The organism is uncultured Jannaschia sp. (assembly GCF_947494055.1).
In the GTDB taxonomy this organism is placed as follows: Bacteria; Pseudomonadota; Alphaproteobacteria; order Rhodobacterales; family Rhodobacteraceae; genus Jannaschia.
The window spans coordinates 1-56,200 of record NZ_CANLTR010000013.1; the positions used below are offsets into that span (position 1 = coordinate 1).

General features: G+C 69.3%; 54 protein-coding genes and 1 pseudogene (1 of these 55 cut by a window edge). 32 read left to right on the plus strand and 23 right to left on the minus strand.

Annotated elements, in window-relative coordinates; genetic code table 11:
- A partial coding sequence (locus Q1A87_RS12540; protein WP_299651833.1) for a hypothetical protein occupies nt 1-212 on the plus strand: 212 nt, incomplete at its 5' end.
- A gap of 38 nt (nt 213-250) precedes the next feature.
- Here the strand turns inward: Q1A87_RS12540 and Q1A87_RS12545 are convergent.
- Nucleotides 251-808, minus strand: a pseudogene (locus Q1A87_RS12545) (transposase); the annotation flags it as partial.
- 189 nt (nt 809-997) lie between these two features.
- Here Q1A87_RS12545 and Q1A87_RS12550 point away from each other — a divergent pair.
- The 4 genes from Q1A87_RS12550 to Q1A87_RS12565 all read left to right on the plus strand — a co-directional run bounded on the left by Q1A87_RS12550 (nt 998) and on the right by Q1A87_RS12565 (nt 5,985).
- A complete protein-coding gene (locus Q1A87_RS12550) occupies nt 998-1,558 on the plus strand; it encodes a phage holin family protein (RefSeq protein WP_299651835.1) in 561 nt (186 codons plus the stop codon).
- Nucleotides 1,559-1,606: 48 nt separating this feature from the next.
- Nucleotides 1,607-2,275 carry a DUF3618 domain-containing protein gene (locus Q1A87_RS12555; protein ID WP_299651837.1) on the plus strand — a complete coding sequence of 223 codons (669 nt, stop codon included), beginning with the start codon at nt 1,607-1,609 and terminating at the stop codon, nt 2,273-2,275.
- Between the two features lie 278 nt (nt 2,276-2,553).
- On the plus strand, nt 2,554-3,555 hold the full coding sequence (locus Q1A87_RS12560) for a TAXI family TRAP transporter solute-binding subunit (protein WP_299651839.1): 1,002 nt from the start codon (nt 2,554-2,556) through the stop codon (nt 3,553-3,555).
- Nucleotides 3,556-3,708: 153 nt separating this feature from the next.
- A complete protein-coding gene (locus Q1A87_RS12565; protein ID WP_299651841.1) occupies nt 3,709-5,985 on the plus strand; it encodes a TRAP transporter permease in 2,277 nt (758 codons plus the stop codon).
- A gap of 286 nt (nt 5,986-6,271) precedes the next feature.
- Here the strand turns inward: Q1A87_RS12565 and Q1A87_RS12570 are convergent, their stop codons facing one another.
- The 8 genes from Q1A87_RS12570 to Q1A87_RS12605 are packed head-to-tail and all read right to left on the minus strand — an operon-like array spanning nt 6,272 to nt 13,254.
- Entirely contained in the window at nt 6,272-7,159 is an 888-nt protein-coding gene (locus Q1A87_RS12570) for a polysaccharide deacetylase family protein (protein ID WP_299651843.1), read from the minus strand.
- Nucleotides 7,156-7,575, minus strand: coding sequence for a nuclear transport factor 2 family protein (locus Q1A87_RS12575; protein ID WP_299651845.1), 420 nt, complete (start codon nt 7,573-7,575; stop codon nt 7,156-7,158). The genes Q1A87_RS12570 and Q1A87_RS12575 overlap by 4 nt, the downstream gene beginning before the upstream one ends.
- A 10-nt stretch (nt 7,576-7,585) precedes the next feature.
- Complete coding sequence (locus Q1A87_RS12580) at nt 7,586-8,425, minus strand: GNAT family N-acetyltransferase (protein WP_299651847.1); 840 nt, start codon at nt 8,423-8,425, stop codon at nt 7,586-7,588.
- Nucleotides 8,422-9,123: an aspartate/glutamate racemase family protein gene (locus tag Q1A87_RS12585; RefSeq protein ID WP_299651849.1), complete on the minus strand. Its 702-nt coding sequence runs from the start codon at nt 9,121-9,123 to the stop codon at nt 8,422-8,424. Before Q1A87_RS12585 ends, Q1A87_RS12580 begins: the two co-directional genes overlap by 4 nt.
- Nucleotides 9,123-9,998 carry an ABC transporter permease gene (locus Q1A87_RS12590; RefSeq protein WP_299651851.1) on the minus strand — a complete coding sequence of 292 codons (876 nt, stop codon included), beginning with the start codon at nt 9,996-9,998 and terminating at the stop codon, nt 9,123-9,125. Before Q1A87_RS12590 ends, Q1A87_RS12585 begins: the two co-directional genes overlap by 1 nt.
- 4 nt (nt 9,999-10,002) lie before the next feature.
- Nucleotides 10,003-10,950, minus strand: coding sequence for an ABC transporter permease (locus Q1A87_RS12595; protein WP_299651853.1), 948 nt, complete (start codon nt 10,948-10,950; stop codon nt 10,003-10,005).
- Entirely contained in the window at nt 10,947-12,209 is a 1,263-nt protein-coding gene (locus Q1A87_RS12600; RefSeq protein WP_299651855.1) for an extracellular solute-binding protein, read from the minus strand. The genes Q1A87_RS12595 and Q1A87_RS12600 overlap by 4 nt, the downstream gene beginning before the upstream one ends.
- A 49-nt stretch (nt 12,210-12,258) precedes the next feature.
- Nucleotides 12,259-13,254 (minus strand): ABC transporter ATP-binding protein, encoded by a 996-nt coding sequence (locus Q1A87_RS12605; RefSeq protein ID WP_299651857.1) that lies wholly within the window; start codon nt 13,252-13,254, stop codon nt 12,259-12,261.
- Between the two features lie 368 nt (nt 13,255-13,622).
- Here Q1A87_RS12605 and Q1A87_RS12610 point away from each other — a divergent pair, with 368 nt between their 5' ends.
- Complete coding sequence (locus tag Q1A87_RS12610) at nt 13,623-14,783, plus strand: efflux RND transporter periplasmic adaptor subunit (protein ID WP_299651859.1); 1,161 nt, start codon at nt 13,623-13,625, stop codon at nt 14,781-14,783.
- A complete protein-coding gene (locus Q1A87_RS12615; RefSeq protein ID WP_299651861.1) occupies nt 14,780-17,899 on the plus strand; it encodes an efflux RND transporter permease subunit in 3,120 nt (1,039 codons plus the stop codon). Before Q1A87_RS12610 ends, Q1A87_RS12615 begins: the two co-directional genes overlap by 4 nt.
- A 291-nt stretch (nt 17,900-18,190) precedes the next feature.
- Here the strand turns inward: Q1A87_RS12615 and Q1A87_RS12620 are convergent, their stop codons facing one another.
- Entirely contained in the window at nt 18,191-18,775 is a 585-nt protein-coding gene (locus Q1A87_RS12620; RefSeq protein WP_299651863.1) for a YceI family protein, read from the minus strand.
- A gap of 161 nt (nt 18,776-18,936) precedes the next feature.
- Here Q1A87_RS12620 and Q1A87_RS12625 point away from each other — a divergent pair, with 161 nt between their 5' ends.
- The 12 genes from Q1A87_RS12625 (at nt 18,937) to Q1A87_RS12680 (ending at nt 31,393) form a co-directional block, all read left to right on the plus strand.
- On the plus strand, nt 18,937-19,704 hold the full coding sequence (locus tag Q1A87_RS12625) for a CDP-alcohol phosphatidyltransferase family protein (protein ID WP_299651865.1): 768 nt from the start codon (nt 18,937-18,939) through the stop codon (nt 19,702-19,704).
- Nucleotides 19,701-21,314, plus strand: a complete 1,614-nt coding sequence (locus Q1A87_RS12630) for a sulfatase (RefSeq protein ID WP_299651867.1) — start codon at nt 19,701-19,703, stop codon at nt 21,312-21,314. The genes Q1A87_RS12625 and Q1A87_RS12630 overlap by 4 nt, the downstream gene beginning before the upstream one ends.
- A gap of 5 nt (nt 21,315-21,319) precedes the next feature.
- Nucleotides 21,320-22,234: a lysylphosphatidylglycerol synthase transmembrane domain-containing protein gene (locus Q1A87_RS12635; RefSeq protein WP_299651962.1), complete on the plus strand. Its 915-nt coding sequence runs from the start codon at nt 21,320-21,322 to the stop codon at nt 22,232-22,234.
- A gap of 31 nt (nt 22,235-22,265) precedes the next feature.
- Nucleotides 22,266-23,273, plus strand: a complete 1,008-nt coding sequence (locus tag Q1A87_RS12640) for an ABC transporter substrate-binding protein (RefSeq protein ID WP_299651869.1) — start codon at nt 22,266-22,268, stop codon at nt 23,271-23,273.
- Entirely contained in the window at nt 23,263-24,060 is a 798-nt protein-coding gene (locus Q1A87_RS12645) for an ABC transporter ATP-binding protein (protein ID WP_299651872.1), read from the plus strand. Before Q1A87_RS12640 ends, Q1A87_RS12645 begins: the two co-directional genes overlap by 11 nt.
- 83 nt (nt 24,061-24,143) lie before the next feature.
- Complete coding sequence (locus tag Q1A87_RS12650; protein WP_299651874.1) at nt 24,144-25,661, plus strand: ABC transporter permease subunit; 1,518 nt, start codon at nt 24,144-24,146, stop codon at nt 25,659-25,661.
- The gene (locus Q1A87_RS12655; protein WP_299651876.1) at nt 25,658-26,722 is read left to right on the plus strand and encodes a glycosyltransferase family 4 protein; all 1,065 of its coding nucleotides are present in this window, start codon (nt 25,658-25,660) and stop codon (nt 26,720-26,722) included. Before Q1A87_RS12650 ends, Q1A87_RS12655 begins: the two co-directional genes overlap by 4 nt.
- Before the next feature lie 202 nt (nt 26,723-26,924).
- The gene (locus Q1A87_RS12660; protein WP_299651878.1) at nt 26,925-27,377 is read left to right on the plus strand and encodes a (2Fe-2S)-binding protein; all 453 of its coding nucleotides are present in this window, start codon (nt 26,925-26,927) and stop codon (nt 27,375-27,377) included.
- On the plus strand, nt 27,377-29,668 hold the full coding sequence (locus Q1A87_RS12665) for a molybdopterin cofactor-binding domain-containing protein (RefSeq protein WP_299651880.1): 2,292 nt from the start codon (nt 27,377-27,379) through the stop codon (nt 29,666-29,668). Before Q1A87_RS12660 ends, Q1A87_RS12665 begins: the two co-directional genes overlap by 1 nt.
- Before the next feature lie 14 nt (nt 29,669-29,682).
- Complete coding sequence (locus Q1A87_RS12670) at nt 29,683-30,087, plus strand: hypothetical protein (RefSeq protein WP_299651882.1); 405 nt, start codon at nt 29,683-29,685, stop codon at nt 30,085-30,087.
- Between the two features lie 184 nt (nt 30,088-30,271).
- Nucleotides 30,272-31,150 (plus strand): L-dopachrome tautomerase-related protein, encoded by an 879-nt coding sequence (locus Q1A87_RS12675; RefSeq protein ID WP_299651884.1) that lies wholly within the window; start codon nt 30,272-30,274, stop codon nt 31,148-31,150.
- Nucleotides 31,151-31,393, plus strand: a complete 243-nt coding sequence (locus Q1A87_RS12680; RefSeq protein WP_299651886.1) for a hypothetical protein — start codon at nt 31,151-31,153, stop codon at nt 31,391-31,393.
- A 120-nt stretch (nt 31,394-31,513) separates the two neighbouring features.
- Here the strand turns inward: Q1A87_RS12680 and Q1A87_RS12685 are convergent, their stop codons facing one another.
- On the minus strand, nt 31,514-32,548 hold the full coding sequence (locus Q1A87_RS12685; RefSeq protein ID WP_299651888.1) for a TAXI family TRAP transporter solute-binding subunit: 1,035 nt from the start codon (nt 32,546-32,548) through the stop codon (nt 31,514-31,516).
- A 30-nt stretch (nt 32,549-32,578) separates the two neighbouring features.
- Nucleotides 32,579-33,805: a hypothetical protein gene (locus Q1A87_RS12690; protein ID WP_299651890.1), complete on the minus strand. Its 1,227-nt coding sequence runs from the start codon at nt 33,803-33,805 to the stop codon at nt 32,579-32,581.
- 404 nt (nt 33,806-34,209) lie between these two features.
- Between Q1A87_RS12690 and Q1A87_RS12695 the strand changes: the two genes are divergently transcribed.
- The 6 genes from Q1A87_RS12695 to Q1A87_RS12720 all read left to right on the plus strand — a co-directional run bounded on the left by Q1A87_RS12695 (nt 34,210) and on the right by Q1A87_RS12720 (nt 40,873).
- Nucleotides 34,210-35,106 (plus strand): diacylglycerol kinase family protein, encoded by an 897-nt coding sequence (locus tag Q1A87_RS12695; protein ID WP_299651891.1) that lies wholly within the window; start codon nt 34,210-34,212, stop codon nt 35,104-35,106.
- Nucleotides 35,106-35,939, plus strand: a complete 834-nt coding sequence (locus Q1A87_RS12700; RefSeq protein WP_299651892.1) for a metallophosphoesterase family protein — start codon at nt 35,106-35,108, stop codon at nt 35,937-35,939. The genes Q1A87_RS12695 and Q1A87_RS12700 overlap by 1 nt, the downstream gene beginning before the upstream one ends.
- Before the next feature lie 133 nt (nt 35,940-36,072).
- Nucleotides 36,073-37,137, plus strand: coding sequence for a multiple monosaccharide ABC transporter substrate-binding protein (chvE, locus tag Q1A87_RS12705; RefSeq protein ID WP_299651894.1), 1,065 nt, complete (start codon nt 36,073-36,075; stop codon nt 37,135-37,137).
- 55 nt (nt 37,138-37,192) lie between these two features.
- Nucleotides 37,193-38,713 (plus strand): multiple monosaccharide ABC transporter ATP-binding protein, encoded by a 1,521-nt coding sequence (mmsA, locus tag Q1A87_RS12710; protein ID WP_299651896.1) that lies wholly within the window; start codon nt 37,193-37,195, stop codon nt 38,711-38,713.
- Nucleotides 38,714-38,723: 10 nt separating this feature from the next.
- The gene (gene mmsB, locus Q1A87_RS12715; protein WP_299651898.1) at nt 38,724-39,947 is read left to right on the plus strand and encodes a multiple monosaccharide ABC transporter permease; all 1,224 of its coding nucleotides are present in this window, start codon (nt 38,724-38,726) and stop codon (nt 39,945-39,947) included.
- A 2-nt stretch (nt 39,948-39,949) separates the two neighbouring features.
- A complete protein-coding gene (locus Q1A87_RS12720) occupies nt 39,950-40,873 on the plus strand; it encodes a Gfo/Idh/MocA family oxidoreductase (RefSeq protein ID WP_299651900.1) in 924 nt (307 codons plus the stop codon).
- Here the strand turns inward: Q1A87_RS12720 and Q1A87_RS12725 are convergent, their stop codons facing one another.
- From Q1A87_RS12725 to hisD, 5 genes are all read right to left on the minus strand, one after another.
- Nucleotides 40,874-42,004, minus strand: coding sequence for a carboxylate-amine ligase (locus tag Q1A87_RS12725; protein ID WP_299651902.1), 1,131 nt, complete (start codon nt 42,002-42,004; stop codon nt 40,874-40,876). It lies immediately after the preceding gene.
- Between the two features lie 69 nt (nt 42,005-42,073).
- Complete coding sequence (gene comE, locus Q1A87_RS12730; protein ID WP_299651904.1) at nt 42,074-42,628, minus strand: sulfopyruvate decarboxylase subunit beta; 555 nt, start codon at nt 42,626-42,628, stop codon at nt 42,074-42,076.
- Entirely contained in the window at nt 42,628-43,125 is a 498-nt protein-coding gene (locus Q1A87_RS12735) for a sulfopyruvate decarboxylase subunit alpha (protein ID WP_299651906.1), read from the minus strand. The genes comE and Q1A87_RS12735 overlap by 1 nt, the downstream gene beginning before the upstream one ends.
- A gap of 37 nt (nt 43,126-43,162) precedes the next feature.
- Entirely contained in the window at nt 43,163-44,146 is a 984-nt protein-coding gene (locus tag Q1A87_RS12740; RefSeq protein WP_299651908.1) for an alcohol dehydrogenase catalytic domain-containing protein, read from the minus strand.
- A 39-nt stretch (nt 44,147-44,185) separates the two neighbouring features.
- Nucleotides 44,186-45,493, minus strand: coding sequence for a histidinol dehydrogenase (gene hisD, locus Q1A87_RS12745; RefSeq protein WP_299651910.1), 1,308 nt, complete (start codon nt 45,491-45,493; stop codon nt 44,186-44,188).
- Nucleotides 45,494-45,690: 197 nt separating this feature from the next.
- Between hisD and Q1A87_RS12750 the strand changes: the two genes are divergently transcribed.
- From Q1A87_RS12750 to Q1A87_RS12765, 4 genes are read left to right on the plus strand one after another with little or no spacing between them, the layout of a single operon-like run.
- A complete protein-coding gene (locus Q1A87_RS12750; protein ID WP_299651912.1) occupies nt 45,691-46,629 on the plus strand; it encodes an AEC family transporter in 939 nt (312 codons plus the stop codon).
- Nucleotides 46,626-47,426, plus strand: a complete 801-nt coding sequence (gene fghA / locus Q1A87_RS12755; RefSeq protein ID WP_299651914.1) for an S-formylglutathione hydrolase — start codon at nt 46,626-46,628, stop codon at nt 47,424-47,426. The genes Q1A87_RS12750 and fghA overlap by 4 nt, the downstream gene beginning before the upstream one ends.
- Nucleotides 47,423-48,052 carry an HAD-IA family hydrolase gene (locus tag Q1A87_RS12760; protein WP_299651916.1) on the plus strand — a complete coding sequence of 210 codons (630 nt, stop codon included), beginning with the start codon at nt 47,423-47,425 and terminating at the stop codon, nt 48,050-48,052. The genes fghA and Q1A87_RS12760 overlap by 4 nt, the downstream gene beginning before the upstream one ends.
- Nucleotides 48,049-48,951 carry an NAD(P)-binding domain-containing protein gene (locus Q1A87_RS12765; protein WP_299651918.1) on the plus strand — a complete coding sequence of 301 codons (903 nt, stop codon included), beginning with the start codon at nt 48,049-48,051 and terminating at the stop codon, nt 48,949-48,951. Before Q1A87_RS12760 ends, Q1A87_RS12765 begins: the two co-directional genes overlap by 4 nt.
- A 70-nt stretch (nt 48,952-49,021) precedes the next feature.
- On the opposite strand, the gene radC is transcribed toward Q1A87_RS12765, so the two are convergent.
- Nucleotides 49,022-49,732: a DNA repair protein RadC gene (gene radC / locus Q1A87_RS12770; RefSeq protein WP_299651964.1), complete on the minus strand. Its 711-nt coding sequence runs from the start codon at nt 49,730-49,732 to the stop codon at nt 49,022-49,024.
- A 71-nt stretch (nt 49,733-49,803) separates the two neighbouring features.
- Nucleotides 49,804-50,637 (minus strand): type I methionyl aminopeptidase, encoded by an 834-nt coding sequence (map, locus tag Q1A87_RS12775; protein ID WP_299651920.1) that lies wholly within the window; start codon nt 50,635-50,637, stop codon nt 49,804-49,806.
- A 159-nt stretch (nt 50,638-50,796) separates the two neighbouring features.
- Between map and Q1A87_RS12780 the strand changes: the two genes are divergently transcribed.
- From Q1A87_RS12780 to Q1A87_RS12790, 3 genes are all read left to right on the plus strand, one after another.
- The gene (locus Q1A87_RS12780) at nt 50,797-51,528 is read left to right on the plus strand and encodes a molybdopterin-binding protein (protein ID WP_299651966.1); all 732 of its coding nucleotides are present in this window, start codon (nt 50,797-50,799) and stop codon (nt 51,526-51,528) included.
- The gene (locus Q1A87_RS12785; RefSeq protein WP_299651922.1) at nt 51,525-52,256 is read left to right on the plus strand and encodes a GNAT family N-acetyltransferase; all 732 of its coding nucleotides are present in this window, start codon (nt 51,525-51,527) and stop codon (nt 52,254-52,256) included. The genes Q1A87_RS12780 and Q1A87_RS12785 overlap by 4 nt, the downstream gene beginning before the upstream one ends.
- A gap of 103 nt (nt 52,257-52,359) precedes the next feature.
- Nucleotides 52,360-53,325 carry an OmpA family protein gene (locus tag Q1A87_RS12790; RefSeq protein WP_299651924.1) on the plus strand — a complete coding sequence of 322 codons (966 nt, stop codon included), beginning with the start codon at nt 52,360-52,362 and terminating at the stop codon, nt 53,323-53,325.
- Between the two features lie 3 nt (nt 53,326-53,328).
- On the opposite strand, the gene Q1A87_RS12795 is transcribed toward Q1A87_RS12790, so the two are convergent.
- The 4 genes from Q1A87_RS12795 to ilvD all read right to left on the minus strand — a co-directional run.
- Complete coding sequence (locus tag Q1A87_RS12795) at nt 53,329-54,234, minus strand: LysR family transcriptional regulator (protein WP_299651967.1); 906 nt, start codon at nt 54,232-54,234, stop codon at nt 53,329-53,331.
- A 206-nt stretch (nt 54,235-54,440) separates the two neighbouring features.
- The gene (locus tag Q1A87_RS12800) at nt 54,441-54,797 is read right to left on the minus strand and encodes a hypothetical protein (RefSeq protein ID WP_299651926.1); all 357 of its coding nucleotides are present in this window, start codon (nt 54,795-54,797) and stop codon (nt 54,441-54,443) included.
- Between the two features lie 4 nt (nt 54,798-54,801).
- On the minus strand, nt 54,802-55,578 hold the full coding sequence (locus tag Q1A87_RS12805; RefSeq protein WP_299651928.1) for a DUF6478 family protein: 777 nt from the start codon (nt 55,576-55,578) through the stop codon (nt 54,802-54,804).
- A gap of 10 nt (nt 55,579-55,588) precedes the next feature.
- Nucleotides 55,589-56,200: the 3' portion of a dihydroxy-acid dehydratase gene (ilvD, locus tag Q1A87_RS12810; protein WP_299651930.1), read on the minus strand. The gene runs 1,152 nt beyond the window's last position; the window shows 612 of its 1,764 coding nt (coding positions 1,153-1,764); its start codon lies off the right edge, out of view; the stop codon is at nt 55,589-55,591.

Genomic DNA, 56,200 nt, shown 5'->3' on the forward strand with positions numbered 1-56,200 from the left:
TCGCCAACCGCCATCAGGTGTATCAACGCGCCCGTGCTGCCCGCCCCGAGCGGTGGTCAGAAAATACGCGCCGCTGGTCGCCGATCGGCTCCGTCTGGCTCAATCCGGAGCGACCTGAATTAGGGAGCGAAGGTCATGGGGCCGCCGATGCGCTTACCCCAGAAGCTGGCGGCGGCGGCCCCATGGCCGGCCCTGCCGAGCGAGCAGCCTGAAAACAAGGACAGGCGACAACTCCTTTGACAAACACCGAAACCCGCCTGCGCGCCCCACCATGTTTGCGAGCGTGCCATTCGCCCTCACCGCGCACCTTGATACCGGTCCTGTCCACTGCCCGGCAGGGCATTGCGCAGCAATGTCCCGAGAGGGGATCATCAGGTGCAACGGGCCGCCGCTGCCGCGGTAGGGCAGTTGCACGGCCAGCATCTTTTGCCGCCGACACAGCGCCGAGACTGAGGAGGATCAGCGAGCCTTCCAGTGGAAGGATCGCCCGACGAAGGGCACCGGCCAGTCGAGCCCCGCCAGCTCGAGAAGGCTTGCTACGAAGCCTGTCGTTTGGCGCAGCGGCGGGCTGAACAAGACCTTGATCCCTCTCGGGACATCACCGCGTGATGCCCTGCTGGGCAGTGGTCAGACAGGCTTGGATCGCGGCGTCACTGTAGACTGGCTGCCCGCCGCGCTTGCCCGATGGTGCAGCGTGCCAAGGCGTCGACGGGTCAAACCAGACCGTCCAAGATCCGCGCTCACGTAGCGAGGCGTTGCAAGTAGACCAGTTCAGAGTGCGGTAGCGGTTCGGAACAGGCTTGGACATGCCGTCCAGCTATGCTGCTGGAGGCGCAATGTGAATTCCGGGCAGCCTTCGTGCAACAAAGCCCTTGCCTGTGCCCAGTACGAATTGGAACCGACCATTCGGCGCTTCGTTGACGGTCTATAACAAACGTGTGTCAGCGAGGTGTGCCCGCCTCGTCAGAATGTCCGTCCTCGTTCCGGGAGTTGATCCATGACAAGTCCAACCGACCCCAACCATCCTGCTAATTCCGCGCGAGCATCCCGCTCGGCCGGCGGACTTGCGAGTGATGTCGTGCGGCACGGCTCGAACCTGGTCCAGCAGGAGATACAGCTCGCGAAGGCCGAGATGTCCGAGAAGGCGTCACAGCTCAAAGCCGCGATCGGCGAACTCATCGCGGGCACCGTGCTTCTGATGGTTTCGCTGGGGGTCCTGCTATCCGCCCTGGTCAGCGGTATCGCGCGTCTGCTCGTGGGCCTGTTCGGCGACGACCCCACTGCGGCAAGGGAGGTTGTCGCGCTCGAAGGTCTCGACGAGGGTCAAGTCCAGATGGTCACGGCCGTGAACCAGAACGTCGAGGCGGCTCTGGATGCGGCGCGGACCCTGCCGACCTATGAAGGGCTCGCCGCGCTGCTCGTCGGTGTGGTGTTCGCCATCGTCGGGGCCCTTCTTCTACGCAACGGGCTGAGCAAGCTCGATCCCGGGAACCTGGTCCCCGACCGGACGATCCGGCAGGTCAGGAAAGACGGGGAAATGGCGCGCGATCAGGTTTGAGCCACCCCGATTTCACCTGCCATCCGTACTCGATAAAGGAGCCAGACAATGGCTGACAGCAATCACGATCAGAAGTCCGCCCGCGAAGCCGAACGCGACGTCGAAGCCGCCCGCGCGAACCTTGCCGGATCCATCGACAACCTCGAAGCCAGGCTGAGCCCCAATGCGCTCGTGGAGCAGGGGATCGCTTACCTTCAAGGCGACGGACGTCGGCATATCGACAAGTTGGCGCGCAATGCCCAAGCCAACCCGATTCCACTCGTCCTGATCGGGATCGGCGTCGCCTGGCTGGCATTGGGATCGAACCGCAATCCGGGCCCGAGGCGGATCGGTCGGCGGGTCCCGGATGACCGTGGATACGGCCGCGACGATTACGCGCCGGCCTCGAACGCGACCCCGTCGTCCTCGGGCCTCGGATCTGACAGAACAGGTGCTACAGATCCGAGAGACGAGCCGCGAACGACGGGTCTTGCCACTGCAGCGAGCCCCTTGCCCTCCGACAAGCCGGATGATGCGCGGCGTTCGCCCGGTGTGGCCGCAGGAACCGATCCTGCAATTTCCGACGACGCGCGACCGAAGGACGCGGCCATCGAAAATCCGGTCATCGGATCGAAGCCGAACTTGGAGGCAAGCACGGGAGATGGCGAGGACACGCCCGCGTTCCGCGATCCGATCGCAACCGCGCATAGCGAACGGGATGAAGATAAGAACACGTAAGCGTCCATAAAGCTTCTCGATCCAGCCCATGATATGCTCGACCTTCCTCTACGCGAGGGGGGACAAACCGAGCGGATTGCCTGCTCGACGTTTCGCGGGCGCCATATCCAGCCTGACCTTCATGCCGTCGCGTTGGATCTTGGCGCATCGGTGTCGCCGAACGCGTCAAACCGTCAGTCCCGTCTAGCCTTATCGCCTCACCTTGGTCATAAAGTCATGTGGCGACAAAGGTGAGGCGCAGGCCGGCCAAACAACATGCGCCGATTGGGAGGATAATGATGAGAACCATTGCAACGCTTGCCGCCACCGCGGCGCTGATGGCCACCACCGCGATTGCGCAGGACGGGAATTACGCCGACCTCGACCGCACGGGCTGGCCCGACAGCTTCACCGTCGGCACCGCATCGCAGGGCGGCACGTTCTTCGTCTATGGCTCCGGCTGGGCGAACCTCGTCGGCGAGGAGCTCGGGATCTCCGGCGGTGGCGAGGTCACCGGCGGGCCGATGCAGAACATGGCGCTCGTCCATACCGGCGACGCGGCGTTCGGAATGACGACGATGGGCCCGGCGCGCGAGTCGCTCGAAGGCACGAACCCGATCGCCCCCGGCCTCCAGATGACGCAGGCCTGTGCCATGTTCCCGATGTACCAGACGCCGTTCTCGATGGCAGCGCTGACTGGGTCGAACATCACCTCGGTCGAATCGATTCCGGCCGGGGCGCGCATCGGCTTCGGACCTGCCGGCTCGACCTCCGACACGTACTTCCCGGCGATGCTCGAGGCGCTCGGCGTCGACTTCGAGCGGCGGAACGGCAGCTGGGACGACCTGGGCGGCCAGCTTCAGGACGGACTGCTGGACGCGGTGGCGTTCGCTGTCGGCATTCCGACGCCGGCAATCAGCCAGGCCGAGGTGCAGACCGACATCAACTTCATCGACTTTTCCGACGAGGAACAGGCGCAGGTCATCGAGGAGTTCCCTGTCTCCGAGTTCACGATCCCGGCCGATACCTACTCGACGCTTGAAGAGGACATGCAGTCGGTCGCGATGTGGAACTTCGCCATCGCGAACTGCGACCTGCCCGAGGACTTCGTCTATGCCGCCACCGACATCGTGATGTCGGACAACGCGCGGATGGTGAACATCCACGGGTCGGCCGCGGAAACGGTGCCGGAGAACTGGAACAAGAACACGGTCCTGCAATGGCATCCCGGGGCCGCTCGCTGGTTCCAGGAGAACGCGGGCGCCGAGATCCCCGAGGACATGATCTACAGCGCGCAGTGATGCCCGGCGCGGTCCCGGTCCGAACCGACCGGGACTGAGTATCCCCGTGACCGCATCTCGATCGAGATGCGGTCATTTCTGTTGAGAACGGTCGCGGAACACGGCAGAAGGTTGCGCAATCGGTACAAAAAACCGATCCGCGGGGGGGACAACATGGCGGGAATTCGGGACGAGGGCGTCGAAGAGAAGCCCAAGCTCGATGCGGGAGGGCTTGCCGAAGGCGGCGGGGTGATCGCCGAGGGCGTCGACGACGAGCCGATCGAGGCCAATCGCCGCGACTACACCGGCTGGCACCTGACCCTGATGGCCTGGTTCGCGGGGCTCTACGCCGCGTTCCACATGGCCGCGCTCAACGGTCTATCGATCGCGCGGTGGACGGGGATCGAGCTGCCACTGCTCCCGACCTTCCCGATGGAGACCTGGAACTTCCGCATCGTCCACGTCGCCGGCGCATTGCTGCTGGGCTTCGCGCTCTTCGCGGGTCGCGCGTTCGCCGAGGATCCCCGCAAGGCGACGCGCGGGCTCGACTGGCCATCCTGGGCCTTCGCCGCACTGGGTCTCGTCTCGCTGGGCACGGCGCTGTCCTTTTCGGTCGAAATCGCGAACGGCGCGATGTGGAACGGCATGGACCCCGGCATCCGGGGCCGCGAAATCTGGTGGTTCGGCGTGCCCCTCCTCCTGGCCACCGCGGGCGGCATCGTCCTGAGCTGGCTGCACGGACATCTGCGAAGCAGCATCGCCGCCCCCGACATCGTGCTGGGCATCTGCGCCGTATCGGTGGCGGTCTACCTGATCGCGATCTACGGCACGCTGATGCGCAACTCGACCGGTACGCCGTTCGCGCCGATCGGCATCTCGCTGGCCGCCGTCGCGGGCGTCGCGCTGATCCTGGAGCTCACGCGGCGGGTCGCAGGCCTCGCGCTCGTCATCATCTCGGGCATCTTCCTGCTCTACGTCTTCACCGGGCAGTTCCTGCCGGGCTTCCTGAACTCGCCCCCGATCGCGTGGGAGCGGTTCTTCAGCCAGGTCTACACCGATGCGGGCATTCTCGGGCCGACGACGGCCGTGTCCTCGACCTACATCATCCTCTTCATCATCTTCGCGGCGTTCCTGTCGGCCTCCAAGGTCGGCGACTATTTCGTCAACTTCGCCTTCGCCGCCGCCGGGCGCTCCCGGGGCGGACCCGCCAAGGTCGCGATCTTCGCATCCGGTCTGATGGGCATGATCAACGGCACCTCCGCGGGTAACGTCGTGGCGACCGGCTCGCTCACGATCCCGCTGATGAAAAAGGTCGGCTACAAGCCCACGACCGCGGGCGCCGTCGAGGCCGCCGCCTCCACCGGCGGACAGATCATGCCGCCGATCATGGGCGCCGGCGCGTTCATCATGGCCGAAATCACCGGCATTCCCTATACCGAGATCGCGATCGCCGCGATCATCCCGGCGATCCTGTACTTCGTGTCGATCTACTTCATGGTGGACTTCGAGGCCGCCAAACTCGGCATGCGCGGCATGCGCGAGGACGAACTGCCGAAGTTCCGCAAGATGGTGCGTCAGGTCTATCTGTTCCTGCCGATCATCATCCTGATCGTGGCGCTGTTCATGGGCTATTCGGTGATCCGGGCGGGCACGCTCGCGACGCTGTCGGCCGCCGTCGTCTCCTGGCTGACGCCCTACCGCATGGGCCCGCGCGAGATCGGCCGTGCCTTCGAGCTCGCTGGCATCATGTCGATCCAGATCATCGCGGTCTGCGCCTGCGCCGGCATCATCGTGGGGGTGATCGCGCTCACCGGGGTCGGGGCGCGGTTCTCCTCGCTGCTTCTTGGCATCGCCGGGGCGTCGGAACTGCTGGCGCTGTTCTTCGCGATGTGCATCGCGATCATGCTCGGGATGGGAATGCCCACGACGGCCGCCTATGCGGTCGCGGCGAGCGTCGTCGCGCCGGGCCTGACCAGCCTCGGCATCCAGCCGCTCACGGCGCATTTCTTCGTCTTCTACTTCGCCGTCGTCAGCGCGATCACGCCTCCCGTCGCGCTGGCGAGCTACGCCGCCGCGGGCATATCGGGCGCCAATCCGATGGCCACGTCGATGGCGTCGTTCAAGATCGGGATCACGGCCTTCGTCGTTCCGTTCATGTTCTTCTACAATTCGGCGCTTCTTATGGACGGGACCTGGCCGGAGATCGGTCGCGCGGTCCTTACCGCGGTGGTCGGCGTCTACCTGCTCTCGGCCGCGGTGCAGGGCTGGTTCGTCGGCGGGCGCATCGTCTGGTGGCTCCGTACCGCGCTCGGCATATTCGCTCTCTTCATGATCGAGGGCGGACTCTTGACCGACCTGATCGGAATCGGCGGCGCCGTCGCGGTCTGGGCGGTGCAACGCATCGTTCGCCCGGACCCGGAGACGCCCCTGGCGGTACGCGGGACCGACTGACGCCCGGCGCTTCGGCAGGGCTTACCGAGCCTTGTCGGTGCCGGGCTACCGGATCTCGTGACACCGGCAAAAGATCCGGCCGTGCAAGGTGCTTGCCGCCGTGCGGCCGGGCCGAAACACCTTGAGGCGCGCGCTGCGAAGTGGACGGGATTCCGCATGCATAACCACCGTTGCGATCCCATACCCCGCATCTGCTGCACCTCGGGCAAGAAGCAGACCCGAATGAACGCGCCGACGGCATCCGGCTTCCCTCGGGGAGATTGAGCCTGACGGCCACGGCACGACGTCAGACAATGCGATCCCGCAAGTCCCCGTGGCAAAGGTCGCTGATCTCACCGGCGCGGGTGAGCCATATGTCGCGCCTCGCCGCCGCGATATGCTTCAGAGCCCGTCGCAGGTGGCGCAGGCGATAGGGTTGCCCGACGATGTAGGGATGCAACGCCACGCCCATGACGATGGACTGATGCCGAGACTGCGCCAGCCGTTCCTCGAAATCGTCGATCATCATGTCGGCGAAGTCCCGCGCCGTGTCGGTCCGCGCGACGATCGCGGGAATGTCGTTCACCTCCTGCGGATACGGGATGGACAGGAGCGGCCCGGCCTCCGTTCGCATCCAGATCGGCTGGTCGTCCATGCACCAGTTCAGCGTGTAGCGGTAACCGGCCTCGGCGAGCAGGTCGGGCGTCACGCGGCTCTCCGCGATCCAGGGGCTGAGCCAGCCCGCCGGTGGAACGCCCTCGAACTCGGTCAGGGTCCGCGTGACCTCTGCAATCATCGCCCGCTCCGTCAACGCATCCATGCCGTCCTGACGCTCGCTGTTCGTCCGCCCGTGGCCCACGATCTCGTCGCCCCGGGCGCGGTACGCGGCCAGAAGCTCCGGCGCGTGATCGTACATCGCTGCGTTGGCGAGGACCGTCGCCGGCAGATCGAGTTCATCGAACAGAGCGAGCAACCGCCACGCCCCGACGCGATTGCCGTAGTCGCGCCAGGCGTAGTTCAGGACATCCGGCTCCGTTCCCGCGGGCGCCAGCTTCGCACCCAGTCCCTCGCCGAACGCGAAGTGCTCCAGGTTGATGCCGAAATAGACCGCGAGCCGTTGGCCGCCGGGCCAGGAGAAGTCGGGACGGCGCGTGATCGGCACGTAGTCGAAGCGCTGGTGATGCGGCAGCGTCACAGCGGGGCTTCCGCGAGCCCGGCGCGGGCGAGCAGGATCTCGGCGCTGTCGTTCCAGACCTCGGTGCGGATGATCAGGCCGTCGCGCACCGCGAAGAAGTCGACGTAGCGATTGCCGTCGAATTCTTCGCCGTCGGGCCATGCGCCGTAAAGATGCCCCGTGTTCCAGACGTGGACGGCGCCGAGCTCGGCGTTCCAGACCGCATCGGTCCGCAGAATGCGCTTGCGAACCCAGGCGTAGCGTCTGGCGTTGAAGGCCGGCGGTCCTTCGGGGCCCGGCATCGTCCGCCCGCCGGTGAACACGATCTCGCAGTCGGGTGCGAGACATTCCCGGGCCCCGTCGACGTCACGGGCCATCGAGCGGTCGAGATACTGCGTCACGATGCGCTTCGCCTGCGCCACGGATTCGTCGTCCATTGAGCCCTCCTCAGCCCAGTTCCAGCGTCGCCACGCCGAAGGTGCGCGCGAGGTCCTGCGCCGGCGCGGGACCGCGCCACATCCGGGCGGTCTCGAAGCTCGCGGTCCAGCCCCGGGCTGCGGCCATCGCCGTCGCTGCCGCATTGGGTGCGGGCATGTCGACGCTGACTGACGCGTCATTCGCGACGTGAGCCAGACCGTCGAGCATCGCCTCGGCGCCCGCGCGGTCTTCGGCGAGGAACGGGCCGACCTTGTAGCCCGTGACGCAGGGACGCAGCACGCCGAGCGCGGCGATCCGGCCGTCGCGCACGAAGATGCGGGTGGTGCGGTCCGTATCCCCGCGAAGCCAGTCGCGCATGAAGGCGGTCCGGTCGTAGCCCGTCACCGACCGGTCGAGGTCGAGCGCGGCGTCCAGACGGTCCGGAGTCAGCGGCTCCGTCGCGTCGCCGCCCGCGGGGGTGAGGGAGCCGGTGAACCGATAATTCGGATGCGACACCACGAACCCGGCGCGGACGTAATTCGGCAGCTGCGCCGGCACGCCGTCGAGCCCGGTGCTGCGCGGCGCGAGACGCTCCATTCCCGTCCGCCAGAGCGCGTGGCCGATGCCTTGGCCGCGATGCTCGGGCCTGCAGATGTAGAGCCCGAGGAACGCGGTCGCGTCGCCGAAGCGGACGATGGACAGGCTCGCCGCCGGTTCGCCGCCGATGTCGGCCACTAGGAATCCCTCGGGGTCAGCAGTCAGGAAGGCGGCAGCATCCGCAAGCCCGGGGTTCCAGCCCTCGGCTTCGGCCCAGCTCAACGCGAGGTCGAGATCGGCGCGCGTCATCGTCCGGATCGCCGGTTCCCTCATCGCGCTTTCGCCCGTGGCGCCGCGTAGCTCCCGCGTTTCGACGTGCGCAGCCCCGCTCCGGCCAGCGCGGCAGCGAGCGACAGACCCGCGGAGATGCCCTCCACTACCGGGCAGTCGAACTCCTCCGACAGCGAGGCGGCCAGCGCGCTCATCCCCGCGCAGCCGAGCACGATGGCGTCGGCCCCGTCCTCGAGCGCAGCGCGCGTCTCGCGTCGGATCGCGGCCAGCGCCTCGGGCGTGCCCGCGTCGATGTCGAGGACCGGCACGCCCGCCGCGCGCAGTCCCGCGCAGCGCGACGCGAGACCGTAGCGGACGAGGTTGGCGCGCAAGACCGGCAGCGCCTCGGGAACGGACGTCACGATGGCGAACCGGTCGGCGATCAGCGTCGCGCAATGCATCGCCGCCTCGCCGATGCCGACCACCGGCGCGCGGGCGAGGCAGCGTGCGGCGTCGAGGCCCGTATCGTCGAAACAGGCAATGACGTGACCGTCCACGCCGTCCCGCTCCGCCTCCTCGATCCGTTGCAGCATCCAAGGCACCGCCAGCGCGCCATCGACCGGCCCCTCGATCGAGAGCGGCCCGCCGGCCGCGCCCGTGGTCCTGACCTCGACGCCGGGGGGCGCGGCCCCGGCGGCGGCAACCGCGATTCCCCGCGTCATGGCCTCGCTGGCATTCGGGTTGACCACGTGGATCCGCATCAACCCCGCTTCCGGCGCGGCTGCATCAGGCTGATGAGGGTGAACGCGACGAGGAGGAGCAGGACCGACCCGCCGGTCGTCGCGGTGCCGAGCGCGTAGATCTCCGGGTCCGTCACCGTGGTCGTCTTGGCGGCGAGCTGCATCGGCAGGGTGTTCTGCGCGCCCATGACCTGGCTCGACCGCGCCAGCTCGTCCCAGCTCAGAGTGAAGCCGAAGACCGCGACGCCGATCAGGAAGGGCGCGATCATCGGCAGGGTCACGTGCCGGAAGGTCTGCCACGGCGTCGCGCCGAGGTCGCGCGCCGCTTCCTCGTAGGCGGGGTCGAACCGGTTGAAGACAGCGAACATGATCAAGAGCCCGAACGGCAACGTCCAGGTCAGATGCGCGCCGAGGCCGGAGGTGAACGGCCCCAGCGCCGAGACGAACCCGGTCTGCACCCATTCGATCCCCGCCACCGCGCCCACCGCCTTGATCGCGTCGTCGAGCAGGCGGAACTCGAGGGCGATGCCGAGCGACACGACGATGGACGGCACGATCAGGCTGGCGATGGCGACGTAGAGGAGCACCGTCGCCCCCCGGAACCGCCGTCGGAAGGCGAGCCCCGCGAGGACCGAGATCGTGACCGTCAGTACCATCACCACCAGGGCCAGCGCGAAGGACCGGCGGAGCGCCGCGCCGATCTCGACCTGTCCACCGCCAGCCCAGAGCCGCTCGAACCAGTGCGTCGAGACCCCGACCATCGGAAAGACGAGGCCGCCTTCCGGCCCCTGGAACGACAGGACGAGGATCGAGATCATCGGCCCGTAGAGAAACAGCAGGAACAGCACGAAGAGGAAGGCGAGGACGTAGAAGGATCGGGGGCGGCGCGCGGACATCGGGTCAGAGCTCCTTGCGGATGTCGACGAGCTTCAGGAGCGCCCAGACCCCGACCAGCACCGCCGCCAGCAGGATCACCGCGTTCGCCGCGGCGAGCGGGAATTGCAGGAACTGCATCTGCGTCTGGATGACCTTGCCGACCGAGGCGATCTGCTGCCCCCCCATGATGCCGATGGTCAGGAAGTCGCCCATCACGACCGTGACCACGAAGATCGACCCGATCAGGATGCCCGGCCGCGCCAGCGGCAGGATCACGTGGAGGAGGGTCTGCGGACCGCCGGCCCCGGCATCGCGCGCCGCCTCGATCAGCGAGCGGTCGATGCGCATCAGCGAGTTGAAGATCGGCACCACCATGAAGAGCGTGTAGAGATGCGTCAGCGCCAGGATCACGGCGAAGTCGGAGTAGAGAAGCTCCTCCAGCGGCGTGTCGATCACGCCCATCCCCACCAGCGTCTGGTTGACCAGCCCGTTGCGCCCGAGGAGCGGAATCCAGGAAATCATCCGGATCACGATCGAGGTCCAGAACGGGATCGTGCAGAGCAGGAAGCAGATCACCTGGATCTTCAAGGTATGGACGTGGAAGGCGAGGAAATACGCGACGGTGAAGCCGATCGTCAGCGTGGTCACCCAGACGATGAGGCAGAACTTCAGCGTTGACAGGTAGGTCAGGAACGTCGTGCAGAGGCGCGGCAGGTCGGCGAGGCAGCCGTAGAAGACGTCGCCGTAATTCTGCGCCGTGAAGGCCGGTTCGATGGAATACTGCGTGTATTGCCAGAAGCTGACCACGATGGTCGCCGCCAGCGGCAGGACGAAGAAGACGAGAAAGACGAGCGCCATCGGCGCCGCCTGCAGGTAGGGCGCGAGCGCGGTGCCGGCGCGGCCCGAGCCACGCCGGCCTGCGGAGGCCCGGACCGGCCGGACCCCCGCATTGGTATCCGTCGCGTCGGTCACGCCGCGATGAACTCGTTCCACTTGCGGACCATGTGCTGGTTCTCGTCCATGACCGCGTTCCAGCAGGCGACGGCGCCCATGCGCTCCTCGTAGGAACCGCCGTCGCGGACCGCGCCCGCTTCTTCCAGAAGCCGGCCGTCGGGAGCGAGAATGTCCTGCTCGGCCGCCGCGCCCTCGTACCAGTAGGCCCATTCGTAGGGTTCCATGAACTCCTTCGCGGTGCCGAGCACGGCAGGGTAGTAGCCCTGCTTCGACAGATGCGCCCCGGCCCAGCCGGACAGGAACCAGTTGATGAACTCGTAGGCCGCGTCCTCCTTGCGGCCCTCGATCGTGCGGGGCAGGCCGAAGCCCGATGCCCAGGCGCGGTAGCCCTCCTGCAGCGGCTGGTAGATGCAGGGCACGCCCTGCGTGCGCACGGCGGTGACGGCGGGGGACCACATCGACTGGATCACCACCTCGCCCGACGCCATCAGGTTCACCGATTCCTGGAAGTTGGACCAGAAGGCGCGGAACTGGCCGGCGCGCTTGGCCTCGATCAGCGCGGCGATGGTGGCGTCGATCTCCTCGCGCGTCATGTTGCCCTTGTCGCCGTAGGTCAGATCGCCCCGCGCCTCGAGCGCCATCGCCGCGTCCATGATGCCGATGGAGGGGATATTAAGGATCGACGCGCGGCCGGCGAAGTCGGGGTCGAGCAGCGACGCCCAGGAGGTGATCTCCCTGTCGATCAGGTCGGGGCGGATGCCCAGCGTGTCCGCGTTGTAGGTCGTGGGGATCAGCGTGATCCATTCGGTCGGCTCGGAGGCGAAGGACGTGGCCTCCTGCCCCTCGAGGTAGAGGACCTCGTGCGGCGCGGTGCCGTCCCAGCCGACCTTCTCGCCGTCCACCGTGCCGTTCGCGATAACGCTCGCCAGGTCGCCGACACGGTCGATCCGGCTGGCGTCCATGCCCTTCATGTTGCCCGACGGCACGAGGTTCGGCAGCGAGAAGTATTCGGAATCCACGAGATCGAAGGAGTTCGGCTGCGTGATCACCCGGCGCGGCACCTCGTCGGTGTTGACCGCGATGTATTCGATGTCGATGCCCAGATCCTCGGACGCCTTCTCCGCGATGGCCGGCGACTGGTTCACCGCCGTGGACAGGTAGCGCAGCGTCACTCGCTCCTGAGCGTGGACGAAGGGCGCGGGAAACGCCGCCGTGCCGGCCAGCGCCGCGGCCCCGCGCAGGACGGAGCGGCGGCTCGTCTTGGTCCAGTCTGTCATCATCGATCTCCTGTTGGCTTTTATATTATCTTTTGACGGTCGCGGGCGGTCAGGCGTCCCGCGACAATTCGTGGGCGGCCTCCGGTCGCCAGCCGATGGCCACATCCGCGCCCGGCGCGAGTGGGCTGTCGAAGAAGGCTCGCTCCCGCATCACCGCGTTCAGCGTCTCGCCCGCCTCGGTCTCGAGCCCGACCCGCACGTCGGGGCCGCGATACTCGATCTCGCTGACGCGGGCGCGCCGCCGCGCCGCCGCCTCGCCCGGCGGCAGGATCGCGACGTCGTCCGCGCGCAGGGCGATCGTGCGCCCCCCGTCGTCGAGAATGTTGTGCCCGCCGATGAAGCGCGCGACGAAGGGCGTTCGCGGCGCGTTGTAGATCTCGCGCGGCGACGCGGCCTGGGCGATCCGGCCGTCGTTCATCACCACCACCAGATCGGCGAGCGCCATGGCTTCCTCCTGGCTGTGGGTGACGTGGATGAAGGTGAGCCCCATCTCCGCCTGGATACGGCGGAGCTCCGAGCGCATCCGCACGCGCAGGAACGGGTCGAGCGCCGAGAGCGGTTCGTCGAGGAGCAGCACCGACGGCTCGGTCATCAATGCACGGGCGAGCGCCACGCGCTGCTGCTGCCCGCCGGAGAGCTGGGTCGGCTTGCGATCCGAGAACTCCGTCATCGACACGAGGTCGAGCATCCGCTCCGCGCGGTCCAGCCGCTCCGCGCGCGCCACACCCTTCATGCGGAGCGAGAACGCGACATTCTCGGCCACGCTCAGATGCGGGAAGAGCGCGTAGCTCTGGAACATCATCGCGGTCCCGCGCGCGGCCGGCGGATCGTCGTTGACGACCCGCGGCCCGATCATGATGTGGCCGTCCGTGACGTCCTCGTGCCCCGCGATCATCCGCAGCGTGGAGGATTTGCCGCAGCCGGACGGGCCGAGCAGACAGCAATAGCTTCCCGCCTTGATCTTCAAGCTGATAGCGTCCACCGCCAGCGCGCCGTCATAGCGCTTCGTGACGGCGGCGAGCTCGACTGTCTGCGCGTCCGACATGCACGATTCCCCCGACCGGCGTCACCGAATGAGAAACGGACGGAACGCTCAACCTCGGATGTCCAGGAACGGGTGGGCAATGCGGATGCCGGGCGACTTCGTCGCATTTTTTCGCATCGTTTGCGGCAGGTGCCCGCTCGGCGGGCAGAGAACGAACGCCACATCACCGCCGCCCTGCAGCAGCCTCGATCGGCGAGCCCCGCACCGCGTGTCAAAAGGCCGACCGCTGCGCCGAGCGATGACGGCGATTTGATCCGGCCGGCTCGGTCATTCTTCGATCGTCCTTGATTACCGACCCCGTGTCGGCATGTAAGCCGAAGCCCATAGATTCAGGCCGCGTGCGCAGGAACAACGACGAGAGCAGCGACATGGACGAGACATCGAAGACAACCCCGGCGCGTCCCGAGACCCTGGCGTTCGAGACGGATCGGGGCGCGTCGCGCTCGAACTGGATCGCGGGGGGCGTCCTGGCGGTGGTTCTCGCGTGGATGGGCAGCGGCATCTTCCTGCCCTCCGACCCCCCGGCGGCGCCCGAGCGGGCGGCCGCGCGCGAACCGGCCTCCGTCGTCGCGCGGATGTCACAGGCCACGCCGGTGACGCTGACTTTCCAGGCCGAGGGGCAGGCGGAACCCGACCGCGACTCGGCGTTGCGCGCCGGGGCGACCGGGGACGTGGCCGAGGTTCTGGTCGAGAAGGGCGACCGGGTCGCGGCGCGGCAACCGATCGTGCGCCTGTCCGCCACCCGCGCCGAGGCCGACCTCGCCACCGCGCAGGAGCTTCTGGCACGCACCCGCCGCGACAGCGACAATGCCGAACGTCTGCTCGAACGCGGCGTCGGCACCGCCGACCGCGTCGCCGAGGCGCGCACGGCGCTGGCCTCGGCGCAGGCGCAGGTCGCCGCCGCCGAGCAGGCGCTCGCGGATCTGACCGTGCTCGCGCCCTTCGAGGGCCGCGTCGAGGCGCTGTCGCTGTCGCGCGGCGAGTTCGTCTCCGCCGGCGAGGAGATCGGCCGCATCGTCGACAACCGCCCCCTGACCGTGGCGATCCAGGTGCCGCAGCAGGCACTGAACCGGCTCGAGGACGGCATGATCGCGCAGGTCACCTTCATCACCGGGGAGACTCGGGAGGGCCGCGTCAGCTTCGTGAGCACGTCCGCTGCGGCCGAGACGCGGACCTTCCTGGCGGAGATCGAGGTGTCCAACGCCGATGGCGCGATCCCGGCCGGCCTCTCGGCCGAGGTCGTGATCCCCACCGGCGAGGCGATGGCGCATTTCGTGACCCCATCGGTCGTGTCGCTCAATCCCGAGGGCGATCTGGGCGTGAAGACGGTCGAGGACGGGCTCGTCCGGTTCTACCCCATCGAGATCGTCCGGGCCGAGCTCTCCGGCGTCTGGGCCACCGGCCTGCCGGAGCAGACCGAGATCATCACGATCGGCCAGGGCTTCGTGCAGGAGGGCGAGCGCGTGCGCGTCCAGGCCCCCGAGGCGGCGGAAACGGATGTCGCGACGACCGAGGAGGACGCGGGATGAACGCGCTGATCGACGCCGCCTTCTCGCGCACCCGGGTCGTCCTCATCCTGCTGGGGATGATCCTCACCCTCGGTGCCATCGCCTATGTCGCGATCCCGAAGGAGGCGAACCCGGAGGTTCCGCTGCCGCTCGTCTACGTCTCGACCGGCATCGACGGCATCTCGCCCACGGATGCCGAGCGGCTGCTGCTCGAGCCGATGGAGGCCGAGTTCGGCGCCATCGAGGGGCTCGAGCAGATGTCGAGCGAGGCGGCGGAGGGCTTCGCGAGCGTGCAGCTCGAATTCACCGCCGGGGGCGACATCGACGAGGCGCTCGACAAGGTGCGCGAGGCCGCCGACCGCGTCGAGGGCGAGCTGCCCGAGGACGCCTACGAGCTGACCGTGACCGAGATCAACACGGCGCTGTTCCCGATCGTCACCGCGATCCTGTCCGGCCCCGTCCCGGAGCGGACGCTGAACCGCCTGGCCAAGGACGTGCAATCCGAGGTCGAGAAGCTGCCCGGCGTGCTCGAGGTCGAGATCGGCGGCGCGCGGGACGAGTTCCTTGAGGTGCTGATCGACCCGACGGTATTCCAGACCTACAACCTGAGCTTCGACGCGCTGATCAACACGCTCCAGCGCAACAACCGCCTGATCGCGGCCGGCGCCATCGAGACGGGCGACGGGCGCATCGCGCTGAAGGTGCCGGGCCTGATCGAGACGCTCGACGACGTCATGGAGATGCCCGTCAAGGTCGACGGCAACACGGTCGTGACCTTCGGCGACGTGGCCACCGTGCGCCGCGCCTTCGAGGACCCGACGAGCTTCGCGCGCATCGACGGGCAGCCCGCCCTCGCGCTTGAGATCACCAAGCGCTCGGGCGCAAACATCATCGACACGGTGGCCGAGGCGCAGGCCGCGATCGAGGCGATGCGCGGCGACTGGCCGGCTTCGGTGAGCGTGACCTACCTGCAGGACCAGAGCGAGCAGGTCGAGACGCTGCTCTCGGACCTGGAGTCGAACGTGATCGCAGCGATCATCCTGGTGATGATCGTGATCCTGTTCGCGCTCGGCCCGCGCTCGGCGATCCTCGTCGGCCTGTCGATCCCGTCGGCCTTCCTCGCGGGCGTCTCCGCGCTCTGGTTGCTGGGCTACACGATGAACATCGTCGTGCTGTTCTCGCTGATCCTCGTCGTGGGCATGCTCGTCGACGGCGCCATCGTGACCGTGGAGCTCGCCGACCGGCGCCTTCAGGAGGGCGACGATCCGCGAACGGCCTACGCTCACGCGGCCAAGCGCATGGCCTGGCCGATCATCGCGTCCACTGCGACGACGCTGAGCGTGTTCCTGCCGCTGCTGTTCTGGACCGGCCTGATCGGCGAGTTCATGAAGTTCCTGCCGATCACGGTGATCCTGACGCTCACCGCCTCGCTCTTCGTGGCGCTGATCTTCATTCCCGTGGTGGGCGGCCTGATCGGCCGGCGGCAGCCGCAGACGGGGCGGGCGAAGGCCACGCTCCGCGCAGCCGAGACCGGCGATCCGCGCACGATCGGCGGGATCACGGGCGCCTATGTCCGCCTGCTGGAGCGGGCGATCCTTCGGCCCCTGACGACCTTCCTTCTGGCGCTGGCACTACTCTTCGGCGGGTTCGCCCTCTACGGCACCTTCGGCCACGGCGTTTCCTTCTTCCCCTCGGTCGAGCCGGAATTCATGCAGGTCGAGCTGCACGCCCGCGACAACCTCTCGATCTACGAGCGCGACGCGCTGGTGCGCCGCGTCGAGGACCGTCTCCTCGACCAGGAGGGCGTGGCGAGCGTCTACGCCCGCTCCTCGATCGGCGCGGACCAGGGCGACGAGGAGGTGATCGGCACGATCCAGCTCGACCTCGTCGACTGGGACCTGCGTCCGACGGCGGACGAGATCGGCGAGGAGATCCGCGCCGAGATGGCCGACATCGCGGGCATCGACGTCCAGGTCCAGACCGAAAGCGGCGGGCCGTCGAGTGGCAAGCCCGTGAACCTCGAGGTCCGCGCGGACGACCCCGTGACGCAGAACGCGGCCGTCGAGCGGATCGTGGCGCTGATGGACCGGGTGGGCGGCTTCACCGACGTCACCGACACGCGGCCCCTGCCCGGCGTCGAGGTGGCGATCACCGTGGACCGCGCCGAGGCCGCCCGGTTCGGCGCCGACGTGAGCCTGCTGGGCCAGGCGGTGCAGCTTCTCACGCAGGGCATCACCGTCACCGATTACCGCCCCTCGGACGCGGACGGAGAGCTCGACATCCGGGTGCGCTTCCCCAGCGAGGACCGCTCGCTCGCCGAGCTCAACAGCCTGCGCGTGCCGACTTCGGCCGGGCTCGTCCCGATCTCGAACTTCGTGACCTTCACGCCGGTCGAGCGGGTCGGCATCGTCCGCCGCATCGACGAGGAGCGCGTGACGACGATCGAGGCCAACGTCGCACCGGGCCTGCTCGTCAACGACCAGATCGCGGCGCTGCAGACCGCTCTCGAGGGCGCGGACCTGCCCGAGGGGACGAGCTACGTCTTCGCCGGCGAGGCCGAGGACCAGCAGGAATCGATGGTCTTCCTCGCCGGGGCCTTCGCCGCCGCGATCCTCCTGATGTTCCTGATCCTCGTGCTGCAGTTCAACAGCTTCTACCAGGCGATCGTGGTGATGAGCGCCATCGTCTTCTCGGTGGGCGGCGTGCTGCTGGGCCTCGTCGTCACCGGGCGCCCCTTCGGCGTGGTCATGGGGGGCGTCGGGATCATCGCGCTGGCCGGGATCGTCGTGAACAACAACATCGTCCTCATCGACACCTACAATGACCTGCGCCGGCTCGGCCTGTCGCCGCAGGAGGCCGCCCTGCGCACCGGGGCGCAACGCTTGCGGCCGGTCGGGCTGACCTCGCTGACCACGGCGCTCGGGCTGCTGCCGATGGTGATGGGGCTCAACGTCGACGTCTTCACCCGCGAGATGGCCTTCGGCGCGCCCTCGACGCAGTACTGGACCGAGCTGTCCAGCGCCATCGCCGGCGGCCTGATCGTTGCGACGCTCTTGACGCTGGTCGTCACGCCGGCGATGCTGATGCTGCGCGACGGCCGAACGCGCCGACCGGCGCCCGACGCCGTTCCAGCGTGAGCGGCGAGCCGGCCACCGGTGCGACCCGACGCGCTTGCTCCCGTGTCGCGTGACGTCTGGCCTGACCGTCGTTCCCCGTCGTCTTGCCAGCAGCCGGACCGTCGAGAGACGTTATTCTGGATTGCCGCAGGCGGGCCTCCGGACCCGCCTCTCACGCAGTTGCGCGTGACGACAGTCTGTTCCCACTGATCTCCCGGGTTGCATTCGACCCTGCCCCTTTGGGCAGATCCCGTCAGAGCGCCTTGGCCGCCCAAGCACGACGCTTGAAGCCGCTGCGCCCCGAAAGGCCGATCACTCGAGCCGCATCGCCTCCGTCTCGATGATGAGCCGCACCTCATCGCCGACGAGCCCGTCCGCGACGCCGTAGGTCATGCCGAACGCGCTGCGGTCCAGCGCGCCGCGCGCGGTGATGCCGAGGACGAAGCGGCCGTGCCCGAACGGGTATTCCCCGGCCTTGTTGAGCGTCACGTCGAGCGTCAGGGGTCGTGTCTCGCCTAGCAGCGTGAGGTCGCCGGTCACGGTGCCGGCATCCTCGCCCGACGGCGTGCCGCCTCCGGCGTTGAAGGTCATCACGGGATGCGCCTCGGTATCGAGGAAATCGCTGTCGCGGACATGCGCGTCACGCGCTTCGTGAAAGGTATCGAGGCTCGCGGTCCCGACCCGCACCTCGAGATCCGACAGGGCCTGGGTGTCGAGATCGTAGACGAACCCGCCCTCGACCTCCCCGAACACGCCCAGGACGGCCGCGTAGCCGACATGGTCGATCAGGAAGGCGACGGTCGTGTGCTCGGGGTCGAGCTCGTAGCGATGCGGCTCCGCGAGGGCCGGCGCGGTGAGCGCGACGGCGACAAGGGAGAGGATCGGTCCGGAATGCATGTCTCCTCCGTTCGGCGATGGCGGTGTCGAGCGTTCCTCGAGAGTACCGCGATCCGAGCCGCCTGGATACCCTGCCGCATCCGGCTCCAACGGGATCGCCCCGGCGCACCGCGCACCGCCCGCCGCTTGACGGCGTTGAGCGAAGACTAGCTCATGTCGCGATGACCGACCTTCAAACGAGCCACGCCCGCGCCGGGGCGGGAAAGGCCCGAGCCGACCTCCAAGCGCCTGCCGTCGCGATGAGCCTGCTGGCGGTCGTCTACGCGTTCGGGATCGCCGGAACCCTTCATCTTCTCGATGCGCCGTTCGGCGTCCTGCCCGTCCTCTGCCCCGTCTTCGCCACCGCGACGGCGATCGCGCTCGCCGGCCTCGTCAAGCGCTACCCGCACCGATCCCTCGGGGCCTGCAACGCGGTGACGCTGCTACGGCTGGCCCTGACCGTGGTCCTCGCCGGCGGTATCCTCGCGCCCGGCTGGGCGGCGGACCGTTCGAACGCGCTCTTCGCGGTCGCCGTCGTGGCGCTCACCCTCGACGGGGTCGACGGCTGGCTCGCGCGGCGGGCGGGGCTCAGCTCGGCCTATGGCGCGCGCTTCGACATGGAGACCGATGCCGCCCTCGGCGCCGTGCTCGCCCTGATCGCGATCCGTGCCGGGGTCGGGGGTCCGTTCGCCCTGCCGGCGCTCCTCGTGCTGGGCTTCGCACGCTACGCCTTCGTCCTGGCCGCCCGGATCGTACCCCGGCTGCGCGCGGACCTGCCGGAGCGGCGCTCCCGCAAGCTTGTCTGCGTGATCCAGATCGGGACGCTCGCAGCCCTCTTCCCGCCGCTCGTGGCAGGCCCGCCTGCGGCCGGACTGGCCCTCGCTGCCGCCGGCCTGCTCGCGTGGTCCTTCGGGCGCGACATCCTCTGGCTCCTCCGGAGGCGCGGGTGAGGCGCGGGATGGGACGGCGGGCGGCGTCGCTCCTGCTGGCCGCCCTCTTGCTCTGGCTCGTCCTCGCCCTGCCGAACCGGCCCTCGGCGCTCGGCGTCGCGACGGTCGCGCGCCTTCCGCTGGAACTGCCGCTCGTGCTGGGCCTCTGCGTCGCGACCGCCGGCTGGCCCCGGCTCTCGCGGACGCTGCGTGCCCTCCTCGTCGCGGCCATAACGGCGGTCACCGTCCTCAAGATTGCCGATCTGGCGCTCCATGAAACCTTCTCGCGCCCGTTCAACCCGGTGACGGACCGCTTCGTCTTCCCGGCGGCGCTGAACCTGCTGACCGGCACGCTCGGTTCGGTGGCCGCATGGGGCGTCGTGGCCCTCGCCATCTTCGCCCTCGCACTCCTTATCTGGCTCCTTGCCTGGGCGCTCGGGCGCTGGACGCGGCCCGTCGCAGGCCGCCTGCGCGGCGTTGCGGGTCTTGTCGCGCTCGGCTTCGCGCTCGTCACGACCGCGGAGCTCACACAAGCCAGCGATCCGCCCGGCACGGCGGAAACGACGCGGATCGCCCTCGCCCATGCCGACCGCGCCCGGAACGCCGCGCGGGATCTGGCCGCCTACCGACGCGCCGCGGCGACCGATCCCTTCGCCGGCGCATCCGGCCTTTTCGATCAATTGCAAGGCCGCGACGTAATCGTCCTCTTCGTCGAAAGCTACGGCCGGACCAGTTTCGACAATCCCCTTTATTCCGCGACCCATGTCCCGACCCTGAAAGCCGCCGAGGCCGCGCTGGCGGAGGCGGGGCTCGGCTCCCGAAGCCTGTGGCTCACCTCGCCCATTGCCGGCGGGCAGAGCTGGCTCGCCCACGGCACCTTCGCCTCCGGCCTCGAGACCGGCGATCAGGCCCGCTACGGCGCGATGCTCGCGAGCGGCCGGCGCACGCTGTGGCACCTCGCGCGGGCGGCGGGCTACCGGACGTTGGGGGTGATGCCGGCGATCACCCTGCCCTGGCCCGAGGGGCCCCGGATCGGGTTCGAGACCGTCCTCGCGGCGGCGGATCTGGGCTATCGCGGGCGGCCCTTCAACTGGGTGACGATGCCGGACCAGTACACGCTCACCGCTTGGCCGCGCCTGTTGGCCCCGGACCCGCGTCCGGACTTCGCGCAGGTCGCGCTGATCTCCAGCCACGCGCCCTGGGTGCCGATCCCGCCGATGCTCGACTGGGATGCGATCGGCGACGGCCGGGTCTACGACCGCTACGCCGAGGCGGGCGATCCGCCAAGCGTCGTCTGGCAGGATCGCGACCGGGTGCGCGACCAATACCGGCAGGCCATCGACTACGCGCTGCGCGCAGCGCTCGGCTTCACGGCGAGGCAGGCAGGACCGGACGCCCCCCTCGTCATCATGCTGGGCGACCACCAGCCGGCCCCCTCTATCGCGCAGGTGGCGGGGCGCGACGTACCGCTGCACCTGATCGGCCCGCCGGAGGTCCTCGCCCTCTTCGACGGATGGGCCCTGACCTCGGGCCTCGTCCCCGGGCCCGACGCGCCAATCTGGCCGATGGCGGCGTTCCGCGACCGCTTCGTCCGGGCGGTGAGCGCCCCGCCGGGGACGGATGCCTCGTGACCGCGATGCCGGGGCCGCTGCCGCGCGTCGCGATCTCCCTCGCCCTCGTCGCGCTGGTCCTGTGGTGGACTGACGCCGGCAGCGCCACCGCGCGCCTGTCGCAGGCCGAACCGGGCTGGCTCCTGCTGGCGGCCCTTCTGCTCACGGCGCAGACAATCCTGATGGCGCTGCGCTGGCGACTGACGGCGGCGCGGCTGGGCCTCGGGATCGGCCGGGTTCGGGCCGTGGGCGAATACTACCTTGCGCAAGCAGTGAACGTGACCCTGCCCGGCGGCGTCGTGGGCGATGCCGCGCGCGCCGTCCGCTCCCGCGCGGAGGCGGGCCTCGGCACGGCGGCGCTGGCGGTGATTCTCGAACGTCTGGCCGGACAGGTCGCGATGCTCGCCGTCGCCCTGACGGGGTTCGCCCTGGCGCTCGTCCGACCCGGCGGGATCGGCTGGCCGGACGGGACCGGCGCGATCGTGCTGGCCGTCGCGGCCGTCGCCCTGCTCGCACCCATCGCCCTGTCCCGCCTGGCGTTCCTCGCGCGCCTCGACCGCGCCCTCCGCACCGCGCTCCTCGCGCGGGCCGTCCTGCCCCGGCAGGCGGCGCTCGGCCTCGCCATCGCCGCGCTCAACCTCCTCGCCTTCGCCGCCTGCGCGCGGGCGACCGGGACGCGGCTCGGGCCGGAGGCCGTGACGACCCTCGTCCCCCTCGTCCTGACGGCGATGCTGATCCCGCTCTCCATCGCCGGCTGGGGTTGGCGCGAGGGCGCGGCGGCGCTCCTGTTCCCGCTCGCGGGCGCAACGGCGGAGGCGGGCGTCGCGGCGAGCCTGGCCTTCGGCGCCGTGATGTTCGTGGCCAGCCTGCCCGGCCTGCTCTGGCCCGCCCTGTCCGGGTCGACCGAACGTGACTTGCCGCCACGGGAAACCGAACGCTAACCTGCAACGAGAACATTGCAGGGACGGTTTCATGAAACGCCACCGGACGATCATTCCCGACCTGACCCGACGCCGCCTGCTTGGCGCCGGCGCCGCGACGCTGGGCCTCGCCGGTCTCGCGCGGCCGGGCCTGGCCCAGACGCAGGACGTCGCGCTGCAGCTTTCCTGGCTCCATTCGGTGCAGTTCGGCGGCAGCTACATCGCGCAGGATCGCGGCTACTGGGCGGAGCAGGGGCTCGACGTGGCGCTCCTCCCCGGCGGACCGAACGCGCCGGTGGAGCCGCCCGTGGTCGCGGGCACCGCGCTCGTCGGGATATCGGCGGCCGACTACACTGCGGCTGCCGTCGAGCAGGGGGCGCCGTTCCGGATCATCGGCGTGGCGATGCAGAAGAACCCCTTCGCGATCGCCTCCCTGCCGGCCAACCCGGTCGAGGTGCCGAAGGATCTGGAGGGGAAGCGGATCGGCATGGCGCTCGCCAACATGCCGGTGCTCGAGGCGCTCTGCACGCTCAACGACGTCGCCCTGAGCGAGATCGAGGTCGTGCCGACGCAATACGACGCCGCCCCCCTCCTGGCCGGTCAGGTCGATTGCCTGCTCTGCTGGGCCACGGATCTGCCGGTCGCGATGGCGATGGAGGATATCGAGGCGGTGACGATGCTGATGGCCGATCACGGCTACGCGCTGCACTCGCAGACCTACATCGCGACCGAGGAGAGCCTCGCGGAACGCCGCGACGAACTCGTCGCGCTGATGCGGGGCGAGGTCGCGGGCTGGACGGATTACGCCGAGGACCCGGATGCGGCGGCACGGCTCACGGTGCGGATGTTCCCCGATGCCGGGCTCGATCTCGCGACGCAGGTCATGCAGGCCGAGCGGCAGGTCCCGCTGATGTTCTCTTCGTTGACCGACGAACACGGCTTCGGCTGGTTCACGCCCGACACGGTCGCCGCGAATATCGAGACGCTGGCGCTGCTCGGCCGCGATGTCGGCCCCGAACTCTGGGATCGCTCGATCCTCGAGGAGCTGCATGGCGCCTGACGGACCCCCGTCCGCCACCGGTCGCGCCGTCAGCTGCACCGATCTCGTCAAGGTGTTCGACGCGTCCGGCGACCCGGTGCAGGCCGTGGGTCCGCTCGACGCGACCTTCGCGGCCGGACATACCACGGCGCTCGTCGGCCCGTCGGGTTGCGGCAAGTCCTCGCTGCTGCGGATGATCGCGGGGCTTGAGCGCCCCAGCGCGGGCACGATCAGGATTGGCGCCGAGACGCCGCGTGACCTGACCCGCCGCGCGGCCCTCGCGATGGCGTTCCAGGACGCGGCGCTCCTGCCATGGCGCAGCGTGCGAAGCAACGTCGCGCTCGGCCTGTCGCTCGCCCGGCAGCCGCCCGATGCGGCGCGGATCGAGCGCCTGATCGGGTTGGTCGGTCTCGCCGGTTTCAACGACCGGCGGCCGGCGGAGCTCTCGGGGGGCATGCGCCAGCGCGCGGCCATCGCCCGCTGCCTCGTCAGCGCGCCGGAGCTGCTGCTGCTCGACGAGCCGTTCGGGGCGGTGGACGAACTCACGCGACGCCGCCTGAACCGCGACCTCCCGGCGCTCTGGCAGGGGACGACGGCGATCCTCGTCACCCATTCCGTCGTCGAGGCCGCAATGCTGGCCGATCGCGTTCTCGTCCTTTCGCCCCGCCCGGCCACGATCATGGCGGAGATCGACATCCCCCTGCCCCGCCCCCGGGACGAGGACGATGCGGCGCTGCGCGACCGGATCGCCGCCATTGCCGCGGCGCTGCGCGACAGCGGCCCCGACCGCGTCCTGGCCGCCCAGTGACGGCGCCCGCCACGAGGCGCGTCGCTCGTCCCGCCGTCCCTGTCGTTCGCGTCGGCCCCCTCGCCTGGCGGGTCCTCGGCGTCGTGGGCCTTCTCCTCGCATGGGAAGCGCTCGCGCGCCTCAACGCCGGCAGCTACGTGCTGGCCGGTCCGGTCGCGGTCGCGATCCACGGGGTCGAGCATGCGGGTCTTCTCGGCCGTGCGCTGCGCGCCACGCTCGTCAACGCCGCCTGGGGCTTCCTCTGGGGCAACCTCGCCGCCATCGGCCTCGCCGCCGTGATCCTCCTCGTCCCGCGGCTCGAACGCCTGCTCGTGGCGCTGGCGCTCCTTGTCTTCTGCCTGCCGCTGGTCGCGACGGGACCGATCCTGCGCGTCGCCTACGGGCCCGGCGACGGGCCGCAGATTGTGCTCGCCGCGCTCGCCGTCTACTACACGACGCTGCTCGCGCTGCTCGTCGGATTGCGGGCCGTGCCGCGAAGCTGGCTCGACCTCGTGGAGAGCTACGGACGCGGCGCGGGGGCCCAGCTCCTCCATGTCCGCGCGATGGCCGCCCTGCCCTATCTCGCCGCCGGGCTGCAGATCGCCGCACCCGCGGCCATCCTCGGCGCGATGGTGGGGGAGTTCACCGGGGCGGAGCGCGGGCTCGGCGTGCTGACGATCCGCGCCACGCGGGCGCTCGACGTCGACGCGACCTGGACCATCGCGCTCCTTGCGGCGGGAATGGCGATGGCCGCCTACTGGGCGTTCGGCGCACTCCTCCGCCGCGTCGCCAGCGACCCGCCCGCGCTTCTGCTCGCCCCGCCCGGCCCGGCGCTCCGGCGCGGGCGGAGACGCGGGGCGGCCGGGGCCGCGGTCATGATCCTCGTCGCCCTCGCGCTCTGGCAGGGCGGCATGGACGCGCTGGGTCTCAATTCGTACTTCGCCAAGCGCCCCGGGGACGTGCTGACCTTCCTCGTCACCGGACCGGAGGCCGCGTCGCACCGGGCGACCCTGCTTGCCGCCTATGCCGAAACGCTGGCCTACACGCTGCCGGGCTATCTTGCGGGGCTCGCGCTCGGGGCGGGGCTCGCCTGCGCGATCACGCTCGCCCCCGGGCTGGCCGCGGTCGCGATGCCCGTCGCTGTCGCGCTGCGCTCGGTGCCGATCGTGACGACGGCGCCGCTTCTCGTCCTGGCGCTCGGGCGCGGGAGCGTCGGCACGATCACGATCGTCGCGGTGATGATCTTCTTCCCGACCCTCGTCGCCTGCCTGCAGGGCCTGCGGCAGGCGCCCGGGGACGTGATCGACATCTTCGCGAGCTACGCCACGGGCCGCTGGCGCACCCTGGTCCTTGCGCGCGTCCCCGCCATGCTGCCGGCCTTCTTCGCGGCCGCGCGGATGGGCGTCCCGGCGGCGATCCTCGCGGTGACGACGGCCGAATGGCTCGCCACCGGGCGGGGGATCGGCAGCCTGATGGCGCTGACCGCCTCGACGTCGGACTACAACATGCTGTGGAGCGCGATCACCCTCGTCGCCCTGACGGCCGCGCTCGCCCATACCCTCGTCGCGCGGATCGAGCGGGCCGTCCTGCGCGTCTACGGCCCCGAGCAGCTCGCGCGATGAGGGCCGTCTTCGCGATCCCCGGCGACATGGATCGCCGCACCGGCGGCTTCATCTACGAGGCAACGGTTCTGCGGACGCTGCGCGCGTTGGGCCACGACATCGCGCATCTGCGCCTGCCCGACGGCTTTCCCGACCCGTCTCCGGTGGAGATCGCGGCGACCTTCGACCTTCTCGACCGGGTTCCCGCGAACGTGCCGATCCTGCTCGACGGTTTCGTCCCGGGCACGGTCGATCCCGACGGGCTCGCCCGGCTCGCCGCGCCGCTGGTGCCGATCATCCATCACCCGCTCGGCCTCGAGACCGGCCTGCCGCCCGATCGCGCAGCATTCCTTCTGGCCAACGAGGCCGCGTCGCTTCGCCACGCGACCCGCATCGTCGTGCCGAGCCCGCACACCGCGCGCATCCTCGCCGCCGAGTTCGGCGTGCCCACCGCACGGATCACGGTCGCGCCACCCGGTTTCGAGGCGCCCGGCGGGCCGCGCCGTCCCGTCACGCCGCCGCTGATCCTGTCGGTCGGGTTGCTGGCGGAGCGAAAGGGCCACGACGTGCTGATCGCGGCCCTGTCCCGGATCGCCGATCTCGACTGGAAGGCCCGGATCGTCGGCGCGGCCCATGATTCCGTCCTGGTCGACGCGCTCGCGGCGCAGATGCGCGCGGCGGGTCTGTCGGACCGCATCGTCCTGACCGGCGAGCTCGACGCGGCGGCGCTGCGCACGACCTATGCGGAGGCGTCGATCTTCGCGCTCGCCACGCGGTACGAGGGTTACGGGATCGTCTTCGGCGAGGCCATGGGCTGGGGCCTGCCCATCGTCGGCTGTGCCGTGGGCGCGGTGCCCGACACGGTCGGCGATGCCGGCCTTCTCGTGCCGCCCGACGATCCGGACGCGTTCGCCGGAGCACTGCGCCGGCTCATCACCGACGCCCCGGCGCGCAATGCGCTCTCCGCCGCCGCCGCCCGCGCGGGCGCCGCCCTGCCCCGCTGGCGCGATACGGCAAGGGTGATCGCTGCGGCCGTCGACGAGGCGGTCGAGGAGGTCCGCGGGGGACGCGGTCCCGCCTAGCCCCCCGTCGGCGGCAAGAGCGGACGTTTCCATACGAGACTTGGCAGGACGGCCGGGCCATCGGTCCGCGCGTCGCGCCGGCGAAAGTTGCCCTAGCGACAGGAAACACTGGACAGATGCCGTCCGAAGCGCATTTTGGAAGAGGCACGCAGGCTAGTCCGAACGGCGTGACGTTCGGGCGCGACGGGGGAGGGGATTTCGGATGGTCAATATCGTTGTCAACGGAGTCGAACGTCAGTTCGACGGGGACGAAGACACGCCGCTGCTGTGGTATCTCCGGGACGAGCTCGGACTGACCGGAACCAAGTACGGCTGCGGCATCGCGGCCTGCGGGGTCTGCACGGTCCATGTCGACGGCGCCCCCGCCTTCGCTTGCGTGACGCCGGTCGGCACGATCGACGGGGCGGAGGTCACGACCATCGAGGGCCTGTCGGAAAACGGCGACCATCCGGTTCAGGTCGCTTGGCGCGATCTGAACGTCGCCCAGTGCGGCTACTGCCAGGCCGGTCAGATCATGCAGGCCGCGGCGCTTGTCGATGGGTCCGAGACGGTGACCGACGAGGATATCGACTACGCGATGACCGGCAATCTCTGCCGGTGCGGAACCTACACCCGGATTCGCGCGGCGATCCGGCAGGCGGCGGAGGCGAAGTGATGCGCGACACACCGATCCTGAACGTGAGCCGCCGCGGCGTGCTGGGCGGCCTCGGCGCCGCGACCTTCGTGCTTTCCGTCGGATTGCCGCGTCCCGGCCGGGCGCAGGACGACGAGCCCGAATTCGGTCGCGACGCGATGCCGAACGGCTGGACCGACGACCCCAAGGCTTTCGTCGCCATCGACGCGGACGGCACCGTGACCGTCACCTGCCACCGTTCCGAGATGGGCCAGGGCGTGCGGACTTCGATCGCGATGGTCGTGGCCGACGAGCTCGGCGCCGACTGGGAGCGGGTTCGCGTCGATCAGGCGCCGGGCGAGGAGGAGACCTACGGCAACCAGGATACCGACGGCTCGCGCAGCCTGCGTCACTTCTTCATGCCGATGCGCCGGGTGGGGGCCGCCGCGCGCGCCATGCTCGCGCAAGCGGCAGCCGACGAATGGGGTGTGGACGTCTCCGAGGTCACCGCCGGGAACCACGAGGTAACGCATGCCGCGTCCGACCGGTCGCTCGGCTACGGCGAGCTTGCCGCCGCCGCGATGGAACTCGATGTGCCCACCGGCGACGCACTCGTGCTGATGGACCCCTCGGCGTTCCGCTATGTCGGCAGCTCGGAGATCGGGCTGGTCGACAACATGGACATCACGACGGGGCATACGACCTACGGGATCGACGTGCGCCGCGACGGCATGCTCTATGCCGTAGTCGCCCGACCGCCGGTCTACGGGGGCCGCGCGGCGAGCTACGACGACAGCGCCGCGCTGGCCATCGAGGGGGTCGAGAAGGTGGTGGCGATCGACCCGGTGGATTTCCCCACCGAGTTCTCTCCGCTTGGCGGCGTCGCCGTGATCGCGCGGAACACCTACCTTGCCATGAAGGGCCGGGACGCGCTCGAGATCGAATGGGAGGGCGGGCCGAACGCGGAGTACGACAGCGCGGCCTACCGCGAGACGCTGTCGCAGGCGGCGAATGCGCCCGGCGGCACGGTGATCCGCGACGAAGGCGATTTCGACGCGGCCTACGAAGGCGCGGCGCAGACGCTCGAGGCGGAATACTACGTCCCGCACCTCGCCCAGGCGCCGATGGAGCCGCCGGCCGCTGTGGTCGAGATCCGCGACGGACGCGCCGAGGCCTGGGCCTGCACCCAGGCGCCGCAGGTCACGCGACTGCGGCTGGCGGAACGTCTGGGGCTCGAAAAGGAGGACGTGACCGTGAACGTCACGCTTCTGGGCGGCGGATTCGGGCGCAAGTCCAAGCCGGATTTCGTGATCGAGGCGGGCATCCTGAGCCAGGCAATGGACGGTGCGCCGGTCAAGCTGACCTGGACGCGCGAGGACGACATCCACCACGGCTACTACCACACCGTCTCGGTCGAGAAGATGAGCGCCGGTCTGGACGATGGCGGCGCGCCGGTCGCGTGGCTGCATCGGACCGCGGCGCCCACGATCGGCTCGATCTTTGCCCCGGACCCGAAGCACAAGCTGCCCTTCGAGCTGGGCATGGGGCTTCTCAACATGCCGCTCGCCATCGAGAACGTGCGCGCGGAGAACCCGGAGGCGCCGGCCCATGTGCGCATCGGCTGGTACCGGTCGGTCTCCAACATCCCGCATGCCTTCGCGATCCAGTCCTTCGTGGCCGAGCTGGCGCAGGCCGCCGGGCGCGACCCGAAGGATTACCTGCTCGAGGTGATCGGCCCCGCCCGGCTGGTCGATCCGCGCGATCAGGGCGACGTCTGGAACTACGGCGAGAACCCGGAGGTCTATCCGATCGACACGGGCCGTCTGGCGGCGGTGGTCGAGGCGGCGGCCGAAGGGATCGAATGGGGCCGCGAGATGCCGGAGGGCAGCGGTCTGGGCATCGCCGGGCATTACAGCTTCGTCAGCTACGTCGCCGTCGCCGCCGAGGTGACGGTCGAGGACGGGCTGGTTTCCGTCCCCCGCGTCTCGATCGCCATCGATTGCGGGCCGCAGGTCAACCCCGACCGCATCCGTTCCCAGATGGAGGGCGCGGTCGTCATGGGGATCGGTCAGGCGCTGATGAGCGAGATCACCTTCGCGGAAGGACGCGCGCAGCAGGACAATTACGATACCTACCTCGTCGCCCGGATGGAGGACACGCCGAAGCGGCTCGACGTCCATCTCGTGACGTCGCATTCCGCCTACGACCAGCCGCTCGGCGGGGTGGGCGAGCCGGGCCTGCCGCCGGTCGTCCCGGCGATCACCAACGCGATCTTCGCGGCGACCGGCACGCGCATCCGCAGCCTGCCCATCGGCGACCAACTCCGCAGCTGAAGAAAGGGCACGTCGTGCACAGCATCAAGCTATCCCTGACCGTCGCGGCTGCGCTGCTTCTGGCAGGACCGGCCCTCGCACAGGACTGCGCCGGGCGGATCGAGAATTTCGAGCGCGCCCTCGACCGCGCGGCGGGCGAGGCGATCTCCGCCTCCTCCGGCGGACAGGCCGTCGCGGGCGCCCGCGAGGCGCAGGCGATGGAGGAGCCCGAGGAAGCCACCGAGGATCCGGTGCCGTTCCAGGAGGAAACCGAGGAGGCCGCCGAGGTCGAGGAGGCCGAGGAGGCGGGAGATGGCGGCGAGCGGGTGATCCAAGCCCGGACCGCGCTGCAGAACGCCCGCGAGCTGTCCGAGAATGGCGACGAGCAGGCCTGTTCCGAGGCCCTGGACGACCTGATCCTGTCGCTTCTCGCGGACTGACGTCCGCCCGCGAGGCGCGCGCCTCCGTTCGATGGAACACCGGCGTGGGTCCGGGACTTCATGTTCCGACCCGTCGGGGCCGTGAGGACACGCAAACGTTTGGCCGAATTAAGTCGCCTTCCTGTCCACGGGGAGGACCTGTCTCTCCCGTGCCGGCTGGCCCCGCGCAATCAGGAGACGTGACATGACGATCATCCCGCGCCCCGAAGGCGTTTTCGCTATCCTTCTCTGCCTCGGCACCGCCCCGATGGCGTCCGCGCAGGCCCAGGCCGAGGCGGCGCAGCCCGAGCTGACCGAGGTGGCGCGTTTCGATCATCAGGTGACCGGCGTCACCGTCAGCGCGGACGGGCGCATCTTCGTGAACTTCCCGCGCTGGACCGAGGACGTGGACACCTCGGTGGTCGAGCTCGTCGACGGCGTGCGGCAGCCCTATCCGAACGCGGAATGGAACGGCTGGAGCAATCTCGAGAGCGCCGAGGTTTCTGCCGCGGACCACTTCGTCAACGTGCAGAGCGTCGTCGCGGATGGCGACGGCAGCCTCTGGGTCCTCGACCCTGCCGCGCCCGCCACTGGCTTCATCGTCGAGAACGGCCCGAAACTCGTGCAGATCGACCTCGCAAGCGACGAGGTCGTCCGCGTCATCGCCTTCGGCCCCGACGTCGCGCCGCAGGGCAGCTATCTCAACGACGTGCGCTTCAGCCCGGATGGCGGGCACGCCTACATCACCGATTCCGGCCCCGCCGACGCGCTGATCGTCGTCGACCTCGAAACCGGGACGGGGCGGCGCGTCCTCGAGGATCATTTCTCGGTCGCCGTCGATCCGGACGTAACCGTCACCCATGCGGACGAGCCCGTCCGCCGGCCCGACAATCGCGGCGCCGCCTTTGCGGCCGACGGCATCGCGCTGTCGCAGGACGGGGAGACGCTGTTCTGGAAGCCGCTGACCGGCACGACGCTTTACTCGATCGCGACTGAAATGCTGGACGTCCCGAGCCGCTTCGTGGACGAGGTCGCGGCGGCAGTGCTCGACCGCGGCGAGGTCGGCGTCACCGATGGGCTCTGAATGGACGGTGCGGGTCGCATCTACCTCTCGAATATCGAGGACGACGCCATCCGGCGTTGGGCGGACGGGAAGGTCAGCCTCGTCCTGCAGGACGACCGCCTCCGTTGGCCGGACACGTTCAGCAAGGGACCGGACGGCGTGATCTACGTCACCACATCGCGGATCATGGACATGCCTTGGTACAAGCCCGAGAACCCGCGGATCGTCGCAACGACCCTTTGGTCGTTCGAGCCGCAGGACTGATTGGCCCGAACTGCGGCAGGTGCCGCCCACGGGGCGGTGCCGCGTCAGGGCGACCTGCCGGTCCAATCTCGCCCGTTTCGCGAGATCTGCCCCGATTTCCGGCCGCTGCCCGCCGGCCGGTCAGCAGCCGATCGCCGCGCAGATCCGCTCGCGGTAGACCGAGTTCGTGACGTTCTGTTCCATCGGCGGTGAGACGTTCGGGCAGTTCGGCACGTAATCGGCCGCGAGGCCGGCATTGACGCAGGACGCGATCTCCCAGCCCGGCGGCAGGTCGTTCAGATCGACCTTCTGCCATTTCGGGTGTCCCTCGCCCCGAAGCGTCTCGAACTGCGTCAGGATCAGGTTGGACACGTCCGACACCGCCTGGCAGCTTGCCCGGTGGTAGGTGTTGCGCGTCGGGACGTATTCGTAGGTCATCAGGACCGCCTTGACTGCGACGACGTCCAGCGGCCCGTCTTGAAACGCGTAGGTGCCCGCGGGGATCTCCGCCGGCGTGTAGACGGCCTGCAGGACCTCGTCCGAAATCGGCAGCAGGTGGAACCGCTCGGCGTCGATCCCGGCCTCCTCGAACAGGGCTGTCGGTGCCCCGGCGACGTAGAAGAACGCGTCGATCTGACCGTCGAGAAGCTGCGCCATCGACTCGTCGGGTCCGATCGTCAGCGTCTCGCCCGGCTCCGTCCCCGTCAGGTCGAGGATGAGGGAGGCGGTCAGGAAGGTGCCGCTGTCGGCGACCCCGATCGCGACCCGCTTGCCCGCGAGGTCGGACAGGCCCTCGATGTCCCGAGAGGCGAGAATGTGCACTTCCTCGTTGTATAGCGGGAAGGCGATACGCACGCCGGCGACGGCCCTGGCGATGTCCGGATCGTCGGCGGAATAGGTCTGCAGGTATTCCAGCACGTCGCTCTGGACGATGCCGAACTGCGTGGCGGGGCGGTTTCGCACGCCGAGGAAGTTCTCGAGCGAGCCCGCGCTCTCGCGGACGGTGAGCGTCTGGCCGCAGGTCTCCATCAGGCCGGCGATGTCGCGCCCGATCTGGATGTAGGTGCCGGTCGGCCCGCCGGTCAGGATGTTCTTCGCGAGATCCTGCGCCATGGCGGGCGCCGTTCCGGTCAGAAGGAGGACCACCAGCGCTGCGATCCGTCCGAGCTTCGTCATGTTCGTCTCCCTCTCGTCGTATCGAACGCCTCAGCAGCGTCCCAGATCGCGCACCAGCGAGACGAGCGTCTGCCGGTTCACCGTGCCGAAGACCTCGGCGAGTGCCTCGTAGGTACAGACCCGGTCCGCCAGCACCGCCTGCAGCTCGGACCGCTCGTTCGCCGTCGCCGTGTCGAGCCCCGGCGCCATACGGATCGCCCGGGCGATCTCACCCACGGGCGGCGCCGTTTCCCGCCGCGGCAGTTCCGCCGCGATCGCCGCTTCGGCTACATCCGCCTCCTGCGCGGCGCGCAATTCGTTCAGTTCGGCCTGAATTGCGTCACGATCCGCGCGCAGGGTCCCGAGCGCGTCGCGCAGGGCGTCGAGTTCGCTCGCCGCGGCGTCGCGGGCCGTCGCCATCTCGTCACGCGCTGCTTCCGCATCCTCCGTCAGCTCCCCCGCCGTGGCTTGGGCCGCCTGCGCGGCGACGACCTGCGACAGAAGCGTATCGAGCTCGCCCCGCGCCTCCGCCTGTCGGGTCGTCAGCTGTTCGAGCTCGGCCCGCGCCGCGGCCTGCTCGGCCTGCGTCGCCTCCATCTCCGTCTGAACCTCCGCCTGCTGACGCGACAGGGAGTCGAGATCCCGTCGCGCGCTGACAACGGCCGCACCGATATCGGCAGTCAGGGTGTCGCGCCTGCTCTCCATTTCCGCGACCTCCTCGACGAGCCGGTCCCGCTCCGTCTCGGCGGCCGCGATCTCGGACCGCGCCGTGTCGCGTGCCGCCTCCGCCGCGGCGCGCTCCTCGGACAGTTCGGCTGCCATCGTGTCGCGCTCTGCCTCGAGTTCGGAGATCGTTGCGGCAACTCGGTCGCGCGCTGCCTCGGCCTCCTCCGCCTCGGCCCGGGCCGCATCGCGTGCCGCTTCGGCCGCGTCACGCTGGGCCTCCATGTCGGCGATCAGCGCGTCCAGTTCGTCCCGAGCCGCTTCAGCCTCCTCCGCCTCGGCGCGGGCCGTATCCCGCGCCGCTTCCGCCGCGGCGCGCGCTTCCGTCATTGCGTCACGCTGCGCCTCCATGTCGGCAATCAGCGCTTCCAGCTCGTCCCGGGCCGTTTCGGCCTCCTCCGCCTCGGCCCGAGCCGTATCGCGCGCCGACTCCACCGCGGCACGCTCCTCGGACAGGCTCGAGAGCGCGGATTGCAGCGCCTCGACCTGCGAACGGATCGCTTCGCGCGTCTGGCGCAGCATCGGCTCCTCAATTGAAGTCTCTTCTGAGGTCATGGGCTCGGCGTCCGGTGCCGCCTCGGCCTCGGGTACGAGGTCAGTGTCCGGGGCGGGAGCGCCGTCCACAGCGCTCGCTTCTCCGGCGGGCAAAGCCGCCTCCGGCTGCTGCGCGCCCGCCGGCGTTCCGACACCGAGGACGAACGCTATAAGACAAACACCGCGGCACATAATCCGAGACAAGTTACGATCCTGCGCCACGTCCCCCCCTTGCAACTGCTTTCACGTTCCCGTCATCGACCCTAACCGCGGTTCGGCAGCGCTGCCAAGGCGTCATGCGAACATTCTGCGTTGACGCTAAGGCAACGGCGGCGCCATCTCTGAACCGCGACGCCCGTTCGCGCGTTCCTGCCGTGCCAACCACCGCGCGACAGCGCCATCAGCCGAGACAGGGTCGCCCGCGTATGGAGCCGGATATCTGCATTATTCTGAACGCCAAGGCCGGGAAGCGGGACGCTGCGGTGCGCGACCGCATCCAGGCGGCAACGGATCGGCATCCCGGGCGGTTCGATCTTCGCGTCATCGGCAAGAAGGCCGATTTCGCCGCCGAGATCGACCGGATCGCGAGCGCCGGCTACCGGACGATCGTCGCGGCCGGCGGCGACGGCACGATCTCCGCCGTCGCGGCGGCGGCCCACCAGCATCAGCGCATCCTCGGCGTGCTGCCGATGGGGACGTTCAACTTCTTCGCCCGCGGGCTGGATCTGCCGGAGGACATCGAGGCGGGGATCGACCTGCTCGCCGAGGGGCCCACCCGGACGGTGAGCCTCGGGGCTGTGAACGGCCGCATCTTCCTCAACAATGCGAGCCTCGGGATCTATCCGGCGATCCTCGCCCAGCGCGAGGGCACCTATCGCCGGTGGGGCCGGTCACGGGTCGCGGCGCACTGGTCCGTCATCGTCACCTTCTTCCGCTTCCACCGGCCTTTGACGATGCGCGTGTCCATTGACGGGCGGCAGGTCCGCAAGAAGACCCCGCTTGCCTTCGTCGCCCGCAGCGACTTCCAGCTCGAGCAGTTCCAGCTCGACGGTGTCGAGGACGTGCGCGCCGGTCGGCACGCTCTGTTCCTCGCGCCCGACAGTTCGCGCTTCGGCCTGTTCCGCTTCGCCGTGCGGCTGGCCTGGCGGTCGATGCGGCGGGGGCGCGACTTCGAGTACTACACCGGCGAGACGATCGACATCGAGACCACGCACCGCCGCCGCCTCGTGGCCCGCGACGGGGAACGGGAACGGATGGACTCGCCGTTCCACTTCGAGGTCCTGAAGGACGCGCTCACCGTGATCGCGCCGAACCGCAGCTGATGCGGCGGGTCCTGCATATCTCGGACCTGCATTTCGGGCGCGACCGGCCGGAGCTTCTGCGACCGCTCATCGCCACGATCAACCGGCTCGCGCCCGATCTCGTCGCCGTCTCCGGCGACTTCACGCAGCGCGCACGGTTGGGGCAGTACCGCGCCGCGCGGGCCTTCCTGTCGCAACTCGCGGTGCCGTGGCTCGCCGTGCCGGGCAACCACGACACCCCGCTCGACAACCTATTCGTTCGCTTCCTGCGACCGTGGGACCGCTACCGACACTACATCCACCCCGAGCTCGAGCCGAGCTGGGAGGACGACGAAGTGGCCATCGTCGGGGTCAACACCGTCAACAACTGGTCGTGGCAGCGTGGCCGGATCGGGCGGCGCACGATCCGCCGGGTCTGCCGCGCCTTCGAGGGGCATGCGGGCCGGCGGATGCATATCGCCATGCTGCACCATCCGCTGGAGCATTCCCCGACCGTCGAGAAGCGGCTTATGCGCGGTGCGCGCGGCGCGCTGGAGCGGATGGGCGATTGCGGCGCCGACATCGTGCTGTCGGGGCATTTGCACACCTGGCATGCCCGGCCCTTCGCCGACGAGGCCGGTGTCCTTTTCGTGCAGGCGGGCACCGGCCTGTCGACGCGGGTGCGGGGAGAGCCCAACGATTTCAACCTCCTGACGATCGACGGACCGCGCGTCGCGGTGGAGCAATGGACTGCCGAGACGGAGGAGACGGACTTCGCGCCGACCCGGACCGTGCGCTTCGCCAAGGCGGGGGGCGCGTGGCGGGATGACGGAACGTCGACGCCCGACGCGTCCCCGACCGGGGACCTGACGTAGGCGCAGTGTCCGAGTTTTCGTTTGCGCTACCGGGCCCGTCGGATCAAACTCCGGCGCGGGCGCAGGACCGTCATGGACTGCGCGGACTGGAATCGAAGGCCGGTGGCCAAGTCCGGCCTCAAGGGAGGAAGACATGAAGACGATGATACGGGGCCTCACGGCCCTCGCGGTGACGCTCGGGCTGGCCGCACCTGCCCTGGCGCAGGACAAGGGGACAATCGGGATCGCGATGCCCACCAAGTCCTCCGCACGGTGGATTTCCGACGGCGAGTCGATGGTCGAGCAGTTCGAGGCGGCCGGCTACGAGACCGACCTGCAATACGCCGAGGACGACATCCCGAACCAGCTCGCGCAGATCGAGAACATGATCACCAAGGAGGTCGACGCCCTCGTGATCGCCGCGATCGACGGCACGACGCTGTCGAACGCGCTCGCCAATGCCGCCGCGCTCGACATCCCCGTCATCGCCTACGACCGCCTGATCCGCGATTCCGGCGACGTGGACTACTATGCGACCTTCGACAACTTCCAGGTCGGCGTGCTGCAGGCCAACTCGCTGGTCGACGGGCTGGAGGAGCGCTTCCCGGACGTCGAGACCTGGAACGTGGAGCTGTTCGGCGGATCGCCCGACGACAACAACGCCTATTTCTTCTACGACGGCGCGATGAGCGTGCTGCAGCCGCTGATCGACGACGGCCGGATCGAGATCAAGTCCGGCCAGAGCGGCATGGACACGGTCGGCACGCTCCGCTGGGACGGCGCCGTCGCGCAGTCGCGGATGGATAACCTCCTTTCCGCGCATTACACCGACGATCAGGTCCACGGCGTGCTGTCACCCTACGACGGCCTTTCCATCGGTATCCTGTCCTCGCTGAAGGGCGTGGGCTACGGCTCGGGCGACACGCCGATGCCGATCGTGACCGGACAGGACGCGGAGGTCCCCTCGGTGAAGTCGATCCTCGCGGGGGAGCAATACTCGACCGTCTACAAGGACACGCGCGAACTGGCCCGCGTGACCGTCGGCATGGTCGAGGCGCTGCTGGAAGGCGGCGAGCCGGAGATCAACGACACCGAGACCTACGACAACGGCGTCAAGGTCGTGCCGTCCTACCTGCTCGAGCCGCAATCGGTGGACGGGTCGAACTGGGAGGAGCGTCTGGTCGACACCGGTTATTACTCCGCCGACGAAATCCAGTGACGCACGTATCCGGGCGCGTCCCCGCGGCGCGCCCGGAGCCCGAAGGACCCGCTGCATGACCACGCTTCTCGAGATGCGCGCGATCACCAAGACGTTCCCCGGCGTCAAGGCGCTCGACCGCGTCAGCTTCGCCGTCGAGGAGGGCGAGATCCACGCCCTCGTCGGCGAGAACGGCGCGGGCAAGTCGACGCTGATGAAGGTCCTCTCGGGCGTCTACGCGCACGGGTCCTACGACGGCGAGATCGTCTATGCCGGGGAGACCGCTCGCTTCACCGGCATCCGCGACAGCGAGGCGAAGGGCATCATCATCATCCACCAAGAGCTGGCGCTCGTCCCGCTCCTGTCGATCGCGGAGAACCTGTTCCTCGGCAACGAACGGGCGCGAGGCGGCGTGATCGACTGGCAGGGGACGTACCGGCGCACGGAGGAGCTTCTGCGCAAGGTCGGTTTGCGCGAGCCGCCGCAGACCCGGGTCGGCGCGCTCGGCGTCGGCAAGCAGCAGCTCGTCGAGATCGCCAAGGCGCTCTCCAAGGAGGTGCGGCTGCTGATCCTCGACGAGCCGACCGCCGCGCTCTCGGAGGCCGACAGCCAGGTCCTGCTCGACCTGATCCTCGAACTGAAGGCGCAGGGCGTCACCTCCATCATCATCAGCCACAAGCTGAACGAGGTGCGCCGCGTCGCCGACACGATCACCGTCTTGCGCGACGGCGCGACCGTGGCCACGCGCGACGCGGCCCATGCGGACGTCAGCGAGGACCAGATCGTGCGCGACATGGTCGGCCGCGACATGGCCGACCGCTACCCGCCGCGCGAGCGCCGGGCGGGCGACGTCCTGCTGGAGGTGTCGGACTGGACCGTCGCCCATCCGGAGGATGCGGATCGCCTCGTCGTGCGCGACATCGGGTTCTCCATCCGCCGGGGCGAGGTCGTGGGCATCGCCGGACTGATGGGCGCCGGCCGCACCGAGCTCGCCATGAGCCTCTTCGGAGAGAGCCACGGCCGCAAGATCTCCGGCGAGGCGCGGATCGGCGGCGCGCCCGCCGACCTCTCCACCGTTCGGCGCGCCATCGACGCGGGGCTGGCCTACGTCACCGAGGACCGCAAGGAATACGGCCTCATCCTCGACGATACCGTCGCGCGCAACGTCACGCTCGCCAACCTGCCCGGGGTCGCGCAGCGCGGCGTGCTGAGCGAGCAGGAGGAGACGGCGGTGGCCGAGCGCTACCGCAAGGCGATGAACATCCGCACGCCGCACGTGTTCCAGAAGGTGCTGAACCTGTCGGGCGGCAACCAGCAGAAGGTCGTCCTGTCCAAGTGGCTGTTCGCCGGGCCGGACGTCCTGATCCTCGACGAGCCGACGCGCGGCATCGACGTCGGCGCCAAGTTCGAGATCTACAACATCATCAACGAGCTCTCGGCGGAGGGCAAGGGCGTGCTGATGATCAGCTCCGAGATGCCCGAGCTCCTCGGCATGTGCGACCGCATCTACGTCATGAACGAAGGGCGGTTCGTGGGCGAGCTCTCCGCCGACGAGGCCAGCCAGGAGCGGATCATGTCGCTCATCGTGACGCATTAGGGGGATGTCCATGTCCGACACCACGACCCAACCCGACGACACGACCACCCAGGTCGACGAGCCGCATCACGGCCGCGGCTGGACGTCCTATATCGGGCACCACCTGCGCGATTACGGCCTGCTCTTCGCGCTGATCGCGATCATCGTGTTCTTCCAGATCATGACCGACGGCACGCTTCTGCGGGCGGTGAACATCACCAACCTCGTGCTGCAGAACAGCTACATCATCATCATGGCGCTCGGCATGCTGATCGTCATCGTCGGCGGCAACATCGACCTGTCGGTGGGCTCGGTCATGGGCTTCGTCGGCGCGCTCGCCGCGGTGATGATCGTGCAGATGCAGATCCCCGTCTTCGTCACCATGCTTGTCTGCCTCCTTGCCGGCACGCTGATCGGCGCGGCGCAGGGCTACTGGGTGGCCTATTGGTCGATCCCCTCCTTCATCGTGACGCTGGCGGGCATGCTGGTCTTCCGCGGCGCGTCGCTGTGGATCCTCGAAGGGCAGTCGGTCGGCCCCTTTCCGAGCGAGTTCCAACTCCTCTCCACCGGCTTCGTCCCCGATCTCTTCGGCATCGGGCGTCCGAACGTCACCGCGCTGGTGGTGGGCGCCGTTGCCGTGGGTGCGATCCTCTATCTCGGCCTGAGGACGCGGCAGCGAAACCGCGAATACGGCATCGAGGACGAGCCGACAGCACTCTTCTGGGTGCGCAACCTGCTCGTCGCCGGGGCGGTGATGTTCCTGATCTGGAAGCTCGCCGAGTTCCGGGGTCTGCCCAACGTGCTCATCACGATGGGCGTCCTGACGATCGCCTACGCCTTCCTGACGGAGCGGACGACGCTCGGCCGCCGCGTCTACGCGCTCGGCGGCAACGCCAAGGCGGCGAAGCTCTCGGGCATCGCGACCGAGCGGCTGACCTTCCTGACCTTCGTCAACATGGGCTTCCTCGCCGCGCTCGCCGGCCTGATCTTCGCGGCGCGCCTCAACACCGCGACGCCGAAGGCAGGCTTTGCGCTGGAGCTCGACGTGATCGCGGCGGTCTTCATCGGCGGCGCGTCGATGTCGGGCGGCGTCGGCAAGATCGTCGGCGCGGTGGTCGGGGCCTTCATCATGGGCGTGATGAACAACGGCATGTCGATCATGGGGATCGGCATCGATTACCAGCAGGTCATCAAGGGCCTCGTGCTGCTCGCCGCGGTGATCTTCGACGTCTACAACAAGCGGAAGCAGGCCTGACCATGCCCCGCGCCCTCGCACTCGTCGGGATCGGCGAGATCGCCCGAAACGAGCATGTCCCGGCCCTGCGCGACAGCGCCGCCTTCACCCTCGCCGCCACGGCGAGCCGGAACGCGGAAATGGACGGCATCGAGGCCTACCGCGACCTCTCGAGCCTGCTCGACGCCCGCGACGACGTCACCTGCGTCTCGCTCTGCATGCCGCCGCAATTCCGCTACGACGACGCCCGCCTGGCGCTCGAACGCGGCCGGCACGTGATGCTGGAGAAGCCGCCGGGCGCGACGTTAAGCGAGGTGGAGGCGCTGATCGACCTCGCCCGGGCGCGCAGCGTGACCCTCTATGCGAGCTGGCATTCCCGCGCCGCCGCCGCCGTGCCCGCCGCCCGCGACTGGCTCGCGAACCGGCAGGTGCGCCGCGTCACGATGACGTGGAAGGAGGACGTGCGGTACTGGCACCCCGGTCAGGACTGGATCTGGCAGGCCGGAGGTCTCGGCGTCTTCGACCCCGGGATCAACGGCTTTTCGGTGCTGACGGCGATCCTGCCCCACCCGTTGCATCTGAAAACGGCCGAACTGCGCTTCCCCGAGAACCGCGACACCCCCGTCGCCGCCGATCTGACCTTCGCCGGGCCGAACGGGCTCGAGGCGGTGGCGACGCTCGACTGGCTGGAGGAGGGCGAGCCGAACTGGGACGTCGAGATCGTCACGGAGACCGGCACGCTCGCCCTGTCGAAGGGCGGGGCCGAGATGGCCGTTGACGGGACGCCCGTGCCGGTCGGGGAGAACCGGGAATATCCGAACCTGTACGCCCGTTTCGCCGACTTGATCGACCGGGAAGAGAGCGACGCCGACCTCGCCCCCCTGCGCCATGTCGCGGATGCGTTCATGCTCGGCCGCCGCGTCGCCGCGCCCGCCTTCCATTGGTGATCAGAGGCCGGCGGTGAACTCGTCGGCGAGATAGGCCACGACCGCGCGCATCGCCTCGGCCTGCGACGCGCCGCCGGCCATCGCCTGGTCCCGGACCTTGCGCTGATGGTCGGCGCTGCTGCCCTCGGCGGCAAGCCCGCGGATGCGCGCGACTTCGGCCGGTGCGCCGAGCACCTCGGCATCCTCGCCGATCAGGTCGATGATGTCCTCGACCAGTTCCGACAGCGGCGCGATGCGTCCGGCGCCGAAATCGATCAGCCCCCCCGTCGCGCCGTAACGCAGCGCCCGCCAGCGGTTCTCCGACAAGAGGAACCGGTCGTAGCGGCGCCAGCTCTGGTTCTTCTGCCGGAGCCGCCAGAGCGCCCGCATCAGCGCCTGCACCGTCGCGGCGAGCGTCAGCGTGTCCTCCATCCGAGGACAGACGTCGCAGATCCGCGTCTCCAGCGTCGGGAAGTTCTCGGAGGGGCGCAGGTCCCACCAGATCTTGGAGCCGTCCTCGATCACCTTCAGATCGGCCAGCAGTCCGACGGACCGTCGCCAATCCGCCCAGCCCTCCAGATGCGGCGGCAGGCCGGTGCGCGGCATGTTGTCGAACACCGTCATCCGGTAGGAGGCGAGCCCGGTATCCTCGCCCTTCCAGAACGGGGAGGATGCGGACAGTGCCAGCAGGTGCGGCAGGAAATAGGTCAGCTGGTTGCACAGGTCGATGCGAAGCGCCTCGTCGGCCACGCCCACATGGACATGCATTCCGCAGATCAGCATCCGCCGCGCGACAACCCTGAGGTCGCGCGCCAGTTCCCGATAGCGCGCCTTCTCGGTCAGGCTCTGGTCCTGCCAGTCCGAGAAGGGATGGCAGGAGGCTGCGATGGGACGGAGGCCGTACTCCCCCGCAAGCTCCGCGACGGTACGGCGCAGATGCCCGAGATCGGCCCGCGCCGCGCCGATATCGTCACAGATCCCGGTGCCGACCTCGATCTGGCATTGCAGGAATTCCGGGCTGACCCGATCGCCCAGAGCCGACCGACAGGCCGCCATCAACGAATCCGGCGCGCGGGCCAGATCGCCGGTCTCGGCATCGGTGAGCAGGTATTCCTCCTCGATGCCGATCGTGAAGGCCGGTGCCTCGCCCATGCCGCTCTCCCCGTCACGCGTCCGCAGCACGCTAGCCCGTTCGCGGAGCGGGGGAAACGGAAACCGGCCTCAGCTCGCGACGGCCTGCATGAAGCGGTCGCGGATGACGACCGGATCCTTGGTGATGACCGGCACCTTCACGTTGCCGCTCTCGCACTTGCAGACGATGACCGTCATCTTCCGGCCGTCGATGGCCTTCTGCAGGACCTCGCCCGTCTCCTCCGCCCGGCACTCGACGACGTTCTCGCAGCCGCAGGCCTCGGCGACCTTGGCGAGCGACGTCTTCTTGCCGGCATAGGTCGGCTGGTCCCCGGTCGACCCGTAGGAGCCGTTGTCGACGATGAGCAGGATGTAGTTGTCGGCCACGTTGTTGGCGATCGTCGGCAGCGTGCCGAGATTCGTCAGCACCGAGCCGTCGCCGTCGATCACAACCACCGTCTTCGGCTGCGACAGCGCGAGGCCGAGCCCGATCGAGGAGGCCAGACCCATCGTGCCCAGCATGTAGAAGTTCGTCGGCTGGTCGTCGATCATGTGCAATTCCTGGCTCGGCAGGCCGATGTTGCACACGACGAGCTGGTCGCGGAGGATCGGCGCGATCTCGCGCAGGATTTCCGAGCGGATCATCAATAGCCTCCCCAGAACGTGGCATCGGTCAGGATCGCGACCGGCTTCGAGCTCATGAACGTGTATTTCAGGATCGCGTCGAGCTCGCGCACGTCGTCTTGCTTGTGGAAGTGGTAGGTCGGGATGCCGAGCTGCTGCAGGAGCGGCTTAGTGTGGATCGCCATCTCCGCCTGGCAGGCCACGGGCTCCATCAGCTCGCCGCGGAAGGAGATCAGCATCGGCAGCGGCATGCGGTAGAACTGCGTCAGGGTGACGAGCGTGTTGATCGTCACGCCGATGGCGGTGTTCTGCATGATGATGGCCGGCCGCTTGCCGCCCATGTAGGCCCCCGCGCAGAGGCCCATCCCCTCGTCCTCCTTGTTGGACGGAATGTGATAGATCTCCGGCCGGGCCTCGACCTCCTCGATCACGCCGCCGAGCTGCTTGCACGGCACCGTGGTGACGAACGCGATGTCGTTGGCGACGAAGTCGTCCACGATCTGCTTGCTGATACTCAAGGTTCCACCCTCTCCCCTCGGCCTCGGTCGCGGCGGATCACCACGGCTCCAGTATGATCTTCGGCGCGGCGACGGCCCCTGCGCGAATGTCGGCGAAGGCTTGCGCCCCCTCGGCGAGCGGTCGGCGTTCGGTCCAGTCGAGCGGACCCAGCCGGCCGTCGAAGATCGTCGTCGCCGTATCGCGGAAATCCTGCGCCGTATAGGTGTAGGTGCCGATGAACGTGATCTCCTGCAGCGTCATGCGGCGGACGTCCAACCCGCCCGTGGCCTCGCCCAGCCCGATATGCAGGATCACCCCGCCGGGCCGGCAGATCGCCGAGGCCGCGGCGCGGGTCGCGGCGTAGCCCACCGCGTCGACGACCAGATCGGCCTTCGCCGCCGCGTCCGGTTCGACCGTCGCGAAGCCGTCGATCCCCGCGAGCCGTTCGCGTCGCTGCGCGTTCGGCTCGCCCAGCGTGATCTCGGTCGCGCCTTGCGCACGAAGGGCCAGCGCCGCGCCGACGCCGATCGCGCCGCCGCCGATGACGTGGCATCGCGCCTCGGACAGCGGCATCAGCAACGCCGCCACGCCCAGCCGGACCGCGTGCCAGCCGCAGGCCAGCGGCTCCGCCAGCGCGGCGTGGTCGAGGGGGACGCCGTCCGGCACGGTGACGAGATTCTCCTCACGCATGGCGACGTATTGCGCGAAGGCGCCCTCCGCCGGCGGCAGGGAGATGATCTGGCGCTCGGGGCAGAGGTTGTCGCGCCCCGCCCGGCAGGCCCGGCAGGTGCCGCAGGACACGAGCGGGTTGATCGTCACGCGGTCGCCGTCGCGCGGCCCGCCCTCGATCATGCCCGCCGCCTCGTGCCCGAGGATGACCGGCGCGGGCCGGCGTTCGTCGTGACCGAGAAAGGCATGCATGTCCGAGCCGCAGATGCCCGAAGCGGCGATCCGGATCAGGTGCTGTCCCGGACCGGGCTCCGGATCGGGCGCATCGCGCCAGGTCAGCGTCTCGACGCCGTCGTAGACCAGAGCCTTCATGCCCCGCACCCCGCCGCCGGGCGGCTCGTATCGCGCGGGTCAGTCATGTGCGGACAGATCGAAGTTCTCGCCCGGGAAGTATTTGGCCAGCCGCACGTCGGCGGCGCGGGCATGGCCCTCCATCCCCTCGAGCCGCGAGATCCGCGCCGTCGCCTCCGCCACGCGACGGGCGCCGTCGCGCGTGGCCCGCTGCCAGGTGACGATCTTCAGGAACTTGTGGACCGAGAGCCCGCCGGTATAGCCCGCCGCCCGGCTCGTCGGCAGCACGTGGTTCGGCCCCGCCGCCTTGTCGCCGTAGGAGACCGTCGTCTCCTCCCCGAGGAAGAGCGAGCCGTAGCAGGTGAGCCGGCCGAGCCACCAGTCGAGGTCGCCGGCCTGCACCGTCAGATGCTCGGGCGCGTATTCGTCGGCGCAGGCGGCCATCGCCTCGCGGTCGGCGCAGACGATCACCTCGGCGTAGTCGCGCCAGGCGGCGGCGGCGTTGTCGCGGTTCGTCTCCGGCAGTTCCTCGATCAGCTTCGGCACGCGGGCCATCACGTCCTTAGCCAGCGCGCGGTCGTCGGTGACGAGCCAGACGGGCGAATTGTAGCCGTGCTCGGCCTGACTCACGAGGTCGGTGGCGACGACATGCGGATCGGCGCTCCCGTCGGCGAGGATCAGGCTGTCGGTCGGCCCGGCGACCATGTCGATGCCGACCCGGCCGAACAGGATGCGCTTGGCCTCGGCCACGAACTGGTTGCCGGGGCCGACGAGAATGCTCGCCGGGGCCAGGCCGAAAAGGCCGAACGTCATCGCCGCGACCGCCTGCACGCCGCCCATCGCGAGGATCGTGTCCGCCCCGCAGACCTGCGCCGCGTAGACGATGGCGGGGTGCACGCCCGCCCCGGGCCGCGGCGGCGAGGCCAGCGTGACGTGGCTGCAACCCGCGACCTTCGCCGTCGTCACCGTCATGATCGCGCTGGCGACGTGGCTGTAGCGTCCGCCCGGCGCGTAGCATCCCGCCGCGCTCACCGAAATCGCCTTCTGTCCGGCCACGAGGCCCGGCGCGACCTCGAACTCCATGTCCCGAAGCGTGGCCCGCTGCGCCTCGGCGAAGCGGCGGACGTTGTCATGCGCGAAGCGGATGTCGTCCCGCAACTTCTGCGGCACCCGCGCCTCGGCCATCCCGGTCTCCTCGGGGGTCACGATCACGTTGCCGCCGTAGCGGTCGAACTTCGCCGCGTAGGCCAGCGCCGCCGCATCGCCGCCCGCCTCGATCTCGTCGAGGATCGCCTGCACGGTCTCGCGGACATCGGCGGCGTCGGACCCGGGCGTCATCGTCGCCTTCTTCAGATAATCCCGCGTCATGTCGCTGCCCCTCGCGTGCCCGACGGCAAAGCACAAATGGCGCAGCGATCGCGGCCCACCGGTGATGGCGTCGTCCTCCCCGTTCGCGTCGCGACCGGGCGGGCCCGGAGCGGCGCGAATACCGCGATGTAAGCGTCCGGTCCGCGCGATGGCAAGGCAATATGGACAGCCCCGCCGGCGACCGTTAGCCATCGGCAATGCTCGCGATCTTCCTGAAAACCGTGCCGTTCTTCGCCCTGATCGGTCTGGGCTACGGCGCGGGGCGGACACGGTTCTTCACCCCGGAGGCGACGGCGTGGCTGACGAAGTTCGTCTTCTTCTTCGCGCTGTCCGCCATGCTGTTCAATTTCGCGGCGAACCTCACGCTGGCGGAGATCTTCGACCTCCGCATCGTCGCGGCCTACCTGCTCGGGACGACGATCGTCTATCTGATCGCCACCGCCGCCGGGCTGTTCCGGGGTCTTTCCGTTTCGGAATGCGCCGTGGAGTCGCAATGCGCGGTGATTGGCAATGTCGGCTTCCTCGGCATCCCGATGTTCGTCCTGCTGCTCGGACCGGCGTCGGCGGGGCCGATGCTGATGGTGCTGGCCACGGACCTCATCGTGTTCTCCTCGCTCATCGTCATCCTCATCACCGGCTCGCGCGAGGGGCGCGTCTCGGTGCGGACGCTGCGCACCGTCGGGCTGGGCCTCGCGACGAACCCGATGATCGTGTCGATCCTGGCGGGCATCGCCTGGTCGGCGACCGGCCGAGATCTCTGGACCCCGGTGGAGGAGTTCGTCGCGCTGCTCGGGGCTGCGGCCACGCCCGGCGCGCTCTTCGCGATCGGCGCCTCGCTCGCCGGCAAGTCGGCGGAACGGGTCTCGGTCGCGGCGTGGCTGTCCTTCTGCAAGCTCCTCCTGCACCCGGCCGCGGTCGCGCTCGCTGCGCTCGTCCTGCTGCCGGTGCGCGATCCGTTCGCCGCGACGGTGATGATTTCGGCCGCGGCATTGCCGGTCGCGGGCAACGTCTACATGCTGGCGCAGCATTACGGCGTGGCGCCGCAGCGGGTGAGCGCGGCGATCCTCGTCTCAACCGCCGTGTCGGTCGTCACCGTCTCGACGATCATCGGCCTGCTCACCGGGGGGACCCCATGAAGACCATTTCCGAGAACCGCTGCTTCGGCGGCATCCAGGGCGTCTATTCGCACGCCTCCGACGCGACCGGCACGGACATGACCTTCGGCCTGTTCATGCCGGAATACGCGACCGGCGCGGTGCTGTGGTACCTGTCCGGTCTGACCTGCACGCACGAGAACGCGATGACCAAGGCGGGCCTGCAGGGCTGGGCCGCCGAGGCCGGCGTCGCGCTCGTCTTCCCCGACACCTCGCCGCGCGGCGAGGATGTGCCCGACGACGAGTCCTACGACATGGGCCAGGGCGCGGGCTTCTACGTGGACGCGACCGAGGGTCCCTGGGCCGAGCACTTCCGGATGGAGCGCTACATCACCGCCGACCTGCCGGAGACGGTGTTCGCCTCCTTCGACCTCGACGACACGCGGCAGGCGATCACCGGCCACAGCATGGGCGGCCACGGCGCGCTGACGCTGGCAATGAAGCATCCCGGCCGCTACCGCTCCGTCTCCGCCTTCTCGCCGATCTGCAATCCGAGCGCGAGCGATTGGGGCATTCCGCAGCTGACCGCCTATACCGGCGACCCGGCGGCGCATGACGCGACGCTGCTCATCGACGCGCTGGAGATCCCCGTCCTGACGGATACCGGCACGTCGGACCAGTTCTACGACAAGCTCGGCACGGCGGCCTTCGCAGGCGCGCTGGCCGATGCGCGCAAGGAGGGGACGGTCCGGCTGCAGAAGGGCTACGATCACAGCTACTTCTTCGTCGCCACCTTCGCCGGCGCGCACATGGCGTTCCACGCGGAACATCTCGAATGAGCGGCAGCCCCGTCGAGGCCGTGATCTGCGACATCGGCAACGTGCTGATCGAGTGGCAGCCGGAGCGGTTCTACGACCGCGAGTTCGGCGAGGCCCGGCGCCGCGCGATGTTCGCAGCCGTCGACCTGCACGCCATGAACGACCGGATCGACCAGGGCGAGGTGTTCCGCGACGTCGTCTATGCGACGGCGGACGCCTGTCCCGACCACGCCGAGGCGATCCGGATGTGGCACGACCGCTGGCTGGAACTTGCCGCCCCGGTGATCGAGCATTCGGTCCGCCTGCTCCGCGCGCTCCGCGCCAACGGTGTGAAGGTGCACGCGCTGACCAATTTCGGGGTGGAGAGTTTTGCGCTGGCGCAGGAGAACTTCGACTTCCTGAACGAGTTCGACCTCACCTTCGTCTCCGGCCACATGAAGGTCATCAAGCCGGCGCCCGCGATCTACGAACGGGTGACGGAGCGTCTGGGTTTGCCCGGCAACGCGATCCTCTTCACCGACGACCGCGCGGCAAACATCGCGGCCGCGGAGGCGATGGGATGGCGCACGCATCTCTTCGACGGGCCCGAAGGCTGGGCGCGCCGATTGGTGGGCGAAGGGTTGCTGAACGAGGAGCAAGCGGCATGAGCATTCCCTTCATCGGTCCGGAGGCGGAGGCGAAGCTCGACTGGCTCGACCTCGCCCGGGCCATCGCGGCGGGGCACGACCTGCCGCGCGCGGAGATCGACGACACGTTCCTCTACCGCGATCCGGACACGCTCCTGTCGCGGGCGGCGTGGATCGACGGGCTGGGCGCGCTGGTCAAGACGGCGACGATCTTTCCGGGCAACAAGGCGCATGGCCGGCCCGCCATCGGCGGCGCGGTTTCGCTCTTCTCCGACACCGACGGCACGCTCGCCGCGATGCTCGATTTCGCGCTGGTCACGAAATGGAAGACGGCGGGCGACAGCCTGCTCGGCGCGATGCGGCTCGCCCGGCCGGACTCGAGCCGCATCCTCATCGTCGGCGGCGGCACCGTCGCGCGCTCGCTGCACCAGGCCTATTCCGCGGCCTTCCCGGAGGCGACCTTCGCCACCTGGTCGCGCACCGAGGCGACGGCGCGGGCCTTCGCGGAGGAAGCCGGGATCGAGTCGGCGACCGACCTCGAGACGGCGGTGCGGGCGGCCGACATCGTTACCTGCGCCACGATGGCGACCGAGCCTGTGCTCCGCGGCGACTGGCTCCGCCCCGGCCAGCATGTCGACCTGATCGGCGCCTACCGCCCCGACATGCGCGAAGCCGACGACGCGGCGCTTCGCCGGGCCGACATCTTCGTCGACGCCCGGGCCACGACGATGGACCATATCGGCGAGCTCAAGATTCCGCTCGCCCGGGGCGTGATCGCGCCCGGCGACATCCGCGCCGACTTCTACGACGGCGACGCGATGCGGCGGGAGACGGAGGACCAAATCACGCTGTTCAAGAACGGCGGCGGCGCGCATCTCGACCTGATGGTGGCGCGCTACATCCTCGACGCCGCGACGTGACCTCACAGGCAGCGAAGACATGCAAAGGCGCGCGAAGGCCGGTCGATGGAAACGGACAATCCCCGGTCGGTCAGAGAAGCCCCTCCGACCGGAAGGAGGTCTCGGCCCCCTTCCCGATGACGAGGTGATCGTGCAGCGCGATCCCGAGCAGGCCCGCCGCATCGCGGATCGCGCGGGTCATGGCGATGTCCGCCTCGCTCGGCCGGGGATCGCCCGACGGGTGGTTGTGCACGAGGATCAGCGCCGAGGCGTTGAGCGCCAGCGCCCGCTTCACCACCTCGCGCGGATAGACCGGTACGTGGTCCACCGTTCCCTGCGCCAGTTCCTCGTCGGCGATGAGAACGTTGCGGCGGTCGAGATAGAGCACCCGGAACCGTTCCCGGTCCTGATGCGAGAGCGCCGTCTTGAGATAGTCGAGCAGCGCGTCCCAGGACGACAGGACCGGCCGGTGGATCACGCGGGCACGGGCCATGCGATGGCCCACCGCCTCCATGATCTTGAGCTGCTCCACCACGGACGGCCCCGCGCCGTGCACCTCCGCCAACCGTTCGGCGGGCGCGGCCATGACACGGTTCAGGTCGCCGAACGCGCGCAGGAGCCGCTTGGCCAGCGGCTTCACGTCGCCGCGCGGGATCGCCCGGAACAGGATCAGTTCCAGCAACTCGTAATCGGGCATGGCCGCCGCCCCGCCCTCCATGAAGCGCTGCCGCAGGCGGGCGCGATGGGCGCGACGGGGATCCGGCTCGACGGGGCCGGCCGATCCTGCGAACAGGTCGGGCATCGGCGCTTCGTCGAGTTCGGGCTTCGGGCGAGTCATGCCGGACAGATCGACCGGCAGGGCTTAAGGCGCGGTTAAGCCCCCAGGGTCGGGTGGAAGCGGCCCGCGGGCGAGAGCGTGAAGATCTCGGCGCCCGTCGCCGTCACGCCCACCGAATGCTCGAACTGCGCGGAGAGCTTCTTGTCCCGCGTGATCGCCGTCCAGTCGTCGGACAGGACCTTGGTCTGCGGCCCGCCGAGATTGATCATCGGCTCGACGGTGAAGAACATCCCCTCCTCGAGCACGGCCCCGGTGCCCGGCCGGCCGTAATGCAGCACGTTGGGCGGGGCGTGGAAGACGCGGCCCAGCCCGTGGCCGCAGAAGTCGCGCACGACCGACATGCCGTTGCCCTCGGCATAGGCTTGGATCGCGTGCCCGATATCGCCGAAGGTCCGGCCCGGACGGATCACCTCGATCCCCTTCATCAGCGCGTCGTGCGTCACGTCGAGCAGCCGCCGGACGAAGGGCTTGGCCTCGCCCGCGACGTACATCCGGCTCGAATCCCCGAACCAGCCGTCGACGATGACGGTGATGTCGATGTTGAGGATGTCGCCGTCGCGCAGCTCGTCGCTGGAGCGGCCGGGAATCTTGCTGCCCGGGATGCCGTGGCAGACGACGTGGTTCACGCTGATGCAGGAGGCGTGCGCATAGCCCTTGTAGCCGATCGTGGCCGAGGTCGCGCCGGCCTGCGCCACCCAATCGGTGATGAGCCGGTCGAGTCCGCCCGTGGTGGCCCCCGGCACGACATGCTCGGCGATCCGGTCGAGCAGCTCGGCGGCCAGACGGCCGGCTGTGTGCATGCCCGCGAAATCCACCGCATCGTAGATGCGAATTCCGTCCCGTGTCAGCCTGCTGCGTGCGTCGTCCACATCCGCCTCCGTTCGATGGGCGCCATATAAGTCCAGACCCGGCCATTTTCCAATAGGACGGTCCAAGACCGCAGTGATGTCTGCGGCCCGGTGGCGGCGCCCGCTATGGCAGAGCCCGGTTGCGCGACCTATACCCACGTCGAGGACGAGGAGACCGCGATGCCCGACGCCACACCAAACCCGAATGCCGCGATGCTGGTGATCGGCGACGAGATCCTGTCGGGCCGCACGCGCGACGCCAACATGCATCATCTGGCCGGCCGGCTGACCGAGGCGGGGATCGACCTCAGGGAGGCCCGGATCGTGTCGGACGACCATACGGCCATCGTCGCGGCGGTGAACGCGCTGCGCGCCGCATGGAACCACGTCTTCACCTCGGGCGGCATCGGCCCGACCCACGACGACATCACCGCCGACGCGATCGGCGCGGCCTTCGGCGTGCCCGTCGATATCCGCGACGACGCCCGCGCCCTGCTCGCCGACCATTACGATCGCACCGGGCGCGAGCTGAACGATGCCCGCCTGCGCATGGCCCGCATCCCCGAGGGCGCGACGCTGATCGACAATCCGGTCTCGGTCGCGCCCGGCTTCACGCTGGGCAACGTCCATGTCATGGCCGGCGTGCCGAGCGTGTTCCAGGCAATGGTGGCCTCCGTCCTGCCGAAGCTGACCGGTGGCACGCCGCTCCTGTCGACCAGCACGCGGATCGAGCGCGGCGAGGGCGACATCGCCGAACCGCTGAGCGCGCTCGTGGCGGAGTTCGGCGACCTCTCCTTCGGCTCCTACCCGTTCCAGCAGGACGGGGTGCACGGCTCGAACGTCGTGATCCGCGGCGCGGACCGTACCCGGCTCGACGCGGCGACAGCACGATTGGCCTCGCTCTTCGCATGAGCGAGGGGGTCGCCGACCTGCCCGACGATGCGCGGATCATGGCGGCGATCCGGGCCACTTGGCCACCGTCGCGTCTCGAACGTCTCGGCCCGTTCGACCTGCCCGCCGAACGGACGGGAACGCGGCGCGCCATCTCCGCGCGACTGCGTCCGGGCGCCGTGGCCGGCATGGACGCGATCGAAGCGGTCGAGGCCGCACGGCCGGGAACGATCTTCGGCACCCGCGACGGCGCGGAGGACGCGCTGGCCGAACTCCTCGCGGCGCGCGACTATGCGGCCAGCGGTCTGTCCGACCTCATGGCCGGTCCGCTCGACGCGATCCCGGGCGAGGTTCCGTCGGTCAGCGGCGTCCCCCACTGGCCGCCACTCGCGATCTGCGACGCACTCTGGGACGCGTACGGCAACCCGGCCGACCGCCGCGCGCCGGCGCATCGTGCCCCGTCGCCCAAGGCGGCGATCCTGCTTCGGCTCGACGACCGGGCGGCCGGCGCGCTCTTCGTCGCGATCCACGCGGAGATCGCGGTCTGCCACATGGTTCTCACGCTCCCCGACATGCGCCGGCGCGGCGTCGGCCACCTCGGCATGCGCCATGCCGGGCGCTGGGCCCGTGCTCATGGCGCCCGATTCATCGCCCTGCCGGTGGAGGCGAGCAACACGGCGGCGGTCGCGCTCTATACCCGCGCGGGCCTCGTCCGCCGGGGCGGCTACCGGTACTGGATGCCGCGGTGACGGACCCGGCCCCTGCCCCTCCCGACCAAGGCGTGTTCGACCTGGTTCCGCGCGTTGCGAGGCACTGTCCCGGCCGGAATGCGGACATGCGAGCCTCTGCGACATGACGCACCGCAGGGCCTCGGCCATCGCGACGCGGCTTCGAACGCCATTGGCGGGCGCGTCGATCCAAGCGGTCGCGATCCTGCTCCTGTCGTCCCCGGCGGCACTAGCGCAGCTCGCCATGCCCTATCCCGGCGAGATCACTTTCGAGGAATCGACGCCGCTCGGAAGCCAGCGGGTCGCGACCGGCCCCTTCGAGGGGACGCTGCCTTTCGCGCGCGCGGAGGGAACGGTGTCGCAGCGGGTCTGGCGGCTCGACGCGCCGGACGCGACCGCGCTGCAGCTTCTGGCGCCGCTGCGCGACCAGTTGCAGGCGGAGGGGTGGGAGATCGTCTTCACCTGCCGGGCGGAGACCTGCGGCGGGTTCGAGTTCCGCTTCGAACTCGACATCGCGCCCGCCCCGGCGATGTTCGTGGACCTCGCGGTCTACCGCTATCTCGCGGCGCGGAAGGACGATGCCTGGACCACCATCGTCGCCAGTCCGTCCGGGGCCGAGGGCTATGTCCAGATCACGACCGTGACCCCGGCGACCGCTCCGGCACCGCCCCCGCCCGAGGCGCCGCCGGCGGCCGACCCGGTCCCCGACAGGACGGACATCGCCGCCGCGCTCGACGCGACGGGGCGGGCGGTGCTGGGCGACCTCGCCTTCGCGACCGGCTCGACCACGCTTCCCTCGGAGGAATACGAATCCCTCGCCGAACTCGCGGCGTACCTGCAAGCGCATCCGGAGACGAATGTGGCGCTCGTCGGCCATACCGACGCGCAGGGCTCGGGGGCGACGAACATGACGCTGTCTCGGCGCCGCGCCGAAAGCGCGCGCGCGGCGCTGACCGGGCGCTACGGCGTGGCGGGCGGGCGCGTGGAAACCTACGGGGCGGGCTACTTCACCCCGATCGCCCCGAACGACACCGAGGCCGGACGCCGCGCGAACCGTCGGGTCGAGGCGGTGATCATCTCCGTGCCGTGACGCTCACCAGAGGCCCGGCCCCTTGTCGCGGAAGCTCTCCACTAGGAAGTCGATGAAGGCGCGCACCTTGGGCTGCGTGTAACGACCTGGCGGGTAGACCGCGTAAATGCCCAGGCTCTCGGGCGCCATGTTCTCGATGGCCGGGACCAGTCGGCCCTCCCGCATCGCGTCGGCATAGAGGAAGTCCGGCAGGAACGCGATACCCAGCCCGCCCAACGCGGCGTTCAGGAGCGACTGGCCGTCGTTCACCGTCAGCCAGCCGGCCGAGCGGATATGCCGCTTCTCGCCCGACGGCGCGGTGAGCTTCCAGACCGAGCCGTTGGCCTGGTTCGAGTAATGCAGCAGCTTGTGCTCGTTCAGGTCGTCGATCCGGGTCGGCCGGCCGTATTTCTCGAGATAGGCCGGCGAGACGATCATCTGCTTTTCCGTCTCGGCCAGCTTGCGGGCGCGCAGCGTCGAATCCTCGAGCTCGCCGATCCGTACGGCGAGGTCGAAGCCTTCGGAGATCAGCTCGACATGCCGGTTGTTGAGCACCATGTTGACGGTGATATCGGGGTATTCGTGCAGGAACGTGCCAAGGATCGGCGAGATGTGGTTGACACCGAAATCGGTCGCGATCGAGACGCGAAGCGTGCCCGAAGGGGCGGATTGCATCGAGGTCACCAGGGCATCCGCCTCCCCCGCATCGTTGAGAACGCGCCGGGCGCGGTCGTAATAGGCCAGCCCGATCTCCGTGGGCGAGACCCGGCGCGTGGTGCGGTTGAGAAGGCGCGCGCCGAGACGTGTCTCGAGCGAGGAGACGTGCTTGGAGACCGCGGATTTGGAGATGCCGAGCTTCCTCGCGGCATCCGTGAAGCCGCCTTGGTCGACGACCATGGCGAAGGCTTCCATTTCCGACAGACGATCCATGACGCGACCCTTCGATCCGTTCCGATTGGCCGGCAAGATGTCGCCGAAATGCGGCGCAACCGTGCCCCGCACCGGTCAATCCCGGGATCGTTTCGGGATCAAAGCGGGGCAAGAAACAGTAGATTGTCTACGTTAACTCATTGATAATATAAGGGGCGGGATTGCGGCAGACAAGCTTCCGGCCCGACCCTGCCCCATTCGCCGAATCAACCACCCCGTGTCACGTGCCGTCGGAAGGCCGCCTTCAGCACCGCCAGCTCCGCACGCAGGGCGCCCAGTTCTGCGCGCAGATCCTCGGGAGCCTCCAACCCGGTGACGATTGTGACGCGATCGAGGATCTCGCCCCCTGCAACGCGAACCACCACCGTATGCGTGCCGATCGTCAACGGCGCCGTTCCGAGCGCGCCGGTCACCTGCCATCCCGTGTCGGTTGGTGCGATCGTGACCGGTCCGAGGACGCGGTCCCCCATCGCCAGTTCCAGCGGGGGCGGCGTGCCGGCGCCGGTCAGCAATCCGAGATAGCTGCCCTCGGTGATCGAGAGACGATGCAGAACCCAGCCCATCCGGTCAGAGATCCGCGCGTGGCCGGCGCGAAAGCACCAGATCGTCGACCCGCACCGCGTTCATGCCGGGATCGTCGAAGATCAGGTCGATCCAGGCCGCTTCCATCCTGGCTGGATTGATGTCCTGCAGGCCGAGGTCGAACGCACCGCCGACCTCGCCCGCCGGGCGGTCGCCGGGTGACAGGGCGCTGACGAGCTGCTCGACATTCGGGCCGTGGCGCAGGTTCAGGCGGGCATAGACCGTCATCGCACGCTCGCTCGCGAGCCGCGCCGACACGTCGATGAGGTGGGTCGCGCGCAAGGCCCGCGCCGCCGCGTCCGGCAGGTCCATGGCAAGCGACAGGAACGTCCCCTCGAAGCCCAGCACGTCGAGCGACAATGCGTAGGGCGCGGAGGACCGGGCCTCGACGCTGCGCCCCTGTCGCAACGTGATCTCCGCGAGCGGACAATCGTGGAACAGCGTGACGCCCGGAGCCAGCGACGTCCCGTCCCCTGCGCCGGCGATCGCATGCGGAGCCATCCGAGCGGACCAGGGCGCGGGACGCCAGCCCCACTCGGAGGGGGCCACGGCACCCTCGCATGCGGCTGCGTGATCGTGGAGCCGCGCCTCGGCCGTCGCGACGAGCTCCTGCGCGGCCGCCGACATCTCCCGCGCGGCGGGCAGGACGCGCGCAAGCGTCGCGGCATCCATCGTCCCGGCCTCGTCGGCCGCCCGCCGCCATCGCCTCCGGGCACGGCGCGACAGCAGCGTGTCGCGCAGGCCGGGGAGGCGAAGCACCATCCCCGCCGCCTCAGAGATCCATGTAGACGTGGGATTCCGCCGCGGCCCCCGGATGGGTGCAGGCGCCGAGCCGGGCGGCGCCGACGAGCTGGGCGTATTTCCACAGCGCGCCGGAGGCGTAGATCGTCGCGCGCGGGCCGCTCCAGGCCTGCCGGCGCCGGTCCATCTCCGTCTCGTCGACATCGACCGAGATCGTTCCCTCGAGTGCGTTCAGCGTGATCACGTCGCCATTCTGCACCAGCGCGATCGGCCCGCCCTGCGCGGCCTCGGGGCCGACATGGCCGACGCAGAAGCCGCGCGTCGCGCCCGAGAAACGCCCGTCGGTGATGAGCGCGACCTTCTTGCCCATGCCCTGCCCCGACAGCGCCGCCGTCGTCGCCAGCATCTCCCGCATGCCCGGGCCGCCCGCCGGCCCCTCGTTGCGGATGACGATGACCTCGCCCTCCTCGTATTCGCGCGCCTTCACGGCGGCGAAGGCATCCTCCTCGCATTCGAAGACGCGCGCCGGGCCGGAGAAGACCTGCTCCTCGGCCTTCATGCCCGCGACCTTCACGATGGCCCCGTCGGGAGCGAGATTGCCCTTCAGCCCGACCACGCCGCCGGTCTTCGAGATCGGCGCGTC

Coding starts and splice junctions, on each gene's coding strand:
- Q1A87_RS12550 (WP_299651835.1), top strand. CDS start 998: ATGACAAGTCCAACCGACCCCAACCATCCTGCTAATTCCGCGCGAGCA.
- Q1A87_RS12580 (WP_299651847.1), bottom strand. CDS start 8,425: ATGAGGGAACCGGCGATCCGGACGATGACGCGCGCCGATCTCGACCTC.
- Q1A87_RS12805 (WP_299651928.1), bottom strand. CDS start 55,578: ATGGTGCTTCGCCTCCCCGGCCTGCGCGACACGCTGCTGTCGCGCCGT.
- Q1A87_RS12665 (WP_299651880.1), top strand. CDS start 27,377: ATGCGCGACACACCGATCCTGAACGTGAGCCGCCGCGGCGTGCTGGGC.
- Q1A87_RS12795 (WP_299651967.1), bottom strand. CDS start 54,234: ATGGATCGTCTGTCGGAAATGGAAGCCTTCGCCATGGTCGTCGACCAA.
- Q1A87_RS12760 (WP_299651916.1), top strand. CDS start 47,423: ATGAGCGGCAGCCCCGTCGAGGCCGTGATCTGCGACATCGGCAACGTG.
- mmsB (WP_299651898.1), top strand. CDS start 38,724: ATGTCCGACACCACGACCCAACCCGACGACACGACCACCCAGGTCGAC.
- Q1A87_RS12610 (WP_299651859.1), top strand. CDS start 13,623: ATGGACGAGACATCGAAGACAACCCCGGCGCGTCCCGAGACCCTGGCG.
- Q1A87_RS12585 (WP_299651849.1), bottom strand. CDS start 9,123: ATGCGGATCCACGTGGTCAACCCGAATGCCAGCGAGGCCATGACGCGG.
- chvE (WP_299651894.1), top strand. CDS start 36,073: ATGAAGACGATGATACGGGGCCTCACGGCCCTCGCGGTGACGCTCGGG.
- Q1A87_RS12725 (WP_299651902.1), bottom strand. CDS start 42,004: ATGGGCGAGGCACCGGCCTTCACGATCGGCATCGAGGAGGAATACCTG.
- Q1A87_RS12720 (WP_299651900.1), top strand. CDS start 39,950: ATGCCCCGCGCCCTCGCACTCGTCGGGATCGGCGAGATCGCCCGAAAC.
- Q1A87_RS12620 (WP_299651863.1), bottom strand. CDS start 18,775: ATGCATTCCGGACCGATCCTCTCCCTTGTCGCCGTCGCGCTCACCGCG.
- comE (WP_299651904.1), bottom strand. CDS start 42,628: ATGATCCGCTCGGAAATCCTGCGCGAGATCGCGCCGATCCTCCGCGAC.
- hisD (WP_299651910.1), bottom strand. CDS start 45,493: ATGACGCGGGATTATCTGAAGAAGGCGACGATGACGCCCGGGTCCGAC.
- Q1A87_RS12690 (WP_299651890.1), bottom strand. CDS start 33,805: ATGACCTCAGAAGAGACTTCAATTGAGGAGCCGATGCTGCGCCAGACG.
- radC (WP_299651964.1), bottom strand. CDS start 49,732: ATGCCCGACCTGTTCGCAGGATCGGCCGGCCCCGTCGAGCCGGATCCC.
- fghA (WP_299651914.1), top strand. CDS start 46,626: ATGAAGACCATTTCCGAGAACCGCTGCTTCGGCGGCATCCAGGGCGTC.
- Q1A87_RS12655 (WP_299651876.1), top strand. CDS start 25,658: ATGAGGGCCGTCTTCGCGATCCCCGGCGACATGGATCGCCGCACCGGC.
- Q1A87_RS12780 (WP_299651966.1), top strand. CDS start 50,797: ATGCCCGACGCCACACCAAACCCGAATGCCGCGATGCTGGTGATCGGC.
- Q1A87_RS12790 (WP_299651924.1), top strand. CDS start 52,360: ATGACGCACCGCAGGGCCTCGGCCATCGCGACGCGGCTTCGAACGCCA.
- Q1A87_RS12645 (WP_299651872.1), top strand. CDS start 23,263: ATGGCGCCTGACGGACCCCCGTCCGCCACCGGTCGCGCCGTCAGCTGC.
- Q1A87_RS12740 (WP_299651908.1), bottom strand. CDS start 44,146: ATGAAGGCTCTGGTCTACGACGGCGTCGAGACGCTGACCTGGCGCGAT.
- Q1A87_RS12660 (WP_299651878.1), top strand. CDS start 26,925: ATGGTCAATATCGTTGTCAACGGAGTCGAACGTCAGTTCGACGGGGAC.
- Q1A87_RS12625 (WP_299651865.1), top strand. CDS start 18,937: ATGACCGACCTTCAAACGAGCCACGCCCGCGCCGGGGCGGGAAAGGCC.
- Q1A87_RS12685 (WP_299651888.1), bottom strand. CDS start 32,548: ATGACGAAGCTCGGACGGATCGCAGCGCTGGTGGTCCTCCTTCTGACC.
- Q1A87_RS12700 (WP_299651892.1), top strand. CDS start 35,106: ATGCGGCGGGTCCTGCATATCTCGGACCTGCATTTCGGGCGCGACCGG.
- Q1A87_RS12565 (WP_299651841.1), top strand. CDS start 3,709: ATGGCGGGAATTCGGGACGAGGGCGTCGAAGAGAAGCCCAAGCTCGAT.
- Q1A87_RS12675 (WP_299651884.1), top strand. CDS start 30,272: ATGACGATCATCCCGCGCCCCGAAGGCGTTTTCGCTATCCTTCTCTGC.
- Q1A87_RS12560 (WP_299651839.1), top strand. CDS start 2,554: ATGAGAACCATTGCAACGCTTGCCGCCACCGCGGCGCTGATGGCCACC.
- Q1A87_RS12600 (WP_299651855.1), bottom strand. CDS start 12,209: ATGACAGACTGGACCAAGACGAGCCGCCGCTCCGTCCTGCGCGGGGCC.
- Q1A87_RS12785 (WP_299651922.1), top strand. CDS start 51,525: ATGAGCGAGGGGGTCGCCGACCTGCCCGACGATGCGCGGATCATGGCG.
- Q1A87_RS12695 (WP_299651891.1), top strand. CDS start 34,210: ATGGAGCCGGATATCTGCATTATTCTGAACGCCAAGGCCGGGAAGCGG.
- Q1A87_RS12635 (WP_299651962.1), top strand. CDS start 21,320: ATGCCGGGGCCGCTGCCGCGCGTCGCGATCTCCCTCGCCCTCGTCGCG.
- Q1A87_RS12615 (WP_299651861.1), top strand. CDS start 14,780: ATGAACGCGCTGATCGACGCCGCCTTCTCGCGCACCCGGGTCGTCCTC.
- Q1A87_RS12680 (WP_299651886.1), top strand. CDS start 31,151: ATGGACGGTGCGGGTCGCATCTACCTCTCGAATATCGAGGACGACGCC.
- Q1A87_RS12765 (WP_299651918.1), top strand. CDS start 48,049: ATGAGCATTCCCTTCATCGGTCCGGAGGCGGAGGCGAAGCTCGACTGG.
- Q1A87_RS12750 (WP_299651912.1), top strand. CDS start 45,691: ATGCTCGCGATCTTCCTGAAAACCGTGCCGTTCTTCGCCCTGATCGGT.
- Q1A87_RS12640 (WP_299651869.1), top strand. CDS start 22,266: ATGAAACGCCACCGGACGATCATTCCCGACCTGACCCGACGCCGCCTG.
- Q1A87_RS12590 (WP_299651851.1), bottom strand. CDS start 9,998: ATGTCCGCGCGCCGCCCCCGATCCTTCTACGTCCTCGCCTTCCTCTTC.
- Q1A87_RS12555 (WP_299651837.1), top strand. CDS start 1,607: ATGGCTGACAGCAATCACGATCAGAAGTCCGCCCGCGAAGCCGAACGC.
- Q1A87_RS12575 (WP_299651845.1), bottom strand. CDS start 7,575: ATGGACGACGAATCCGTGGCGCAGGCGAAGCGCATCGTGACGCAGTAT.
- Q1A87_RS12800 (WP_299651926.1), bottom strand. CDS start 54,797: ATGGGCTGGGTTCTGCATCGTCTCTCGATCACCGAGGGCAGCTATCTC.
- mmsA (WP_299651896.1), top strand. CDS start 37,193: ATGACCACGCTTCTCGAGATGCGCGCGATCACCAAGACGTTCCCCGGC.
- Q1A87_RS12605 (WP_299651857.1), bottom strand. CDS start 13,254: ATGTCGGACGCGCAGACAGTCGAGCTCGCCGCCGTCACGAAGCGCTAT.